A 48,423-nucleotide genomic window follows, 5' to 3' on the forward strand; every position below is an offset into this window, starting at 1 on the left:
GACCCCCGACGACCCCCACCAAGCCCGGCACCGCGTCATCTGGAACCTCACCCCCGGCAGCTACGACACCCACCTCACCCAATGGCGACGAACATCCGCCTGACGCCGCATGCGCACGCGCCTTCGATTCCGCGCATCAAGCTGTGCACTCGCCGCTCGGTGTGACGGGAGCACGCGCAGGGCTCCAATCGGGCGTGCAGAAATTGTCGCTTCCGGACAGGGCCATGCGCGCCCAGGGCGGCAGCATGCCTGAGCGAGGTGGCCCCCGCTCACCTGGCGATCACCCGCAGCATGACGCAGACCAAGTCGGAGCCTCGTGCTCAGGCCGACCCCTCGACTCGATCGAGCACCTCTCGGAGGACGGCGGCTTGCCTGAGCAAATCCGCCGCCCGCTCATCCTGGCGATCACCGGGTCGTTGAAAAGTGTGGGCCGCGTGCTCGTGCTCAGCGATCTCGCGCTCGACGACGGCCCGCGCGTCGGCCCAGGTCAACACCCCTCGCTCGACGTCGGCCGCCCCCACGCCGATGGCGCTGGCCTCGATCGCCCCCGAAGCGGGCACCGACTCGATCGGCACGGCTTCAGCATTATCGAGGGCAGCGAGCGCAGCGCGCGTGGCAGCGCGCGCCGACGCATCGCGCGCCTTCATGGCCCGCAAGCGTTCGACGCTCAGGATCGCTCGCAGCCGAGCGACCAACTGTTCCGTCGTCGGGCTCGCCATCGGGTCAGAGTCCATGGTCATCCCCTAGTCGTAACCCCCCGTCCCCGTAAAGTCCACCTATTTGCACCACAGGCAAACTTGCACTAAGTGCATCTTGAGAGCCATAATGGGTACGTGCTACTCCGTGACTGTGCCATCGACAATCTCCGCGAGCGCAAGAAGGCGCAGACAACGACGGCACTGGTGGACTCGGCATACGGGCTCGTCGCGGAACGCGGGCTCGGCGCAGTCAACGCGGACGCCGTCGCGGCGCGCGCGGGCGTGTCACGCCGGACCTTCTTCAACTACTTCCCCAGCGTGGAAGCCGCGCTCGCCCACGGCATCGGCGAATTCCTCGAAGACCTCAAGGGGCGCCTGAACGACCGGCCTGCCGACGAGAGCGTCATGGAATCGCTCGAACTGATGCTCGGCGGCCCGGCCGACCCGGCCTTCCTGCAACGCATCCTCCAACTCGGTTCCGTGGGCGCGCCCGACCTGCAGGCCCGGGCGGTCCTGCACGGTGCGGTCGACGCCTGGCTGCCGTGGTTGATCGATCACCTGCGCAGACGCCTGCCGGCCGGCACGGACGCCCTGTATGCCGTGCACCTCGCCCTCGCGGTGACGGCCGGCACCCAAGCGGCCATCCATGTGTGGGCCGAGCGCACCGACCGGGCGCTGACACCCGAGAGTTGTGCCGAGTTCCAGGCTCTCCTTGCGCGCAACGTACACACCCTCCGGACCGGCTTCGACGCTGCAGCGGTCGTCTGAAACTTCGACGCGAAAGTCGTTCTTATGGCTACATTTCTCTACCGTCTAGGCCGCTGGTGCGCCGACCGCGCCGGTCGCGTCATCGCCCTCTGGGTGGCCATCCTCTTGGCCGTCGGCGGCGCTGCCGCAAGTTTCGGCACACCGATGGCCAACCAGTTCACCATCCCCGGCAGCAACTTCCAGCGCGTCATGACCGAGCTCGGCGACTCCATCCCGCGCCTGAGCGGCGGCTTCGGGACGGTCGTCTTCGAAAGCTCAACGGGCTCGTTCACGCCCGCGCAGGAAGCGGCGATCAAGGCCACCGAGACCAAGTGGGCCAAGCTTCCGCACGTCACCTCGGTGATGAATCCCTTTGTCGCGCAAGATCAACTCGACTCGTCGGCCAAGAAGCTCGATGACGCCAAGACTGACCTCGACAAGGGTTTCGCCGAGCTGGACGCCAACCGGACCAAGCTCGACGACGCCCACTACAAGCTCGCCCAGGGCCAGGGCCTGATCCGCCTCGCGGAGCAGAAGAACCCGAAGGACCCGGGCCTGAAGACCCTCCGACCGCAGGTCGCCGACGCGGAATATCAACTCGCCGAAGGCGAACGCAAGTGGAGCGAGGGGCGCGACAAGCTCGAAGCCGCGCGGACGGCATACGAGCAGGGGCGCAGCCAGGTTGCCGCGATGGACGGGATGCGCTTCGTCACCAAGGACGGGCGGTATGCCGTCGCGCAGATCCAGTTCGACACCAATGCCCCGTCCGTGCCGTATGAGGTGCGGGCGCAAATCCCCGAGATCGGCGCCGAACTCGCGGCCGCGGGAGTGACGGCGACCTATTCCTCCGAGATCTCCCAGGAGCTCTCCCTCGTCGGTCCCGGTGAGGTGATCGGCCTGGCCATCGCCCTCATCGTGCTGATCGTCATGCTCGGCACCCTGATCGCCGCGGGCCTGCCGATCGCGGGTGCCCTGCTCGGCGTCGGCGTCGGACTCGGCGGCGCAGTGGCGGCCACGCACTTCTTCACGATGAACCAGATGACCCCGTCGCTCGCCTTGATGCTCGGCCTAGCGGTCGGCATCGACTATGCGCTCTTCATCGTCAACAAGCACCGGCAGATGTATCTCCACGGCATCGACCTGCGTGCCTCGATCGGCCGAGCCGTCGGGACCGCGGGCAGCGCCGTGGCCTTCGCCGGAGCGACCGTGGTGATCGCCCTCGCCGCCTTGGTGTTGTCGGGGATACCGATGCTGGCCCAGATGGGCTTGGTCGCCGCCGGCACGGTCGCCGTCTCGGTGCTGGTCGCGCTGACCCTTACCCCGGCGCTGCTGCGCCTGATGGGCCCGCGCGTCGCGAGCAAGCGCACCTGGCGCGCCAGCGGGTATGCCGTCCCCGGCGACCATGCCACGCGCGTCGCTCCCGCCTCTGGCCAGGAGCACGAGGAGGAGCACGGCGGGTGGTATGTCGCCCTGATCACCCGCAAGCCCTGGCTCACCATCGCCGGCGTCATCGCCCTGGTCGCGGTGCTCGCGTCGCCCGCGCTGACCCTGCGGCTCGGCCTGCCGGACGGCGGGACCGAGCCCCGCACCAGCACGGCCTACGCCACCTATCAGAGAGTCGGATCGGAGTTCGGCAAGGGGATGAACGGGCCGATCCTCGCTGTGGCGACGCTGGACGCGCCGGCCACGACCGACGAGGCGCTGCGGGCCACCGAAAGTGAGCTGGCGACTCGCCTGGCCGGCGTCACGGGCGTGCGCAGCGTTGCCGTCGCCGGCGTGTCCGACGACAAATCGGTCATCGCACTTCAGGTCGTCCCCACCTCTGGGCCGGCCGATGCGGAGACCGTCGAGACCGTGCATGCCCTCTCCGAGCGGCTGGCCTTCATCGGCGACGAGACCGGCAGCACGATCGGCATCACCGGTCAGACCGTCGCGAATATCGAGATCTCCCAGCGGCTGGCCAACGCACTCCCCGGCTACCTCGCGACGGTTGTCGGGCTCTCGCTGGTCATCCTGCTCCTGGTCTTCCGCTCGGTCCTGGTGCCGGTCATCGCGACCGCCGGCTTCCTCCTGAGCGTGGCTGCCGCCTTCGGCGTCACCGTCGCTGTCTACCAATGGGGTTGGCTGGCAAACGTTTTCGGCGTGACTCAGCCCGGGCCGATCATGTCGTTCACCCCGATCATCCTCATCGGCGTGCTTTTTGGCCTGGCCATGGACTACCAGATGTTCATGGTGTCGGGCATGCGCGAGGCGCACGTCCACGGGGAGCCCGCGCGGCGCGCCGTGCGCACCGGCTTCCTGCACGGCGCGAAGGTCGTCACGGCCGCGGCGCTGATCATGTTCTCGGTGTTTGGCGGCTTCGTCTTCTCCCACCTGACGATGATCCGGCCGATCGGCCTGAGCCTGGCCGTCGGTGTCGTCGTCGACGCCGTCCTGGTCCGGATGACGCTGACCCCCGCGATCATGCACCTGCTCGGTGAGCGGGCCTGGTGGATGCCGAAGTGGCTCGACCGGGTGGTGCCGAATGTGGACGTCGAAGGAGCAGGCCTGACCGCGCAACTCGCGGACGAAGAGCCTAGGGCTGCGGCGAAGACTGCGGACCTGGCACCGGTTGGCTGACCCAACCGGCCCGCGCACCCCCTCATCGTCGGTGGGGGGCGGGAGCGGGGAGGGAGTCAGACAAAGATGGTCTGGGCGCCGGCGCTGATCTCGATGAAGTCGGCAGCGCTGATGACGCCCTCGACGCCCGGGTGCAGATCAGCTTCGAGCATCTTCATCATGTCGAAGGAGAGCTTGCAGGCATACATGTGCACCCCGGCCGCTTCGAGCAGGTCGAGGAACTCCGGGACGTCCGGGATCTCCAAGTCGGCCATCTGCTTCTTCATCATCGTGGTGGCGATTGCCGTCATGCCGGGCAGCTGGCCTATCAGTTGCGGCATCGACTTGTGCTCCAAGCCGGGGCGCAGGTAGCCGAGCTCGGCCATGTGCATCGCCGTATTGCCCAGCATCGTGAACTTCAGGTCGGCATTGGTCTTCTTGTTGATGATGTCCAGGCCCCAGAAGGTGAAGAAGATGTGCACCTCCACGCCCTCACCCGCGGCGGCGTTGCCGAGGATCAGGCCGGGATAGGCCATGTCGAGGTTGCCCTTGGAGCAGATCAGGGCGAGCTTGCGCGGGCCGGTAGGGGCGGCGGGGGCGACATACGTGCTCGGCACGTCGCTCGCGACCGGAGCCGGGGGGTGGCCGCCGAAGTCGGGGAGGATGAAGCCTTTGGGAATGGTGCGCATCGTGGGTCCTGGACGATCAGACGCAGCCGACCGGCTTGGGCAGGCCGGCGAGATAGGCCATCTTCTTGGCGGGCTTGCCGGGGAAGAGGGCGAAGAGGTCCTTGACGTCGAAGCCGCCGACGGCCTGCATCCGGCGCAGGGTCGGGGTCACGCCGGTTTTGGCGGCGTCATCGCGCATGAAATGCAATGGCGCCCAGTGCTTCTCGGTCAAGTGTTCAATCCCGACGAGTTCGGCGAGGACCGCCGCGAGTGGCTCGCTCCACTGCGTGCGATCGGTAAAGAAGCCCTCGTCGTTGACGGCGAAGGTGTAGCCCTCGATGGTGTTGGTGGGCATCGTGGTCAGGCCTTTCCGGCCGGGACCTTGCCGGCCATCGACATCGCGTTGGGGACGGGAAGCGGGTGCCCGGGCAGCAGGAGATTCCAATAGATCTTCTCGAAGGCGAGCTTGCCGAGGTGGTTGCGTCGCGACTCACCGAGCAGGGTCAGCGGGCCCACCGGTGGATAGGGGAAGACCCCCGTCAGCGGCTCGGTGTCGTAGTTGAAGTCGAGCAGCATCGCCTTGCCGCGCCCGGATTCGACGAAGCAGTTGGCGTGCCCGTCGTAATGACTCGTCAGGGGCCGGCCGGCCATGGCCGCGACCAGATTGTCGACGACATGCTCGGCTTCGAAGTGTGCCACTGCCCCCGCCTTCGACGTCGGGACATTGGTGGCGTCGCCGATCGCGAAGATCCGCTCGTGCGCGGACGACTGCAGGGTGTGCTTGTCGACCGGGACGAAGCCGAGATCATCACCGAGGCCGGAGTCGATGACGAACTGCGCCCCCATGTTGACCGGGACGGTGACGAGCAGGTCGAAGGGCAGCCGCCGGCCGTCGAACCCGACCAGCGCCGGCGCTTCGGGGTCGACACGCTCGATCGCGAAGTCGGTGGCTAGCCGGATGCTGCGATCCTCCAACAGCCCGCCGAGCCGCTTCGACGCGACCGGCTTGGTGAAGGCACCGTCGAGCGGAGTGACATACGTGATGTCGACCTTGTGGCGAATGCGGCGACCGCGGAAGTAGTCGTCTGCCAGAAGAGCAAACTCCAGAGGCGCAACCGGGCACTTGATCGGCATCTCGCTGATGTGCACCAACAGCCGGCCACCGTCGAAGTCAGCAAGCGCCTGACGCAGCGCGGTCGAACCGGCAAGTGTGTAGAAGTCGAATGCCCTTGTCCGCCAAATTTTCTCGTCCGCCAACCCGGGAGTCTGCTCAGGCCGAGGCGAGGTGCCGGACGCGATGACCAGCCAGTCGTATGCCAGCTCCCGCCCGTCGGCGAGCGACACCGCCCGCCGCTCGGGGTCCACGCGTGTCACCGCGCCTTCGACAAAGGTCACACCGTCGGCAAGTTGGCCGCGTCGGGATCGCACGACGCGCTCCGGAGTGGACTTGCCGAAGGGAATGAAGAGATAGCCGGGCTGGTAGTGATGCGCATCGTCGCGGTCGACGACGGTGATCGAGTCATCAGGACCGAGGCGGCGCCGAAGCCGGTTCGCAAGCATCGTGCCGGCTGTTCCGGCCCCCAGGATCACCAGTGTGGCCATACCGCGACGCTATACCTCATGGGGTATCGAAATCAGCCGAGGTGACCCTTGCTTCCGCCGACCGCTCGGGGCTCGGGCAGGAGAAGCACGGGCGGGCCGTGGTGGTGGCTACGGGCGATCAGCCGGCCGTCGAGGCGCAGCTCGGGCCCATGGGTGGAGATGTCGTAGCCGCCTCCCGTCTGGCGCGGCGGCACGCCCTCCATGCTCAGGTGGGCCAACGGCATACGGGCTCGTGCAGACGCGACAACGTCGCGGACTGCAGCGGATTCCGCTGCGGGCCAATACTGTTCGGTGATCGATTGCCAGACGACCGTCAGGACGTCGCCTCGGGGCTGCGCCAGTTGAGATGCCAACCACGCGGACGCACCGGCAAGGTCGACGGCCACGGGGTGGGCTCGCCCGATGTCCAGCGCCGCCGCCAAGCGCTCGTGCCGCGCGAGGTCGAAGGGCCACACGAAGGACGTCAGATAGCGCGCGCCCTCCGGGGTCGAGGCAGCGACGGGATCGAGGTCACAACCGCGCCGCTCGACGATCTCCAGGTCGACCGGCCCGGCGTCGGCCGCCTGCGTGTCGAGCACCAACGGACTCGATGGCGATCCCCACGCCCAGCCCGGTCCGGTGATGCGATATCGGTCGACATTGAGGTTCAGGCCGGCCGATGCGCCGGGCTCGAGCAGTCGCACGCGCCTGATCCCGCTCACCCGGACCGCCGCGAACAGGCCGACGGCGAGCATCGCTGACCGGCCGACCTCATTGGTCTGCGGCGGGATCGCCAGCGCTGCCCGCAACTCCTCGACGTGCGCGAGCAGCACGGGCTCCGCGACCGGCCAGACGCCGTCGGCCGGGGCGGCCCCACCAAGACTCGGATAGAACGCCGCGAGTGGGGGCGCCTCACCGCGCAGCACGATGCGGAAGAGCCCGGCCAGGAGGCGCAATTGCACCGCATCGCCCCGACTCGCGGTGCCGACGACATCGCGGCAGATCAGGGCCGTGACGCCACCGGCGTCCAGGTCGTCGGCCAGGTGGTCGAGTAGGACGCCGTAGAGGTGCTCGCGGTGCCCAAAATGCTGGCGGAATTGGTCGGCGAGAGTCGGCACCCACCCACTGTGCCGCACCAACGCGGAGTCAGCCGCGCCGAGGGCGAGGTCGCGATCCTCAGTTGGTCGGCGACGCCGTGGAGCCGGGTAGGCGCGGGTCGGTGACGCCGCCCTGGCCGGTGCCGCTCTGGCCATCCATCCCGGGCTGTCCAGCCATGCCGTGATCGCCATCCATGCCGTGGTGGCCGCCCATCCCGCCAGGACCACGGCCCAGGCCGGTCTCGACGGTGATCGTCTTCAGATCCGCCGACACCTGGACACGCACCGGCGCACCCGCCTTCGTGCCGAACGCGTCATACGACCCGTCCTCATCCTTCTGCACGCCCGCAACCGTGACGGCCGAATCCTTCGCCTTGATCGCGTCCGTGACCTTCGTCAACTCCGCACCCGTCACCGGCGTATGAGCGCCCCCGCCCATCCCGCCAGGACCACGGCCCAGGCCGGTCTCGACGGTGATCGTCTTCAGATCCGCCGACACCTGGACACGCACCGGCGCACCCGCCTTCGTGCCGAACGCGTCATACGACCCGTCCTCATCCTTCTGCACGCCCGCAACCGTGACGGCCGAGTCCTTCGCCTTGATCGCGTCGGTCACCTTCGTCAACTCCGCACCCGTCACCGGCGTATGAGCGTGCCCGCCGCTCCCGCGGAAGTCCTGCTTGCCGGTGGTGCCGCCCTCGCTGCCCGACGTGGAGCCGGAGGGCGCGGACGTAGACGTCGTATTGGGGGTGGAATCCGACGACGCGGCATACGCGATGGCGCCGCCGCCGGCCAGCAAGAGCCCAGCAGCGCCGACGGTGACGGCGGTCAGATTGGCCCGCTTGGATGCCATGGTGATGCACTCCTCGTGATCGAATGTGGGCGCCCAGGCGCCCCGACGTGAGCTGAACTCTGCGCGCCCAAGCTGTCACGAAGCTGTGGAGAAGCTACGACTTGGCCATCGCGTTCACCTGGCCGCGGGACATCAAGCATCGACCACAGGGCCCGTTCTCCGGTAGGTTGCCCGGAAACTCCGCAGTTCAGCCGACCGATCGACCTTGGGGGACCACCACATGACCGCCCGAAACATGCTCGCCAGCCTGCCGGTCCTCGGCATGGCTGCGCTCGCTCTCCAGCCCGCACCCGCCACCGCCGCCGGGACGACCATCGACGTCGCGGTGACCGGCAAGGACACGAACGCCGGCACCGCGGCCGCGCCCTTGAAGACCATCCAGGCGGCCATCAACAAGGCCACTCCCGGCACGACAATTCGGGTGCACAAGGGGACCTACTCCCAGCAGTTGATCATCCGTAAGTCGGGAAAGCCCGGGCTGCCGATCACCATCACCTCGGCCGGTGACGGCGAGGTCATCGTCACGTCCACCCAGCCCACCGAGAGCTGCGACAACCGCAAGCCCTCTCCCAACCGCACGATCTTGATCCAAGCTGGCTCCGACTACTGGAATTTCAGCAAGCTGACCATCGTCAACGGCGTCTACATCAATGGCGGCGGCGGTTACGAGGTCTACACCTGGCACGACGATCTCGTCGACGCGCACGTCTGGGAGCCTCGCCGCAAGGTCCCCGGCACCTTCAAATACGACCCCACGGGGGCCAAGGATGCGGTCAGTTATCTCTCCAAGGTGCTCGGGCGCGGACTCAACCCCTCCGACCACATCGAGATCACCGGCAACAAAATGTCCGGCCGGGGCATTCACGCCAGCTTTGCCCGCTTCGGGGCCATCAAGGACAACACCATCACCAATGTCGCGTGCGGCACCGGCCCAGGCGTCTGGATCATCACCTTCAGCAACTTCTGGGAGATCACCGGCAACGACGTCTCGCACATCGCGGACTCGGCAGGCAGCCACTTTATGCAGGAGGGCATCCGCCTCGGCACGGCCTCCAACTACAACCACGTGGCCAACAACTATGTCCACGACCTGGGCGATGACGGCCGCGGCATCGCCACCGATGTCGACGCGAGCTACAACCTCTTCGAGAACAACAACGTCGTCAACGCCCCCATCGGTTACAACGACGAGATGTCCGGCTGGGGCAACACCTGGCGCAACAATGTGGCCAGCAACTTCAAGATCCTCGGCTTCGGCTTCCGCATGAAGGACGCCGTCCTCAAGCTGCCCAGCAAGGACACCAGCACCTGGTATTCGATCGTCGACGGCAACAAGGCCATCGGGGGACGCAGGGGGGCCGCCGGGCTGTCGATCGGCGCCATCGGCGGGAGCAAGTTCACCAACAACAGCTTCGGTTATATCAACCTCGGCGCGTATGTCGCGGGCTACTGGGCCAAGCAGGGCAACACCTGGAACGGCACCACCCAGCCCCCCAAATAGGTCGCGGCGCCCTGAACGTCGCATCCATGGTTTCGTCACCACGGCCTAGGGTTCGACCTTTCAGGGCGCGACCGGGGTCACCCGCAGCACGACATCGCTCGCGCTGCCGTTCGAGGTCAGGATGTAGAGCGCACCGTCCGGTGCCTGGCGGATGGTGCGCAGGCGGCCATACGTCCCGGCCAGCTCGGGCACCGAGCCCACTGCCGTGACGGCGCCGGCAGCATCCATCGTCAAGGTGAGCACGGCCGAGCCCTTGAGTTGCGCGACGAAAGCCTGACCGTCATACGCCCCCCAAGCGGCACCAGTGACAAAACTCATCCCACTGGTTGCGAGCGTCGGCACCCCCGAGGACCACACGGCCGCAATGGCTTTCGGAAATTTCACGAGGTCGGTCATCGGGACCTGCTGGTAATAGCCGGGAGCCCCGGACGGGTCGACGGGGTTCCAGCCGTAGTTCGCCGCCTTCTTGACCTGGTTGACCTCGTCGTCCCAGTCCGGCCCGTGCTCAGCATTGAAGATCTGCGTCGTGCCCGGCCGGAGAGCAAGGCCTTGGACATTGCGGTGCCCGTAGTTCCACACGAAGCGACGCGGCGTGGTCGCGCTCGCCCACGGGTTGCCGGCGGGGACTGCGCCCGAGCGGCGCACGCGCAGGATCTTGCCGGCCAGGCTGTCGCGATTCTGCGGAGCGCCCGCCTGGCCCGCGTCGCCGGTGCCGATCATCAACGCGCCGTCCGGGGCGTTGAGCAGTCGGCAGCCGAAATGCGGTTGGCCGAACGGTATGCCGGCGATGACGGGCGCGCCCACCCGCGACGCGACGGTCCCGGCAGCGTTGAGGCGCCAGCGCACGACGCGGACGTCATTCGGCGCCTTGTGGGTCTGACAGGTGTAGAAGAGGCGATTGGTCGCGAAGCCGGGATCCACGACCAGGCCCATCAGGCCCCCCGGTTTGGCGAGATTCAGGTCCCCCAGCGGCGCCGACACCCTCTGCAAGGTGCTGCCGGGCGCGGTCGACCCCAGCCACAGCCGGCCGGGGCGTTCGGTGAGCAGATAATGCGTCGCGTCGATGAAGTCGAGATCCCAGGGGATGTCCAGCCCGCTCGCGACGACCTGGATGTCGAGTCCGGGCTCACCCTCGCGTGGGCTCACGCCGGAAATGGCCGCTGTGGCTGCGGCCAGACCCACGCCCGTCGCACCCAGTGCCGCCAGCACAGCCGTGCCGACTTGTCCCTTCATCGTCGCCTCCCTCGCGCCATCCCATGATGGCAACTCGACCGCGAACAGGGAAGGCCCTGCGCGGCGCACCTTGCCATGCTTGCCGTATGCCGTCCGCTCCCCTCCGCGCCCATCGGCCGACAGGCGCGATGTGAGCGCCGCCACATCGTTGTCGCGTCGACGAGCGACGATCGTGATTCCGCTGGTGCTTGCCGGGCTCTCGACGCTCGGCCCGTTCAGCATCGATGCACCCTTTCCGGCCTTCCCACAGATGGGCACGGACTTCGGGGTCGACGCGGCGCAGATGCAGCTCGTCGTCAGCGCCTATCTCTTCGCCTTCGGCGCGATGAGCGTCTTCCACGGGCCGATCTCGGACGCGCTGGGACGCAAGCCGGTGATGCTCGCAGGAGTCACGGCATACGGGATCGCCTCTCTCGCAGCGGCCTTCGCTCCCAACCTGGCGGTCTTGCTGCTCTGCCGGGTGGCCCAAGGCATCTCCGCCGGGGGCGGTGTCATCGTCAGCCGAACGATCATCCGCGACCTTTTCGAGGGCGCCGAGGCGCAGCGATTGATGAGCCGCGTGACCATGATCTTCGGCCTGGCCCCCGCGATCGCCCCGGTCGTCGGCGGCGCACTGCTGCAGATCGGCCGCTGGCCGGTGATCTTCGTCTTCCAGGCCGGGATCGCGCTCGCGCTGATCTCGGCGGTGACCCTCCTCCTTCCGGAGACCCACCCGGCGAGCCGGCGCACCTCGCTGTCGATCGGCGGGGTGCTGCAGCCGCTGGGCCGAGTCGCCCGTGATCTGGCCTACCAGCGGCTGGCCTGGGCGGCGCTGCTGGCGCAGGCGTCGTGGTTCATCTATATCGGTGGCGCCGCCATCTACGTTGCCGGTCTGCTCGGCCGCGGGGAGAGCGACTACTGGGTGCTCTTCTTCCCGATGGTGGCGGGCGTGATCCTGGGGTCGTGGGTCAGCGGGCGGACCGCGGGGCGGATCGGTGGCCGGGCGATCATCAGCATCGGCTTCGGGATCACCGCCCTGGGGGCGCTCCTCGGCGTGGCGCTGGCGAGCCTGCCGGGTGCTGCCACCGTGCCCAGCGCGATCATCGCGCCGTCGGTGATGACCTTCGGTGCGTGCGTGGCCTACCCGACAACGCAACTCTCCCTTCTCGATCTCTTCCCCGCCAACCGCGGCGCTGCGGCCTCGCTGGGCGCCTGCCAGGGTCTGATCTTCAATGCGTCCGTCACCGCTTGGCTCGTGCCCTCGCTTGCCGGAGCGGTGCGGGATTTTGCGATTGCTGCCGTGGTTCTGTGCGCCGGGTGCCTCGCGCTGTGGACCTGGCATCTGCTCGCCGCGCGCCGGCCACTGCCGACTCCGGAGCACACGGAAACTCTAGAGCCCGAGTTCTGAAGCGTGGGTAGGGTTGCGGGTCATGGACTTTCGTCAAATCGACGTATTCGGTTCGGCGGGCCTGCGCGGCAATCCGCTTGCGGTCGTGCATGACGCGGATGACCTGACCGACGCGCAAATGGCGGCCTTCGCCAACTGGACCAATCTCTCCGAGACGACCTTCCTGCTCCCGCCCACGCATCCCGACGCGGACTATTGCGTGCGCATCTTCACGACCGGCAAGGAACTCCCTTTCGCCGGTCACCCCACCCTGGGAACCGCCCACGCCTGGCTCGAGGCCGGCGGTGTGCCCCAGACGGACGGTGTGGTGATCCAAGAGTGTGGCGCCGGGCTGGTGCCGGTGCGCCGGGGTGAGCGACTGGCGTTCGCCGCGCCACCACTGACCCGCACCGGACCGGTGGATCACGACGTGCTGGCGCGGATCGGACGGGCGTGCGCGCTCGCACCTGGTGACGTGCTCGCCGCCGAATGGATCCAGAACGGGCCGGCCTGGATCGGTGTGGAACTGACGTCCGCCGCGGCCGTGCTCGCCCTTGATCCCGACCCGGTGCTGGCCCGCGGGATCTCTTTCGGCGTGGTCGGCCGCCATGACGGCGGCGGGCCGGCGGATGTCGAAGTGCGAGCCTTCTTCAGCGACGGCCAGGGGCTCGAGGAGGACCCGGTGACCGGCAGCCTGAACGCCGGGATCGCCCAATGGCTGATCAGCGCCGGCCGGCTGCCGAGCCAGTATGTCGCGCGCCAGGGCACCGCGCTCGGACGCGATGGCCGGGTCTACGTCGAGGCGCTTGGCGAGGACGTCTGGATCGGCGGCTCGACCCGCACGCTGATCCGGGGCACGGTCACACTCTGAGACCGCACCGGGCCACCGGCCGCGTGGTGACCAGCGGACACTCCCCGACATGGCGATGTGAACAGAACTCGTCAGCGGGCGCGCCCAGCCCCAACTCGACGGCCTGAATTGTCCTCTCGACGTTCTGGATTTGTCCGCTCGACGGGCGGAGCGCGGGGCTGCTTGGGGTGTCAGGCTTGCGGGTGGTCGAGGAGGGCGGAGGGATCGTCGGGGACGTCGACGGCATACCGCTGGAGGACGGCGAGGTCGATGATCTCGAGGGCTCGCTCATTGGTGGCCGCGAGCACGACCGGTGCCGCGGCCCCGTCCTGATGTGCCTGCAGCCAGCGGGCGGCGACCACGCACCAGCGATCCCCAGGGCGCAGACCGGGGAAGTGCCATTCGGGACGGGGCGTGACCAGGTCGTTGCCCACGCCGGCCTGGTGCGCGAGGAAGTCCTCGGTCATCACGGCGCACACGGCATGGCGACCGAGATCGTCCGGTCCGCAGTTGCAGCTGCCGTCGCGGTAGTAGCCGGTCACCGGATCCAGGCCGCACTCCTGCAATGGCCCGCCCAGAACATTGCGCTCGCTCGTCACTCCCCCAGCCTGCCAGGTGACCCGGCGCGCCACATCGAGCACGAGTCGTCCGCGCCGAATCCTTGGGGTTGTGGGTGGGATTTGTCAGGATGAGACCGTGGCCCGACCGACGCCTCCGCCGCCCCCGCCTCGCGGGTGGCGCGGCGACCCTGCGCCGCGGCACGACGACCGGCACCTCGGCGACGACACCGTCGCGGACGGCACGTATGACGAGTGGACGGATGAGGACACCGAGCCCCTCGCCCGCCGCGAACGAATGCGTACCGTCGGCCGGGCCCTTCGACGCGGTGCGCGCGCGACCGGGCGCGGCACGGCGCGCGCCATCGGCCAGGGGACGCGGGCCGGCGCGCGCCGCTATCAGGCCTTCGCCCAGGCCGACGGCGCGGACGCGAGCGGCCTGGCGCGGCTGATCCAACTGCATACGGTCAATGTCGCCGGCGACGCGGCCTTGACGGTCTCGCTCGCGGGAACGGTCTTCGCGCTGCCCACCGACGAGGCCCGCAGCAAGGTCGCCCTCTTCCTGGCCCTGACAATGGCGCCCTTCGTGCTGCTGGCGCCCCTGATCGGGCCGTTGCTGGACCGCTTCCGACACGGGCGGCGCTGGGCGATCGGCACCACCTTGGCCACCCGGGCCTTTCTCAGCTGGGTCCTCGCCGGCGCCCTCGTGACGAACTCGGCCTGGCTCTTCCCGGCCGCTCTCGGCGCTTTGGTGGCCAGCAAGTCGTATGCCGTGACCCGCGCCGCCGCCGTCCCTCGCCTGCTGCCCGACGGGATCACGCTGGTCAAGGCCAATGCGCGGGTCAATATCGTCGGCCTGCTCGGCATGATCGCCGGCGGCGCGATCGCCGGTGCGCTGGCCAAGATCGGCCCGGAGTGGTCGCTGCGCGCGGCCTTCCTCATCTATGTCGTCGGCACCGTCCTGGCCATCCGGCTGCCGGCCCGCGTGGATTCCGACCGCGGCGAGGCCGACTTCGCCGAGGGCGAGAGCGCGACCCCGGCGCGCCGGATGCGGGCGTTGCCCGTGCTGGTGCGCTACGTCCTGTGGGTGTGCACGGGTGCCCGGATGCTCTCGGGCTTCCTCACCCTGTTCATGGCCTTCCTCATGCGCGTGCACCCCATCGCGGGGATGAGCGGGTCGCTGGTGCTGGGGCTCGTCGCCGGAGCCGCTGGGTTGGGCAATGCCTCCGGGAGTTTCATCGGCAACCGGCGCCACCTGCCCCCACCGGAGGTCATCGCAACCGTCCTGATCGCGCTCGCCGGAGCGGCCACGCTCGCGGTCACCTTCTTCTATTCGGTATGGACGCTCGTGGCGGTCGGCCTGATCGCCGGGCTCTTCTCGCAACTGGGCAAACTCAGCCTCGACGCCCTCATCCAGCGGGAGGTCGCGGACCGGCAGCGGGCCCGGGTCTTTGCCTGGTCGGAGACGCTGCTGCAGACCTTCTGGGTCGTCGGTGGGGCGGTCGGCATCGCCATCCCGCTGAATCCGACGCTCGGCTTCGGGGTGATCACCGGCCTGGTCGCCGTCGCGTTGCTGGCTGCCCTGCGCTCGCGCGCGACGGGTACTCGATTGCCCGGTCCCGCCGGCTGACCAGCCGGGTCCGGCGCGCGCGATCCGGGCGGCTTCGCCGTGGCCTCGGCCCCGCTCGCGCCAGTGTTCGACTCGAGGTGCGAGTCGTAGGCACAATTGCCGGATGACCGACCCGGACGTTGACGACCTCATCGACGAGGTGGCCGAGCGATTCCGGGAACGGGGCGAGCGGATGACAAGCCAGCGACGTGCGGTCGTGCGCGCCCTGGCCGCCACACCCGGTCACCTCAGTGCCGAGGATATCCAGGCTCTCGCCGATCACGGCACGCTGCACCTGAGCAGCATCTATCGCAGCCTCGAAGCCCTGGCGGCCGTCGGCGTCGTGCAGCACATCCATCTCGGCCACGGCGCCACCGCTTATCACCTGGCGAGGGCGGGTGCGCATCTGCACCTCGAGTGCCGGGTCTGCGGCGCGATCAGCGACCTGCCCGTCCGCGTGCTCGATGGGGTGGCCGCAACTCTGCGCACCGATCACGCCTTCGTCCTCGAACCCGCCCATACCGCCTTGTCCGGCCGCTGCGCCGGCTGCGCCGATCACGAAATGAGCCGATGAACTTCCTCAGGCCGCTGGCCGCCTTTCCGACACCGCGCGACCCCGATTCCTGGGCGGGCGCAGCCTGGCCGCTCGGCGCCCACGTCGACCGAGAGGGCGCCACTGTGACGTTCGCGGTCGCCGCGCCCGAGGCGACGCGTGTGCTCCTGGAGGTGTATGCCCGCCCGACCGGCGTCGCCGCCCTCGCCGCTATCGACCTCGCGCGGGGCGCGGACGGGGTCTGGCGAGCCCGTGTCGCCGGTCTCGGCCCGGGCGCGCATTACGGCTATCGGGTCTGGGGCCCGGGCTGGAACCTCGACCCGGCCTGGGCACCCGGCAACAGCAGTGCCGGCTTCGTCGCCGATCGCGGGCCGCGCGGGCAGCGGTTCAACCCCAACAAGGTCCTCACCGACCCGTATGCCCGCGAGATCTCCCACAGTCCGGCGAGCCCGGACGTCGTGGCGGCAGGCGCGGACGGCGGGGTCTTCGGCTGGGGGCCGCGCGACTACCGGGGGCGACCGGTCCGCGAGTGGGACACCGCGGCATACGCCCCCAAGGCGATCGTGGTCTCTGACGCCACGACGACGGGCACCAAGCCGGCCGTGCCGGCGGAGTCCACCATCGTCTATGAGGCGCACGTGCGGAATCTGACCCTGCACCCGAGCGCCCGCAGGCTCGGCACCTATGTCGCGAACCTGCCCGGTTTCAGCGCAGTCACCGACGTCCCGGAGCCACTCCAGGGGACGTATGCCGGCGCGGCCCACCTTGCCCCCTATGTGAAGGCATTGGGCTGCAATGCGATCGAGCTCATGCCCGTGCAGGAAAGCAATGGCTCGGAGCTTTCCACGACCGGACCGTCCAATCACTGGGCGTATATGACGCTCGGCTATTTCGCGCCGAACCGGCAGTACGCCTTCGACAAGACGCCGGGCGGGCCGACCCGCGAGTTCAAAGAAATGGTGCGGACCTTCCACGAGCACGGCATCGAGGTCTATCTCGACGTCGTCTACAACCACACCGGCGAGGGCGGCAACTGGGGTGATCTCGACACCGTCGGGTTCACCGGCTTCGGGGGTTTCGCGACCACGGAGTACTACGTCCTGACCGACGCGGACCAGTTGGTCGACGGCGCGACGGGATGCGGCAACCAGACCGATATGTCGAGCGCGATCACCCGGGCACTGGTGACCGACTCACTCGAATACTGGTGCGACGCAATGGGCGTCGACGGTTTCCGTTTCGACCTGGCGCCGGTGCTCGGGCGTGCGCCGATGGCGCAGGCGCGCGAGGACTGGGCCGGACAGCGGCGCTTCTATCGTGATCACCCGCTGCTCACCGAGATCCGCGATCTGGCTCAGGCGCGCAATATCGAGGTCATCGCCGAGGCCTGGGATCTGTGGGGTTATGAGGTCGGCAACTTCCCGGACGGGTGGGCCGAATGGAACGGCCGCTACCGCGACGCCGTGCGCCGGTATCTCAAGGGTGACGGCAATGCCGGAGCGTTCATGGAGGTGATGAACGGTGACTACCGCAACTTCGCCGACCAGGGCGGGCCGCAGCGCTCGATCAACTTCATCACCGCGCACGACGGCTTCGCGATGCTGGATCTGGTCGCCTACGACCACAAGGACAACAGCCAGGCGTGGCCGTTCGGGCCCTCGGACGGCGGCTCGGACAGCAACGACTCCTGGGGCAGCGGGGGCGACCAGGCGCTCATCCGTCAGCGGCTGCGGAACTTCTGGGTGGCGCTCTATTTCGCCCGGGGCGTGCCGATGGTCTGCTCGGGCGATGAGTACGGCCGCACTCAGAACGGCAACAACAACCCCTACAACCTCAACACCATCGGGATGTGGAACAACTGGTCGGCGCTGGCGACCAATGCGCCCACATCGGTGCCGGTGGTCCCGGACGGCGCGGGTGCGGTCGATGCCCCGCAGGGTGCGGCGCTCGCGACCGTCCGCTATCGCGACGCCTTCGGACGAGCAGACTCGCCGTCGGGCGTCAACCCGCAGTTGGTGTTCGCGTCCTTCCTCGGGGCGCTGCGGCGTGATCACCCGGGGTTGCGGCAACGCTCATACGGCGATGCCGAGCTCGGCGGCACCGATGTCAGCTATGTCTTCTTCCAACCGGACCAGGCGGAGGCGCCGGCGGACGGCGATCGCGCCGTGCGCCTGTGGATCGATGCCGCTAGCGTCGGCGCCGCGGACTTCCTGCTGCTGATCAATATGGCGGATCAGCCGGTGGCTTTCGTTGTGCCGCAAGGGCCTTCATCGGTGTCGTGGCGGCGAATCATCGACACGGCCCACTTTTTCGAGGGCGGCTTCAACTGCTGGTCGCTCGAGCGCGGCAATGTCGTGCAGGGCACCTATGACGCGGCCGCGTGGTCGATCGTCGTGCTCGCCGAGGGTGCGCCTGGGCCGATCAGCGGCGAGGGCGGCCCGGGCAGTGGCGCCGGGGGTGGCCCGGGCGCTGGCGCCGGGGGTGGCCCGGGCGCTGGCGCCGGGGGTGGCTCGGGAGGTGGCGCCGGGGGTGGCCCGGGCGGCGGCCGGGCGAAGCAACCGCCGGGCAGGAGCGTGATCACCGCGATCACCGATGTCCTGGTGGACTCGGTGCGCGACTGGTTCCGCAGCCGCCGCTGACCCCCCTTACGGTGGCGTGCTAGGTTCGGCTCGTCCGAGCAGGGGAAGTCCGGTGCGAATCCGGCGCTGACCCGCAGCGGTGATACGGCCCACAGGGGCTGTCAGCCCGAATGCCTGCGCGGCGCGTCCGGCACCACCCCTTTTCGATTCCCCGCCGAGGTATGCGGAGGAAGGACTCCCTCATGAATCACGTCACGGCCACTCTCACGCGCGGCGTAACCGTCAGCCTCACCGCGAGCGCTCTCCTTCTCGGCGCGGCCACGACGGCCGGTGCGTCACCCACCGCCACGTCCACCACGAGCGAGCAACGGGCCACGGCATCGGACCGGCTCAGCGCTCGCGTGGCGACCGGCTGGCTCGGCCGCCAGTTCGTCGACGGCTCACATCTGATGACCGATTTCGGCGGCACCAGCTATGACGACCCGGGCCTGACCCTCGATGCCGTCCTCGCCTTTGCCGCCACCAAGACCAACGACGTGCGGGCAACGAAGGCCCTGACGTGGCTGGCCCAGGACAGCAACCTGCTCAGTTACATCGGCACCGGCTCCGACGAGTCGTATGCCGGCGCTCACGCGAAACTGGTTCTCGCACTTCAGGTTCGCGGCCAGAACCCGGGCTCCTACGGCGGCCGCGACATCCTCGGGGAGCTGCGATCCCTTCAGCGGGCGGACGGCCGCCTGAGCGACCGCTCCAAGTGGGGCGACTACTCCAACGCCTTCGGGCAGAGCTTCGGCGTGGTGGCGCTCAGCCGTGCCGGTCTGCCGGCCGCCAATCGCGCGGCCGGGTACCTCGCCGGTCAGGCGTGCGCGGACGGCGGCGTGCCGATCACCTTCGAGCAGGCCACGTGCACCGGCGACCGGGACGCGACCGCGCTGGCGATCCAGGCTTTCCGCGCCACCGGCCGCAGTGCGGCAGCCGCCAAGGCCGCGAACTGGCTGCGTGCCGCGGGCGCCCCCGCCAACACAAACTCCGCCGGCCTGACCGCCGCCGCTCTGGATCTGGTGGGCGGCGCGGCCAATGTGTCCGCGGCCGCCTCGACCCGGTCGTATGTCCGCACCCTCCAACAGGGTTGCGCGGCCCCCTTCGCTCGGCGTGGCGCCATCGCCTTCGACGACTCCGGGTTCGTCGCCGCCACCGCTCCGCGCGCAACGACGCAGGCCGTCCTCGGCCTGACGCCGGCCAACCTCGCGACACTCACCTCGGCCGGCTCGATCGCCTACGCCCCGACGCTCGCCTGCTCCTGACGGGGCAGGATCGGGCTCAGCGGCGAGCGCGCCAGGTCGCCCGGGGCGCAGCCCGGCAGCCAGGTGGCCAAGTCACCGGCGGCGTGCTCGCCCGGCCGGTCGATGACCCGCTCGCCGTCGGCAAACCAGATCACCGTCATCACCGCTCGCGTCTCGGCGCCATCGTTGGGCAAGGCCCGGTGCAACGTCCAGCCGCCGTGGAAGGAGGCGTCGCCGAGCGCCAAGGTCGCCGGCTCGGTCACCGGGAAACGTCCGTCGAGCAGTCCGTCGGCCACCAGCGACATGAAGTAATCCTCGGATGCCTGCGAGATCACCTCGTCCGAGAGGGATCCCGCGGCATTGGTCCCGGAGGCGAACTGCAGCGCCCCCATCGCGGGTTGGACGGCCAGCAAGGGCAGCCACATCGTGATGCACCGCTCGCCGCGCAATGGCCAGTAGCCCGCGTCCTGATGCCAAGGGGTGAACGCGCCGCCGGGCTCCTTGAAGAGGGCCTGATCGTGGTAGAGGCGCACCCGCTCAACCCCAAGCAGCTGCGCGGCGATCGACGCAAAGCGTTGCGAAAGAACGAATTCGGCGACATATTCGTCGACCTGCCAGAGGTTCATCGTCTGGAGGAACGCCCGGCTGTAAAGGTCGCGCTCGGCCAGCGGGCGCCGCTCCGTGTTGTTGGCGGAAACGGCTGCCCGGATCGCCGGCCCGTATGCCGTGACCTCCCCCGCGGATGCGACGCCCCGGAGGACGATGTGTCCATCGCGACGGTAGGCCGCCACGTCGTCGGGGGAAACGGCATACGGGCTAGAGAGCGGAGCGGCCGGCATGCCGGGGAATTCTAGGTGGCCGGGCGCGCACCGACGCCGACGACATGCGCCGGCTCCTCGCCGCGAGCCAGTCGGGTCAACTGCTCACGCAGCATCCGCAGCGCGCGTGGACGGAAGGCCGATGAGGCGCCGCCGACGTGGGGTGAGATCAGGACGTTCGGCGCGCGCCACAAGGGGTGATCGGGCGGCAAGGGTTCGGGGTCGGTGACGTCGAGCGCGAAGCGCAGTCGGCCGGTATGCCGCAGCAGCGCATCGGTGTCCGCAACCGGCCCGCGAGCGATATTGACGACGAGGGCATCATCGGGGAGGGCGGCGAGGAAGTCCTCGCCGATCAACCCGCGCGTCACATCGGAGAGCGGCACGACGACGAAGACGACCTCCGCCGTCGGGAGCAACTCGGGCAGGTTCTCGATCGGGTGCACGCGGTCGACCAGGTCGTCGCCGTCGCGTGCATGGCCGGCAACCGCGGTCAGCTCGACCTGGAAGGGCACCAGACGCCGGCCGAGTGCCCGTCCCACAGAGCCATAGCCGACGATCAGCACCCGCCGGTCGGCCAGCGACGGCAGCAGCCCGGGAAACGTCCAATCGCCCTCGGGCTGAGCGCGCGCAAACCCGGGTAGGCCGCGCTGGCTCGCCAGAGCAAGGGCCATCCCCATCTCGGCCGTCGAATCGTCATGCACCCCAGCCGCATTGGCGACGCTCACGCTCTCGGGGAGCTGCTCGAGGATGCCGTCATAGCCCGCGGTGAGCAGTTGCACGAAGCGGACCGACGGCACCTGCCCCACCGCGGCGATGGAGCGGGCGGCACCGACATAGGGCGCGACCACCGCGTCCACGGGGGCATCGGGGCCCGGATCGCGCGGATGCCAGACCACGGGGGTGATGCCGTCGATGGGGCCTACGTCGTCGCGCCAGTCGGCGTCCGGGAAGGAGACGAACATGGAATCACCCTAGGTCGGTCCGGCCCTGGCGATGGCGGTCGGCGGTGGAAGGGTTTGGCGATAGGCTCCCGGCGCTGATCGTGGAGTGAGGAAGGAGCACGCGTGACGGTCGATGTCACCGAGGCCTTCCGCGTGGTTGACCTCGCCGGAGTGCTCTGCAATGGCGCGCTGGGCGCGACCATCGCCCGCCAACGCCGCTTCGACTTCGTCGGCTTCACCGTCCTCGGTGTGGTGTCCGGTCTGGCGGGCGGCGTGCTCCGCGACGTCATGCTGCAGGTCGGCCAGCCGGTCGCGCTCACCGATCCGGCCTATCTGATCACGGCGATGATCGGGGTCCTCGCCGCCCAGCTGATCAGGATGGAGGGCCGGCGCTGGCGTTGGCCGATGATCGGCGCCGACGCCCTCGCCCTCGGCGCCTGGGCCGCCACCGGGACCATCAAAGCCCAGATCGTCGGCCTCGGCTGGCTGCCCTCGCTCTTTCTCGGGGTGGTCACGGCCGTCGGTGGCGGCATGGTCCGAGACATCTGCATCGGGCAGGTGCCCGCCGTGCTCGGCGGCAATACCCTTTATGCCACGGCGGCCGCGACCGCTTCCGCGGCCATCTTGCTCACACCGGTCCAGGTGCGAAGTACGTGGGGCATGGGTCTCGGGATAGCCATCGGCGGCGGCCTGAGCCTGATCGCTCGCTGGCGCCAATGGCGGCTGCCTGTCGACGCGGATGTGCACCTCTCGGCTGACCAACTGCGTGCCCTCATCCGACGAAGTGAGCGCGCCGGCGCCAAGGCCGAGAAGAAGCGCGCGGCCGGCAAGGGCCGCGGCGTCAGGCCTCCCGACCGCCGAGCAGCTCGTTGACGAGCGCCGCGGCCAGCTCGGGATGGGCGCAACTGATCCAGGTGTCCGCGCTCCCCGGAATCGACAGGTGGAGCGCCGGGCCGGCGACGGTGACAAAGCCGCGCCCGCGCACGCCATAGCGCAACCCGTATCCACCGAACTGCGCCAGCGGCCGCACCGGCTCGACATCGGCGAAGGCGATCGTGCTCTTCGGGGCGCGCAACCACCGCACCCGCCCGTATGCCTGCACCCGCACCCCCTCCTGATCGACCACCACTTCCGAGCGCGCCATCGACCCCACGAGCAGTGCGAGGAGGGTGACCACGGGCACCGCGACCCAACGAGCGGGCGTGACGGCCAGACCGACGGCGAGAACCACCAGCAGCCCGAGCATCACCGCGCCGGCGCTCCCGGCCGGCACCCGATCACGCCAGGGCAGCTCGGCGCTACCGACTCCATCAGAGCCGGACCCGCTGGCCACGACACCGGCCTGGGCTGCGCCGAGACGCGGTGCGCCCGCCGGCATTCCCCTGCGTTGCTCGGCCGGGACGTCGGGGATGTGGGTCGGCAGGAGCCACCACGCCAGGCCGGCCAGCGGCACCGCGAGAGCGAAGCCCAGGGCGAGCCACCCGCCCGGGGAGGGCGCGGCATACGGATCGGTCAGGCCGCGCTGGGACCAGAGCGTCCCGCCGAGGCCGAGACCGAGAAGGCCGATCAGGCCGGCGGCGGCGACACCGAGCACGCGGCGACCGTCGACGGGAATGAACCACGCGATCAGGGCCTGCAGGGCGCTCAGCCCCACAAGCAGGGCCACCGTGGTGGTGATGAAAGCCCGAGGGGACTGCGTGGAGTCGATGCCGTCACCGCCCCAATGCGAGGCGACCTGGACGGGCAGGTCGGCGCGAATCGTGGCATACATGCTCAGCAGTGCGGCCACGGCGATGACGAGGAGCGTGCCGACCACGAGAAGCCAGCGGCCCATGGTCGGCCGGCGCCCCGGAGCCGGCCGGCCCAGACCCGACCCACCGAATGTGCTGCCCCCCATGCTTACTCAGTTCATCAGTCCGCCATGACCGTGCGGGCGAGCGCCGTCGGCATGTAGTCGTAACGGACGAAAGAGCGGGTGAACGATCCGGTGCCGTGCGAGACCGAGCGCAGGTCGATCGGGTAGCGCGCCAACTCGTGCTGCGGCACTTCGGCAGTCACAACGGTGAAGCCCTCGGTCTCGGCCGGGGTGGTGCCGTGCACCTGGCCTCGCCGGCCGCGCAGGTCGGCCATCACGGCACCGAGCGAGTCATCGGAAACCGTGACCTCGATCAGGTCGACCGGCTCCAGCATCGAGACCGACGACTCGGTGGCCGCCTCGCGCAGGGCTTGAGCGGCCGCGGTCTGGAAGGCCATATCGGAGGAGTCAACCGAGTGCGCCTTGCCGTCGTAGAGCGTGACCCGCACGTCGACCACGGGATAGCCGGCGAGCACACCCTTCTCCAGTTGATTGCGCGCGCCCTTCTCAACCGAGGGGATGAAGTTGCGCGGCACCGCGCCGCCGACCACCTTGTCGACGAACTCGATGCCCGCGCCACGCTCCAAGGGCTCGATGAGGAGCTTGACGACGGCATACTGCCCGTGCCCACCGGACTGCTTGACCAGCCGGCCCTGGATGTCGCACTGACGCACGAACGTCTCGCGCAGCGAGGTCTTGAGCGGCTCGACCTCCACGTTGACGTGGTAGCGGTCCTTCAGCCGCGCCATCAGGTCATCGACGTGGGCCGGCCCGAGCGCCCACAGGACGAGTTGGTGGGTCTCGACGTTGTGCTCCAGCCGCATGGTGACGTCCTCGGCCACCAGCCGTTGTAGTGCGGAAGCGAGTTTGTCCTCGTCGTTCTTGGAAGCGGCATGAATCGCGACCGGGAGCATGGGGTCGGGCAGGAGCCAGGGCTGGACGAGCGCCGGCTGCTCCGGCGTGGACACCGTGTCGGAGGTCTCGGCGTGGGCGAGTTTGGTGACAAGGACGACCTCGCCGGCGATGGCGCTCGTGCGCGGCATCGGGTCACCGGAGGTGGGGCTGGAGATCTGCCCCACCCGGTCAGCATCGCTGTCATGGCCCGGGTGGCCGTCGACTTCGTGGCCCGCGAAGTGCTCCAGATGCCCGGAAACGTGAACCTGCTGCTCGGCGCTGAGCGTGCCGGAGAAGACGCGGACGAGCGAGAGCCGGCCGACATACTGGTCGCTGGTCGTGCGGATGACCTCGGCCACCAACGGGCCCGCAGGATCGCCGGTGATGGCCGGGAGGTGCTCGCCGTCGGGGGTGGTCACGGCCGGCATCCACGCCTCGGTGGGAGCCGGGAAGCCGTTCTCGAATAGGGCCAGCAGTTCGGCGACGCCCACCCCGCTTGCCCAGTGCGTCGGCACGATGGGGAAGAACCGGGCGCCCGCGATGGCCGCCCGCAGATCATCGCGCAGGATGGTCGCGTCGAGTTCCTCGCCGGAGAGATAGCGATCGAGCATCGACTCGTCCTCGGACTCCTCGATGATCGCCTCGAGAACCCCGCCCCGCAGTTCCTCGACCACGCCCTCCTGGTCGCCGGTCGGCGCGCCGATCGATGCACCGGAGGCGTCGTGCACCTCCTTGCCGAGCAGGTCGATCAGACCGGTCACGGACTCACCCTCGAGCACGGGGACCTGCAGGGGCTGGGCGGCACCGAAGGCCCGCTGGATGGCGGCGACGACGGTCGCGTAGTCGTCCTGGCACTGCTCGAGCTTGGTCAGAGCGACGGCGCGGGGCATGCCGACCGCGGCGCACTCGCGCCAGAGCATCTTGGAGGCGTCGTCGACCGAGGCGCCGGCAGCGACGACGAAGAGCGCGGCGTCGGCGGCACGGAGCCCGGCGCGGACTTCACCGACGAAGTCGGCGGCGCCCGGGGTGTCGAGCAGGGTGATGGCGAGGTCGCCGGCACCGATGGTGGCCACGCGCAGGGCCGTCGAGGCACCTTGGTCGGCCGCTCGCCGAGCGCCCTCGCCGCTGACCAATCGGTCGAAGAGCGTGCTCTTGCCGCCGCCGCTCGGTCCGACGAGGACGATATTGCGGATCTGAGCGGGTGATGCGGGCACGGGCGGGAGCGCCGTCGCGGCGTTGGAACGACTCATGGTCATCAACCTTAGTCCCGGCTGGCGACAGCCACCCAGGCTCCTGGCTGGGCGCGCGTCAGGGTGCTGCGAGCGCGTCGCGCACACCCGATTCCTGCTGCCCGAGCACGGGGTCGCGTCCACTCGTGACATCCCAGGCAGCCTTGATCGCCGCCAGCTTTTCCCGTTGCGCACCGGCCGTCCAGGTGCTCGCGGCATAAGTCGCCCCGCGGTCGTCGCCGACCCCGTTGGCGTCGAGTCCCAGTGCCCGGCAGGTCGCGACGGCGCGCGGCAGGTGGTAGCTCTGCGTCACGACCGTCAGCTGCGTGACGCCGAAGATCCGCTTCGCGCGCGCACAGGAGTCATAGGTGTCGCGGCCGGCGAAATCGCGCACGACTTTGTCGGCGGGCACGCCGTGCGCGATCAGATAGTCCATCATTGCGGTGGGCTCGTCGTAGGCATGAGTCCGGTTGTCGCCGGAGACGAGGACGACCTGCACCTTGCCGGCGTCGAAGAGAGTCTTGGCGAGATCGAGGCGGTCGGCGAGGAAGGGCGTGGGCCTCCCGTTGGGGGTCAGCCCCGCACCGAGCACGAGGGCAAGGGGCGCCTCGGGGAGGTCCGCCACGGCATACGTATGGCCGCTGGCCTCCCCCGCGATCCAGACGTTCGATCCGACGGCGACACCGGCGCCGAGCACGCCAGTGCTCAGTGCGGCGATCAGGATCCGCCGGCGCCACGTCATACGGCAAGGGTAAGTCGGGCATGAACAGCGGTGGCCACCGCGCGCACAGAATGTGGCATCGTGTGCCGCATGGGTGGATTGGTATGGCGCGTGCTCGGCACCGGGGCGGCCGCTGCGGCCGCGGTCGTGGCGAACAAGTCGGTGACGGCCATCTGGAAGAAGGCCGGCAAAGACGACACGGTCGACCCGCAGAACCCGCACACCCCGTTGGGCGAAGCCCTGGCACTCGCCGCCGTGAGCGCGCTCGCGGCAGCCGTTGCCCGGACGGTGTTCACGCGCAAAGCGGCGCAGTATTACGAGAACTCCTCCGGCCAACTGCCCGCCCCTATGCGCAAGGAAGAGACGGCCTGACGCGTCGCGCTGGGACGTCAGGCGACGGGTGTCAGTCGGGCGCGCACGAACTTGTGCCGGGGCGTGCCGGCAAAGGGATCGCGGTCCGCGGCGCTGGTCAACTCGTTCGGCGCGACGCCAGTGACGACGCGCTCACCGTCCTCGCGGTGATCGAGACCCAGCCCATTGGGCAGGGCGATATGCCCATCCTGACGCCCCTCGTCGATGCTGATCCGCGCCGTCGCCTTCCCGCGCGGGGTCTCGATCTCCACTTCGTCGCCCGGGGTGAGGCCGAGCTTCTCGGCGTCATTGGGTGAGATGCGCAACGGTCCGTCCGGCTCGCGCCGGCGCCATTCGGGGTCGCGGATGATCGTGTTCGCGGTGAAGGCCCGGCGCTCGCCGGCGGAGAGCACGAAGGGCCATTCCTGCGTGGGTCCCGGCGGCGCGTCGGTCGCCAGGTCACGAGCGGCCTGCAGCAGTTCCGGTATGACGAGGTGCACCAAGCCGTCGTCGGTGCGGACGCGCCGCCATACGGCTGCTTCGGGGTCGGCGGAGTCGTCGGCAAAGACGACGCCGCTGGTGCCCGCGAGGATCGCGTCGAAAAGCGCGTCACCGCTGGCGTGACCCGCGGCCTGAACGCTCGCCGAGTTGGCCTGGAAGGCGAGTTGCGCTGCGCCCCAGAGCAATGCGGCGCTCTGCCGGCCCTCGGGCAGGGTGGGGCCGAGGGTGCGATAGAGCAACACGGGGGCCAGGGCCGCAGCGCGCTTGTCCCCGGCGGTGGCCATCAGGAAGGCCGTGAGGAAGGCGTCGCGACCCTGCTGCGCCGCGGTTGCCAGCCGCTCGACGACGGCCGGGTCGAGCGCACCGGAGGCCTCGACCAGGCGGGCGTGGATCTCCGCCTCGGGCAGGGGGCCGTCGGGCGCTTCGAGCAGCGGTGGGCGCAGATGGAAGACATTGCGGGGGAACTCGAAGTTGAAGAAGGTGGCTTCCGGCTTTTCGAACTGCGTCGGCGCCGGGAGCACGTAGTCCGCCATTCGCGCGGTCTCGGTCATGGCCACATCGATCACGACGAGGACGTCGAGGGCCGCGAGCGCCTCGCCCATCCGCGGCGAATCGGCCAGCGAGTGAGCGGGATTCGCGGACTCGACCAGCATCCCGCGGAAGCGTTTGGGGTGATCGGTGAGGATTTCCTCGGGAATCACATTGCAGGGCATCAGGCCGCCGAGAATGGGCGAGCCGGTGACCGGAGTGACGCTGGCGTGGAGTGAGGTGTCCTTGCGGGCCGTGGCGAGCGGGACCATGACGGCGGGGATATACGCCGTGCCGGTCCGTCCGAGGTTGCCGGTCAGGAGCCAGATCAGCTTCTCCAAATAGCTGACGAGCGTCGAGTTGTGGTTCATCTGGACGCCGAGGTCCTCGAAGAAGGCCGTGCGACCAGACGCGCCAATCGCGCAGACTGCTTGCCGCACCAGGGCTTCGTCGACGCCGGCGATCGTGCAGTAGCCGTCGACATCGATGCCGCCGAAGGTCGCGAGGATGTCCGCCAAGCCGCTCGCGTGCTCGGCCAACCAGTCGGTGGCGATCAGATCGTCCTGCACGAGGACGGCGATCATCGCGGCGAGCAGCCAGGCGTCGCGGCCGGGGCGCACCTGCAGGTGGATGTCCGCGAGTTCGGCGCTCTCGGTGCGGCGCGGGTCGATGACGATCAACGTGCGCTCGGGGTCGCGGGCGATGTCCCGCAGCATGGTCCGGGCGTGCGGGAAGCCGTGCGACTGCCAGGGGTTCTTGCCGAGGAAGACGGCCACCTGGGCGTTGCCGAGGTCGGACCGGATGAGGGCCGCTCCGAGCATTGAGGAATTGACCCAGAACTCGCCGGTCTTCTCCTGAGCCAGCGCACTCGAGCGATAACCCATCCCGTAGGCCGCGAAGGTCGCCCGCGAGTAACCGCCGCCGAGGTGGTTGCCCTGACCGCCACCGCCGTAATACATGATCACCTCGCCGCCGTGCTCGACGCCGATCTGTGTCAAGCGTGCGGAGATCTCGCTGATCGCGACCTCCCAACTGATCTGTTCGTAGCTGCCGGCGGCGGTTCTGCGCAGCGGGTGCAGGACGCGTTCGGCGCGGCCGTTCTGGTAACGGTCGAGCCGCAGAGGCTTCTCGCAGGTATAGCCATGGGATCCCGGGTGCAACTTGTCGCCGCGGATCTTGGCGAGCGTCCGCCCCTCAGGACCGCCCAGGGCGACCTCGAGCCCGCAGTTGCACTCGCACAGGATGCAGGCGGTCGGCTTCCACTCGTCGGTCGTCGTCGTCATGGGCAGCAGGTTAGTAGCGAATCGCTACTAATGCTAGGGTCCGGCGTATGCGGCATGCGGACCTCGCCGAGCAAGCCTGTCCCGTCGCGCGCGCCTCGACCATCGTGGGCGAGCGTTGGGTCTGGCCGATCCTGCGGTCCGCCTTCGTGGGAGCCCGCCGCTTCGAGGACTTCCAACGCGGCACGGGTGCGGCGCGGACGATCCTCACCGACCGGCTGGCACGGCTGGTCGACGACGGCATCTTGTCCAAAGACCTTCCGGCAGGAGCGGATTCGGGGCACCGGGAGTATCGGTTGACCGAGAAGGGCGAGGCGCTCTACCCCGTCTTCCTGGCCTTGCTGCAGTGGGGCAGCGAGTGGACGCAACTGCCCGCAGACACGGTGGCGGTCGAGCACAGCAGCTGTGGCCACGTGACGCAACCCGTCGTCGTGTGCGCGGCGTGTCACGAGCCGTTGGCACGGCGCGACACCCGCGCGCGTTACACCCCGAATGCCCGAACGATCGGCACCCCCGGCCGGTAGGCCAGGTGGAGATAGGACGGCGCGTCCACAACGGCAGCGTCGAGCGGGCCACCCACAGCTAGGCGGCCGATAGTGGTGCGGCGCAATGACTTCGCGGCACCTCGTGTTGCAGCCAACAGCGCTTCGGCGGGTGTCATGCGCATCTCGCGAACGGCCAGGGCGATCATGAAGGGCATCGCGTTCGAGTAGCAGGTGCCGGGATTGCAGTCGCTCGCGATCGCCACGCTCACCCCGGCGTCGATCAGCCGGCGAGCATCGGGATAGGGCGAGCGGGTCGAGAACTCCACACCCGGCAAGAGGGTGGCGACCGTCGTGTCTGCCGCACCGACGAGCGCGTCCACGTCGGCGTCGGTGAGGTAGGTGCAGTGGTCGACGCTGGCGGCGCGGAGTTCGACGGCCAGTTGAACACCGGGCCCGGGGGCGAGCTGGTTGCCGTGCACCCGCGGGAGCAGGCCCGCTGCCATACCGGCTGTGAGGATCGCCCGCGCCTCGTCGCCGTCGAAAGCGTGGGCCGAGGCGGGTTCACAAAAGACGTCGACCCAGCGGGCATGAGGGGCACACGCACGGAGCATCTCTGTGGTGACCAGATCGACGTATGCCGCTCTGTCGCTGCGGTATTCGGCAGGAACGACGTGCCCACCGAGATAGGTCACCTCGTCGGTGACCTCTCGCGCAAGGCCGACGAGTCGGGACTCCGCCGCGACATCTAGCCCGTACCCCGACTTGACCTCGACCGTGGTCGTGCCTTGGCGGCGCAGCTCGGCCAACCGCGCGTGCAGGAGGTCACGCAGCTGCTCATCGGTTGCGGCGCGGGTGGCGGCGACCGTCGTCGCGATGCCCCCGCCGTCATAGGGCACGCCGGTCATCCGCGCAGCGAACTCGGCGGACCGGTCGCCGGCGAAGATCAGGTGCGTATGGCTGTCGACGAAGCCCGGCACCATGGTCCGGCCACGCAGGCTGACCGCGCGATCGGCAGCGGGGGCTTCGGTGGCCGGGCCGAGCCAGACGACCTCGCCGTGCTGGTGGATCAGGGCGGCATCACCAATGATGCCGAGGGCCGACTCGGCCGTCTCGCCGGGGCCGTCGCAGGTGACAAGTTCGGCGATATCGGCGATCAGCACCGATGAGCCGTCGCTGTAGGCGTCCCCCTTGGTCGCGGCGATATCCGCACGGAGAGCGCCGAAAAAGTCCCTCACTGGGTGTGCAACCGAGAGAGGGCAGTGGCGAGCAGCCGGGACGGATCGCCGGCCCGGTGGTGCCCATCGCGAACGACGAACTCGCCGCCGACCAGCACGTCTGTCACATCGTCGCCCGTCGCCGAAAAGATGATCTGGTCCGCTCGTGAGCCGACGGTGCGCATCGAATCACGACGCACCGCAACAAGATCCGCTAATGCGCCGACAGTCAGGACGCCACCATCGGGCCACCCGATGCTGGCATACCCGGTCCGCGACATCGCATTGCCCAGCTCGTCCAAGCTGAATCGTCCTCGCTCGCCACTGACGAGGCGTTCGTGCATCTCCAGGCCCCGCGCCTCGACAAAGGGATCGATGATCGCGTTCTGATCCGAGCCGAGCGTCAGGCGTGCGCCCGCGTCCGCGAATTGCCGGGCCGGTCCGATGCCGTCGGCGAGATCGCGTTCGGTCGTCGGACAAAAGCACACGAAGGAGCGGGCGCGACCCAGCATCCGGATATCCGCGAGGCTGACATGCGTCGCGTGCACCGCGGTGAAGCGGTCACCGACGATCCCGCACTCCTCCAGCAATGCCGTCGGCGTGCGGTTGTAGATGAGTTGGCACGACGCGTTCTCCGCCGGCTGCTCGCTGACGTGCGCATGGACGACCCGGGCGCCGACGACCGACGCGAACTGCTCCAGCGCCTCCTTGGGCACCGCGCGGACCGAGTGCGCTGCCGCACCAATCCGAGAGGTTGCGCTGTCGCGCAACTGATTCAGCCGCCCAGCCCAGGCAGCAACATCCTTGTCGGCGAAGCGCTGCTGGACCGGGTCCAAGGGCACGTGTCCGGATCCATCAAGGCCACCGGCCAGATAGAGCGTGTCGAGCAGGGTGAGCCGGATCCCGGCCGCCTGCGCCGCCGCGATGACGGCTTCGCCCATCGCATTCGGATCGGAGTAGGGCCGCCCGTCGAGGCCGTGGTGGAGATAGTGAAACTCCCCCACCGCGGTGAATCCGGACGTGACCATCTCGGTGAAGACCGCGTGGGCGAGCGCGAAGTAGGTCTCCGGCGTGAGCCGGCGGGCAACGCCATACATCTGGTCGCGCCACGTCCAGAAGTTGCCGGTGGTGTCCTGGACGCGTCCGCGCAAGGCGCGGTGGAAGGCGTGGGAATGACCGTTGGCGAGGCCGGGAAGGACTAGTCCGAGGCGCAGGTCGTCGGGCTCGGGCTCACACCGCGGGGTGATCCCGGTGATCCGCTCGCCCTCGATCTCGATGCGGACCTTGGGGACGGTCCCCTCGGGCAGTCGGGCATGACGCGCCCAGATCGCGATCATCACGCCTCCTGGGACAAGTCGGTCAAGGCAGTGGCCAGGGCGGTCACGCCTGCGAGACAGTCTGCCTGGTCGGCCCACTCGGCGGGCGAATGCGAAACACCGGTGGGATTGCGAACAAAGAGCATCGCGCTCGGTATGCCCGCCTGAGCAAACACGCCGGCGTCGTGACCCGCGCCCGTCCCCAGCAGCGGTGTGCCGCCGAGCACCTCGTGCAGGCGGCTCACCAGGGCGGGCGTGAAGGGCGTGACCGGGGTCCACGACTCCTCGGTGACCTCACCTCCGGTTGTCGCCGCGAGTGCTGCCAGGTCGGCGACGACGCTGCGGACCGCGTCCGGGTCCGCGCCACGCGCGTCCAGCCAGGCGGTCGCATGGCTCGGTATGGCGTTGACTCCCCCTGGCGTCAGTCGCACCTTGCCGATGGTGGCGACGCAGCCCCGGGTGAGGGCCGCGGTGCGGGCGGCCTGGACGACGCCCGCCAGGGTGAGCATGGCGTCGTGGCGGTCGGCCATGGTCGTCGTGCCGGCGTGATTGGCCTCGCCGGGCAGGTCGATCCGCCAACGGCCGTGTGGCCAGATGTCGGTGCCGATCGCAACCGGGGCGTCGAGATGCGCGAGCGCCTTGCCCTGCTCGACGTGCAGTTCGAGATACGTGCCGATGCGCCGGACGGTCTCGGGGTCGGCACCGATCGCGGCTCCGTCACGCCCCGTGGCGGCGAAGGCATCGGCCCACGTCGTGCCGTCGTCATCGGTGAGCGCGTGGGTGCGCTCGGGCGCCATGATGCCGGTGAGCAGGCGGGAGCCGGCCAGGGCGACGCCGAAGCGGGCTCCTTCCTCGTCGACGAAGTTGGCGATGCCGATTGGTCGATTGGGCACGATGTCGTTGGCGCGCAATAGATCCAGCGCCGCGAAGGCGCTCACGATACCGAGCGGACCGTCGAAGGCGCCGCCATCGGGGACGCTGTCGAGATGGCTACCGGTGACGATGCCGGGCCGGCCGGCGGCGACGGCTGCGTCGGGGTCGCCCCACCACGCCCACTGGTTGCCGACGCGGTCCTCGGTGAGATCGAGCCAGCGCCGGGCCGCTTGGTCGGCGAACCACTCGCGCAACTCGTGGTCGACGTCGCTCCACGCGAAGCGCCGATAGCCACCAGACTGTCCGTCGCGACCGACGGGAGCCAGGTCGCTCCACATGCCGGCGAAGCCGGCGGCAACTCTGTCCGCGGACCCCGTCTCGGTCACGACGGGGTTCCCCCGGAGGTGGGCGAATCGGGTTGGGCGGGAACGGCATACCGGCTCTGGTCACCCTCGCGCATCGGGACGCGGACGCCGCGCTCGGCGGCGATCTCGTCGGCCCGGTCGTAGCCGGCGTCGACGTGGCGGATGACGCCCATGCCGGGGTCATTGGTCAGGACGCGGGCCAGCTTCTCGGCGGCGAGCGGCGTGCCGTCGGCGAGGCTGACCTGCCCGGCGTGCATTGAGCGGCCGATGCCGACGCCGCCGCCGTGGTGGAGGGAGACCCAGGTCGCGCCGGAGCTCGTCGCGGTGAGGGCGTTGAGCAGCGGCCAGTCGGCTATCGCATCGGACCCGTCGAGCATCGCCTCGGTCTCGCGATAGGGGCTCGCGACCGAGCCGCAGTCGAGGTGGTCACGGCCGATGACGATGGGCGCGCTGACCGCGCCGGAGGCGACGAGGTCGTTGAAGGCGAGCCCGGCCTTGTCGCGCTCGCCATAGCCGAGCCAGCAGATCCGCGCCGGAAGTCCTTGCCACGCAATGCGTTCCTGCGCGCCGCGGATCCACTTGTGGAGGCGGTCGTTGTCGGGGAAGAGGTCGAGCACGGCTTTGTCGGTGGCGGCGATGTCCTTGGGGTCACCGGAGAGGGCGGCCCAGCGGAAGGGGCCCTTGCCCTCGCAGAAGAGCGGCCGGATGTAGGCGGGGACGAAGCCGGGGAAGGCGAAGGCGCGGTCGTAGCCACCCAGCCGGGCCTCGTCGCGGATGCTGTTGCCGTAGTCGAAGGTCTCGGCGCCGGCGTCCATGAAGCCGACCATCGCCTCGACGTGCCGGGCCATCGACTCACGGGCGCGATCGGTGAACTCCTCGGGCTTCTTCTCGGCGTACTCGGACCACTCGTCCAGGCCGATGCCGGTGGGCAGGTAGGACAGCGGGTCATGGGCGCTCGTCTGGTCGGTGACGATGTCGATCTCGACGCCGCGGCGCAGCAACTCGGGGAAGACCTCGGCGGCATTGCCGACGACGCCGACAGACCAGCCGCGGCGTTCCTCTTTGGCGCGCAAGGCTTTGGCGATGGCGTCATCGAGGTCGTCGGCCACCTCGTCGAGATAGCGGTGCGCGACGCGACGCTGCAGTCGGTGGGGGTCCACGTCGACAATGAGGCAGGCGCCGTCGTTCAGGGTGACGGCGAGCGGCTGCGCGCCGCCCATCCCGCCACAGCCACCGGTGAGGGTCAAGGTGCCGGCGAGGGTGCCGCCATAGCTCTTCTCGGCGATCGCGGCGAAGGTCTCATAGGTGCCCTGGACGATGCCCTGGGTGCCGATGTAGATCCAGGAGCCGGCGGTCATCTGGCCGTACATCGTCAGGCCGAGGTGCTCCAGTCGCCGGAACTCGGGCCAGTTGGCCCAGTCGGGGACGAGATTGGAGTTCGCGATCAGCACGCGCGGCGCCCACTCGTGGGTGCGAAAGACGCCGACCGGGCGGCCGGACTGGACGAGCATGGTCTCGTCGGCGCGCAAGTCGGTCAGCGTGCGCACCATCGCATCGAAGCTGCGCCAGTCGCGCGCGGCCCGGCCGGTGCCGCCATAGACGACGAGGTCGTCGGGGCGCTCGGCAACCTCGGGGTCAAGATTGTTCATGAGCATCCGTAGCGGCGCTTCCGTGCTCCATTGCCGTGCGGTGAGCGTGGTGCCGCGCGCTGCGCGGACGGGGCGGGCGCCCTCCATGGCGGTCTCCTTCGACCTCGTGATTGCCGTATGCCTGCTCCCCCCAGCATCCCCCCTCGCCCCTCCCCCCAGCGTGCCTGTAGCCCGCCGCGTGTCTGATATCCGAGACCTGACCCGCGTCGAAAGGCCGGTTCAGCCCCGTCGAGTGGCCGGTTCAGCCCCGTCGAGTGGCCGGTTCAGCCCCGTCGAGTGGCCGGTTCAGCCCCGTCGAGTGGCCGGTCAGCCCAGTCGCGTCAGCATCTTCATGGGGACGTGCCGGTGGTCGGCTGGGGTGTAGGCAAGACTTGAGGCATGAGCGGGCTGGATGGGTGGCAACGCAGCAGATTCGAATCCGAGGGCATCGCCCACGATGTCTACCGGAAGGGCAGTGGGCCGGGCGTGATCATCTGTCACGAGATGCCCGGGCTCACGACACGGGTGATCGGCTTCGGCGAGGAGGTCGTCGCGGCGGGCTACACCGTGCTCCTGCCGCATCTCTTCGGGCCGCGCGATGTCGCGTTCTCGGTCCCGAGGGTGGTCGCCGCGATCCCGGGCATCTGTATCAGCCGAGAGTTCACGATCCTCGCGGTGGGCAAGACCGGCCGCATCGCGGGCTGGTTGCGGGCCTTGGCGCGGGAGTTGCACGCCGACGTGGGCGGGCCCGGCGTGGGGGCGCTCGGCATGTGCTTTACCGGCGGCTTCGCCCTGGCGATGATGGTCGATGCGCCCGTGATCGCTCCGGTGCTTGCGCAGCCGGCCGCCCCAATGCCGATCGGGTCCAAACGCGCCGCGGATCTCGGCCTCAGTGCGACCGATCTCGACACCGTGCGTCGTCGCGCGGCGGCCGGCTGCGAGGTGCTGGGAGTTCGGTATGCCAGCGACTCCTCGGTCGGAACGCGCTTTGCGACCCTGGAACGCGAGTTGGGCGACCGATTCACGTCGGTGGAACTCGAGGGGAAGGGTCATTCGACGCTGACCGAGCAGCGCCAGGAACGGGCCGTGGATGCCGTGCTGGCCTTCTTCGATCAGCAGTTACGCGGCTGAGTTTGGGCATGGCTGATCTGCACGACGAGCTCGCGATCGTCGCGTTCGAGACGCGAGAGTCTTTGCGGCAGTGGCTGATCGCGTCGTACGACACGAGCCCTGGAGTTTGGGTGCGCATCGCGAAGGCGAGGAGTGGCACACCGAGCGTGACCTTCCACGACGTCCTGGAGGAGGGCCTGTGCTTCGGGTGGAGCGAGTCCACCCGGCACGCCGGAGACGAGTTCACCTATCTGCAGCGATTCGCGCCCCGGCGCTCCCGCGGCACTACGTCGGCGCGGAATACCCGCTTGGTGGCCGAGTTGCGAGCGGCCGGGCTGATGACACCGGCCGGCGAAGCCGCCCTGTGAGTGGCACGGAGGGCGCGACGTCTGCGCGCGATCTCGGTTCGCTGAGCGCAGCGCAACGATCCCTCGTGGACGGGTGGTTGCCGGGTGCCGTGGTCGAAGCGGACTTGAGCTGGAGGCTGATCGAGACGACCGTGCTGCGGGTTGCGTCGGGTGGCCGGACTTATGTTGTCAAGGCTGGCGGTCCCGGGGATCACCACCTGGCGCGCGAAATCCGGGCGCACCTGAACTGGCTCGCGCCATGGACGACGATCGGGCGCGCGCCCATGCTTGTCTTCCACGATAGCGAGGCAAAAATCGTTGTCACGCAGTATCTTCCAGGATCACTCGCGCTCCGTTCCACATGGGCGGATGACCCGGATGTCCACCGTCAGGCCGGGACGTTGCTGGCGCTGTTGCACGGCCAGCTCCGGGTCCGGGACGATGGCTGGGAAGCGCGCGCGAATACCCGCTCGCTCGCGTGGCTGGACGGCCGGCATCGGATCGCCGCGGACGTGGTCGGGCGGCTGCGTGGTGAGGTGATGAGTTGGCCGACCCCGCCGGCTTACCTGGTCCCAACGCATGGAGACTGGCAGCCGCGGAACTGGATCATCCATGACGATGTGGTGTCGATCATCGACTTCGGACGTGCGGATCTGCGCCCGGCAGCAACGGATTTCGGCCGGCTCGCCGTGCAAGACTTCCGTCGAGATCCGCGACTGGAGCAGGCGTTCATGGAGGGCTATGGCACCGATCCACGTGAGCCGGCAGCGTGGCGCCGGATGCGGATCCGCGATGCCATCGGCACCGCAGCGTGGGCCTGCCAGGTGGGCGACGAGGAGTTCGAGGCCCAGGGCCACGGGATGATCGCCGACGCGCTGGCCGGCTGATCGCAGCTATTGCTCCGGATGCCACCAGGATCCTGAGGTCGCGCATCGTCGGCTACCTGTGGATGACGCCGCGCCGCCGAGGCGCATCTTGTCGAGACTGTTGCCATGGATTCCGTCGACGAAGTGAGGGACTATGACTGTCATGACGACGCTGCCGTGGAGTCGGCCGCTGACCAAGGCTGACCTCGCCACCATGCCCGACGACGGACATCGGTATGAACTGCTGGACGGAGCGCTGCTCGTGACACCCGCGCCAGTTCCCATGCATCAGCGTTGTGTTGCTCGCCTGATGAGAGTGCTCGACCCGCTTGTAGGCGGAGAGTTCGAGCTCTTCCCTGCCCCGCTCGATGTCGTCCTGGCCGATGACACCGTGCTTCAGCCCGACCTCTTGGTTGCCCGCGTGGCCGAGTTGACTGCACGCAATTTGCCGGCAGCGCCCATGCTGGCCACTGAGATCCTGTCCCCGAGCACCCGCCGAATCGACCTGCTGCTCAAGCGTTCTCGCTATGAAGCTGCCGGATGCCCGGCCTACTGGGTCGTTGATCCCGATGAGCCGAGCATCATCGCCTGGGAATTGCGCGACGGCACGTATGCCGAGGCCGGTCGCGCGAGCGGGTCGGACGTGCTCGCGCTCACCGCGCCCTTCGCGATTCGGGTCGTTCCGTCCGATCTTGTGAACTGACCCACGGTCCTGCGGTTCAGGCCGCAAGCCCATTCGCGAACACCCGGAGCCGCTCGATGTCGGTCGGGCGCAGACCGATGTGCGGTTCGATGCGCAGAGCCAGATGCTCACCCATTCCGGGAGCGTATGCGAGACGGTCGCGCGTTGCCCGGTTGATCTCGTCATCGAACCAGGCAAACGGACGGTCTCCGACCCAGTCGGCGATTTGGTCGGTCTTCCAACACCAGCGACCGACGTGGTGGGCCGGCATGCGAAGCGGCACAACCGGGAGGTCGTCGGGGAGCCCGAGCAAGGGCGAGATGAGCCGGTTGGCATCGTGCTGCCACGTGGTCGCCCAGGCGAGATCGAAGGCGTTCGCGAGGTCGTCGAGGTCGCGGCCGTGTGCGGGGTTCAGGACCACACGGTAGGTCATGCCACCCGCCGGCGTCAGTTGGTACACGGCATATCCATGCCTGGGGGAATGACGAAACCACCTGGCCTGGAAAGGGTTCAGAGGCCCGTCGACGTCCATGAGCAGAAGTGGTCGCATATCTCCACCTAGTTGTGACAGCAAAGTGGTGTTCAGATCTTCTGAACACGACACGTTTCTGAACACCTCTGAACGCCGGCACCGGGCCGGAAGCGTGCCGACGACATTCTCAGTGCAAATGTCCAGCCACGCGCTCGGCGGCAACGACGACAGAGCCGTCGGCGACGGCCTGGCAGGCGCCGGCGATATCGACCGCAAGGAAGCGGTCCGGGCCGGGGGCGGTGTCAGCCAGGTCGTTCAGGGCAACGATGACCGCGCCGCTGACCGGTGAGGACTCCAGCGGTGCGCGCAACTGGATTCCCCTTGCGGCGGTGAGCAACTCAATGGCGAGCACCTGCTGCAGCGCGGCCACCGAGCGGCGCAGCTTGCGCGCAGCACCCCACCCCATCGAGACGTGGTCCTCCTGCATCGCGCTGCTCGGGATCGAGTCGACGCTCGCGGGGGCGGCGAGCCGCTTCATCTCGGAAACCAGCCCAGCCGCGGTGTACTGCGCGATCATCAGGCCCGAGTCGACGCCGGGGTCGTCGGCAAGGAACGGCGGCAGCCCGTGGCTGCGCGCCTTGTCGAGGAAGCGGTCGGTGCGCCGCTCGCTGATGCTCGCCAGGTCGGCCGCGGCGATCGCCAGGAAGTCGAGGACATACGCGACCGGTGCGCCGTGGAAGTTGCCATTGGACTCCACCCGGCCGTCCCGCGTGACGACGGGGTTGTCGATCGCGCTCGCCAACTCCCAGCCGGCCACCCGAGCAGCGTGGTCGATGGTGTCGCGCACGGCTCCCGCGACTTGCGGCGCGCACCGCAACGAATAGGCGTCCTGAACGCGCGTGCAGGCCTCCGGGTCGCGGTGGGAGTCGCGGATCGGGCTGTCCGCCAGCACCTTTCGCATGTTCTCCGCGCTCTTTGCCTGGCCCGGTTGGGGTCGGAGTGCCTGCAGATCTGCAGCGAAGACGTCGTCCGTGCCGAGCAGTCCCTCGACGCTCATCGCGGCGGCGATGTCCGCGGTGGTGACGAGGGCGCGGAGGTCGGCGATCGCCATACACAGCATCCCGAGCATGCCATCGGTGCCGTTGATGAGAGCCAGGCCCTCCTTCTCCGCGAGTTCCGCCGGCTCGATGCCGGCCGACGCCAACGCCGCTGCGGCAGTGGTGAGTTCGCCGGATGCGTCTCGAACCGGGCCCTCCCCCATCAGCGCCAGCGCGCAGTGCGCCAGGGGCGCGAGATCCCCCGAGCAGCCGAGCGAGCCGTACTCGTGCACCACCGGCGTGATGCCCGCGTTGAGAATCCCGACGTAGGCCCGCAGGGTCGTCTCGCGCACTCCGGTGCGACCGGACGCGAGCGTCTGGATGCGTAGGAGCATGAGCGCGCGCACGACTTCACGCTCCACCTCCGGGCCCGATCCGGCCGCATGCGAGCGAATCAGGCTGCGCTGCAACTCCTTCCGCTTCTCAACCGGGATGTGGCGAGTGGCCAGTGCGCCGAAGCCCGTCGACACCCCGTAGTGCGCGACGGTGTCATGAGCGAGGTCCTCGATGATCGTGCGGCTCGCGCGCACCCTCTCCCAGGCACCGTCACTGACGATGACGCGCACGGGGTCGCCGAGGTAGTCCGCGTGGTCCGCGCCGGCGCGGCCGCGCGCCACGGTGACCACGTGGTCCAGGGTCAGGGGGGTCTCGCCGATGAGCACGTCAGTCATCCGTCCATGAAAGCGCGCGGCAACGCGGCGAGCGGTCCGTAGGCAACGGCATACCGTCTCGGATGCGAGATTGCGCAGCTGTCGCGTCGTGCGCGAGGCCGCGGGAGGATGGTCGAGTTGACCTTCGCCGAGGCGGGACACATGGCGCAATGTCTGCGCGGATGGGCGGGGAAGCCCAGCACGAGTCGGTGGCCGCGCGCCCCCGGCGTTGCGCATTGTCTAATGTGACCCATGTCACTCTACACGCTATAGATATATCTTTGACATATCGGCGATATGCCTTGCATAGTGGTACCAGAGCGAACGCCTCAGGGGGATCACCACAGGGCTTCGCCGCCATCCACGGGCTCAAGGAGCCGGCGCACGCCGATGCTCCCCCGGTGGGTGGCCCACAACCACACCGACACCCGGACAAGGAGTCCAGCAATGAACAACATCACCAACGACAACCCACACGATGACGAATTCGGCGACGAGGAGTTCGTCGAGGCCGAGGAATGGCTCGAGGACGACCGCGACTTCGGTCGACGCGACTTCCGCGCCGAGGACCGACCGCGCGGGCTTTTCGATCAGAACGGCCCGATCGCCCACCTGCTCAGCGAGGACGGGCCTTTCGGCAAGGGCGGGGTCTTCGGACCCGGCGGCCCCTTCGGCAATGACGGGGCGTTCGGTCCCGGCGGACCGTTCGGACCGGGCGGCCCCTTCGGCAAGGGCGGACCGCGCCGAGAACGCGGCTTCTCTTGGCCGAGCGACGAGGCCAGCGCCTTCACCGAGGAGTTCGAGGTCCGCGGGCCGCACGGCCAGCGCGGACCGCGCGGCCGCGGTGGACAGGGTCGAGGCGAAGACGGCCCCCGCGGGCGTGCCGAGCAGGGCCGGGGCGAGCGCCACGGTCACGGCAAGCGCGGAGACTTCGGTCCCGAGCGGGCTCGCGGGTTCGACGCCCCGGGCGCGAGCTTCGGCCCGCAGGACAGCCAAGGGGTCTGGGCCAACGCCACCGATTCGCGGCGCGGACCGTGGGGCGAGAGCGGCCCGGGCTCCGGCCCACGCGGCCGCGGACCCCGTGGCCCGCACGGTGAACGACGCGGCGAAGGCCGTGGCCCGCGTGGTCGTGGCCGCCGACGTCGCGGCGATGTCCGCTCGGCCGCTCTCTTCCTCATTGCCGAGGAGCCGCGCAATGGCTACCAGATCATCGAGGAGCTCGCAGCACGCACGGGCGGCCACTGGCGCCCCAGCTCGGGTGCGGTCTACCCGGCGCTCGCGCAGCTTGAGGACGAGGGCCTGATCGAGGCCTTCGACAACGAGGGGCGCAAGGCCTACCGCCTCACCGAAGCAGGCATGACGGCGGTCGCCGAAGCCGGCGACCGACCCCGTCCGTGGGAGGAGGCGGCCCAGGATGCCGCGCAGGCTTTCGGCGGCCCGACCGGCGGCTCGATGTGGGCCAGCCTGGCCCAGGTCGGTATGGCCGCGCACGCGGTCACCCAGGCCGGCGACGAAGCGATGGTCAGGCAGGCCACCGGCCTGCTGGAGGAGACCAAGAAGGCGCTCTACCGCCTGCTCGCCGCCGACCAGGCCCCGAGCGACGCCCCCGCCGAGCCCAGCGACTCTCCGGAGGACAGCCCGCAGGACAGCGAGATCTGATCCGCTGATCTGACCTCGTGACGCCAACCGAGAGCCCGGGTGCCCCACGGCACCCGGGCTCTTCGGCGCGCGCGCCGGGCGAGCCGGTGGATGCGTTTCCGCAGTGAGCGTGATCCGCTGTCAGGATCGACGGCGTGACATCGCGGCCGGAAGTGAGGGACCATGAGCCGTATGACGACCCTGCCCAGGAGCCGGCCCCTGACGCGGGCCGACCTGGACGCCATGCCGGACGACGGCCACAGGTATGAACTCATCGACGGGGTGTTGCTCGTGACCCCGGCACCGGTGACACGCCACCAGCGGGCGTCGTTCCAACTCGGTCTGGCCCTGCATCGAAGCCTGCCGCCGGGGCTGGAGATTTTGCACGCACCCCGGGTCGTGGACCCGGACGTGCCGAGCATCATCGCGTGGCACCTCGTGGACGGGCGGTATGCCGAGGCGGGCGGCGCGGAGGGCACCGACGTCCTGGTCCTCGACGTCCCCTATCCCCTCACCATCGGCCCGGCCGACCTGGTGCGCTGAAGCCAGCCTGCCGACAAGCGACGGGCACGGCCGAATGCACGCAAGGCTGGGAGTCGGCTGAGTGCTTGCGACGCCGAACCTTCAGGCTCGTTCTCAAAACTCCCTGGGCCAAACGGAAGTCGCCGGGGGTCGGAGGGTGCGGCGGCCACTGGATGGGACTGGCGGGAGCACGAGGGAGCGCCAGCGACGGAGTGCGGATGGAGGTGGCCGCCACCTCGGCACCCCGCGGACGCGCGCTACGTCAATCGTCTTACGACCTTGAGCGGCAGATGACGCATGGCGGTGCCCATCGGACGCCAGGGCCAGGCGGGGACGCGGGCATACGGCTTGCGGGCTTGGATCGCGGCGGCGATGGCCCTGGTGCCGGTCACCGTGTCGACCATGAACGGCATCGGCTTCTTCACCTTGTCGTTCATCTCCGAGCGGATGTACCCGGGCAGGATCACCGAGACGTCGATATCGAGGCCGGGCTCGCCGAGCAGTTCGCCCCGGATCCCCTCGCCGAGGTGGGCAACGAAGGCCTTCGTCGCGGCATACACGGTGACCTTCTTGGGCATGCCGCGCATGGCCGACATCGAGGAAATCAGCACCAGATGCCCGCGCTTCTGGGCGCGGAAGAGCTCCGTCGCCGCCTCGGTCTGGGCGAGCGCGCCGATGACATTGGTGTATGCCGTGGCCCGGTTCGCGTCGAACCGTCCCGTCCCGACGGGGGCGCCCTTGCCGAGACCCGCGTTGACGACGACCCGGTCGATGGTGCCGAAGTCGGCGGCGAAGGCGCGGAAGACCGCGAACACCGCGGCGTCGTCCGTGACGTCGAGGGCGCGGACCTCGACCCGCCGGCCGGGTTGCGCGGCAAGGATTTCCGTGCGCAGGTCGTCCAGACGGTCGGTCCGCCGGGCGCAGAGGGCCAGGTCTTCGCCAGCCGCGGCGAGCTGACGGGCGAGCTCGGCGCCGATGCCGGAGCTGGCGCCGGTGATCAGGGTGACGCTCACGCCTCGGTCCCGCCCTCGCCCGTGGCATCGGCTTCGGCGTTGGCACCGTCCTCGCCGGTGGCCCGGGCGCCCACCGAACTCGACTCGCCCGCGTCCGAGAACGATGAGTCGCCCTGTGCAGCAATCAATTCCGCGCACTTGGCGTCCAGGAACCGGACGATGCTGACGAACTCACCATACATCGGGTTGGTCGTCTGGCCGTGGAAGAAGCGGTAGTAGATCTGCTGGGCAATCACCGCCAGCCGGAAAGCGCCGAAGACATCATAGAACCGCCACCGCTCCGGATCCATGGTGAAACCCATTGCCGCGCAGTAGTGCTCGACGACTTGAGCGCGCCTCCACATGCCTGGGGCATTCGTCGGCTGGCGCCGCATCGCCAGGAAGGGTGCGGGGTCGTCGGCTTGCGCCCAATACGCCAGGCCGCTCGCCAGATCCATGAGCGGATCGCCAATCGTGGCCATCTCCCAGTCGAGCACCCCGACCACGCGCGTCGGATCCTCCGGGGACAGAACGAGATTGTCGAAGCGGAAGTCATTGTGGATCAGCACCTGGGCTATATCGTCGGGCTTGTGCCCGTCGAGCCACGCCATCGTCGCCTCGAAGTCTCCGACATCGGGCGTGCGCGCCGCCCGATAGCGCGCCGACCAACCCCCGACTTGACGAGCGACATAGCCCTCGCCCTTGCCGAGCCCGGCCAGCCCGACAGCACTCGGGTCGACACGGTGCAACTCCACGAGGGTGTCGATCGCGTTGCGGCACAACCGATCCACGGCATCCGCATCAAGCCTGATGTCGGCTGGGATCTCACGCCGCAGGATCGTCCCAGGGATGCGCTCCATGACATAGAACTCCGAGCCGATCACCGACTCGTCGTCGCAGTAGGCGACCATCGGGGCCACCTTGGGAAAGGCCGGTCGCAGGGCCGCCTGGATGTTGTGCTCACGGCCCATGTCGTGGGCTCCGCGCGCCTTGGTCCCGCCCGGTGGCCGGCGCAGGATCAACTCGCGACCGCCGGGATACTGCAAGAGATAAGTGAGGTTGGATGCGCCACCGGAGAACTGCCGCACCGTCGGCGTCTCGTGCAACCCGCCCGCGTCAGAAGCGTTGGTGCGCAACCAGATCGCCATTGACTCCACGTCGAACGCGTCTTCGTCGCGCACGTCAACGGGCGTGGAGGCGTCACTCATCGCTGCGCCGCCTTCTCGGCGCGGGCGGCAATGCGGTGCGCACCTCGGGACGCGGCCCGGTCATACACCGGGCGGGCCAGCCGCTTGGTCCAGTAGGACGTGCGTCCGAGCCGGTCGGTCAGGATGATGTGCTTGCCGGCCTCGACGCCTTTGACCACGCGCGCGGCGATGTCGTCGGCCGACAGTTTTGCGGTCGTGATCAGCCGAGTCCCCGACTGCTCGAACTCTTCATCCTTGCCCTGGAACGACTGGTGCAGGTTGGTCCGGAAGAATGCCGGGCACACGACCGACACCCGGATCCCGAACGGGAGCAACTCGAAATGCAGGGTCTCCGACAGCGCCACCACACCCGCCTTGGTCGCGTTGTAGCTCGACATCCCCGGTCCGTGGATCAGCCCGGCGAGCGAGGCCGTGTTGACGATGTGCCCGCTCCCCTGCTCCTTCAGCAGCGGCGTGAAGGTCTGGCAGCCGCGCACCACGCCGAGCAGATTGACATCGATGACGCGCTCCCAGTCGGCCATCGACTCGACGTCGATCCGGCCGCCGGTCGCCACACCAGCGTTGTTGTAGAGCAGGTCCAGCCCACCCCACTCCTCGCGCACCCAGGCGAGCGCCGCGTCCCAATCCTGTTGTGCCCGAACGTCAAGCCGCCGGTATACCGCGGCGTCCGGCACCGCGGTCGGCCGCTCGTCAGCGAGATCCACCGCGAGCACCCGCGCGCCCCGCGCGCAGTAGGCCCGGACGAGCGCCAGCCCAAGCCCGGACGCACCCCCCGTAACGAGCACCCGGTGGCCCGAACGCGACTGCGGCACAACGGAGCTCATGCGTTCGGCGCCGAGGAGCCAGCGGCATACGGCTTGAGCAGGTGCCGAGCGACGACGACGAGGTGGACCTCGTCGGGACCGTCGGCAAGGCGCAGCGAGCGCGCCCCGGCATACGCCGCGGCGAGCGGGAAGTCCGGCCCGGTGCCGCCGCCGCCGTGCAGCTGGATCGCGAGATCGATGACGTCGCAGGCCATCTGGGGCACCGCGGCCTTGATCTCCGAGACCTCCGACAGCGCTCCGGCGGTGCCGAAGGTGTCGAGCTTCCACGCGGCGTGCAGGACGTGCAGCCGGGCCTGGTTGATCGCGATCCGCGCCTTGGCCAAGCGCTCGCGGTTGCCGCCGAGGTTGACAAGCGGCTTGCCGAAGGCGACCCGACTCGTGGCCCGCTCGCAGGCGAGCTCGAGTGCCTTCTCGGACAACCCGATCAGGCGCATGCAGTGATGCACCCGGCCAGGGCCGAGCCGGCCCTGGGCGATGGCGAACGCCATCCCGGGGCCGCCGATGATCGACTCGACCGGCAGGCGCACATCGGTCAGCGAGACCTCCCCGTGGCCGAGCGGCTCGTCATACTGACCGAGCGTCGTCAGCAGCCGCTCGACCTTGACCCCGGGGGCGTCCATCGGGACGAGCACCATCGAGTGCTGGTGGTGCCGGTCGGCGCTCTCGTCGGTGAGCGCCATATAGATCCCGACCTTGCAGTCCGGGTGGCCGGCGCCGGAGGACCACCACTTGCGGCCGTTGAGGACGACCTCGTCGCCCTCGATCCGCGCGGTGGCGGCCATATTGGTCGCGTCGGAGGAGGCGACACCCGGCTCGGTCATCAAGAAGGCGCTGCGAATCCGCCCGTCCAGCAACGGATCCAGCCACCGGTCCTTCTGGGCCTGGCTGCCGTACTTGAGGATGACCTCCATATTGCCGGTGTCCGGCGCATTGGAGTTGAAGATCAGCGGCGCGATGAAGCTGCGGCCCATCTGCTCGGCCACCGGCGCGTAGTCGAGGTTCGAGAGCCCGGCGGCGCCGTCGGTGCCGTACTTCGCGGCATACGGGCCTTCGTGGCCGGCGGGGAGGAAGAGATTCCATAGGCCCTGGGCGCGCGCCTTCGCCTTGAGCGTCTCGATTGCCGGATGCGGCGTCCATGGGTCCTCACCCCGCGCGCGCCGAGCGGCAATGTCGGCCACAAACTCCGGCTCGACCGGCTCGATCTCGGTATCGACGAACTCGCGGACCCGATTGGTGAGGTCGGCCGCGCGCGCAGATGGGGTGAAGTCCATGCTCTTGACCATAGTCGCCTATTGAGCAATGCTCAATAGTATGCCGCGTCACGCCGCCGATCCGCCCGCCCCTCGGGCGCGGATGACCCCCGACGAGCGGCGGCGGCAGCTGCTCGGGATTGGCCTGCGCAAGTTCGTCGACCGGCCGGTGCAGGAACTCTCGCTCGACGAGGTCGCGGCCGAGGCGGGGGTCTCGCGCGGCCTGCTCTTCCACTATTTCCCGACCAAGACGGCGTACCACGAGGCGGTCGTCGCGGCGGCGGGTCGGCGGGTGCTGCGGACCGTGCGGCCCGACGCGGACCTGGCCGGCGAGGTAGCGGCGCGGCAGATCGTGGAGCGCTTCATCGCCCAGATCGCGCGGCGGCGCGAGTTCTATCTGGCGCTGGTTTTTGGCTGGCTGGGGCCTAGTGACGGCGCCGGGTCCGAGCCTGGGGTCACGGCGAAGTCGTTGCGAGAGAGCATTGCTCGGCTCGTTGCCGAGCAGTTGACCGTGCCGGACGAGCAGTTAGGAGTCGTGCACGCCTGGGTGGCGTATGCCGAGGATCGCGCCCTGCAGTTCGCCGCTCCTCCCGCGGACTGGGAAGCACCGGCGAGCACGAGCAGACCGACGGCCACCGGCAGACCAGGAGGCACCGGCATACGGGAGGGCGCCGGCATACGCGAAGACGCAGCCATCCGCGCGGTCACCGCTGAGGCCGAGCACTGCGTGCGCGCTCTCCTTGCGATCCTTGCGGCCGCACCACCGAAGGCCGACTCAGCACAGGTTGGGTGACGTCGGGCACGGTAGACCCTGATGGACGTCACCTAAACCCTGCTAGGCCGTGTTACGAAAGTGACTAGATGATTGATTCCAAGGTGACTGGTGTGGCGTATGGGACTCGGGGGGTGAGGGTGCCCAGACTCGGTGTTGCGAACCAACTCGAGCTCTGGAGGCTCTCGTGGACACCGATCTGGACACCCTCGCCACCGCACTGTATGTGACCCTTGACGATCTGCTGAAGAGGCACCCCGAACTGGCGCCATGGCGACCCGCGGTCGGGATGAAACCGCAGGTCAGCGACGCCGAGTTGGTGACGATGGCGGTGCTGTCAGCGGTCCTGGGATTCGATGACGAAGCCCGCTGGGTGCGGCACGTGCGCGCCAACCTGCGCCACCTCTTCCCCTACGTGCCGCACCAACCCGGGTACAACAAGCGGGTCCGCCGGCTCGGCCCGACGATGCTGGCGGTGATCGAGCACCTGGCCGCCGACACCAGCGTGGCCACCGACGACGTACTCGTGGTCGACTCCACCCCGATCGAGTGCGCCCGCTCCCGGGATACCGTCAAACGCTCAGACCTGGCCGGATGGGCCGAATACGGCTACAGCGCCAGCCACTCGCGCTACTTCTGGGGGCTCCGGCTGCACCTGGTGACCACCCTGCACGGGCTGCCCGTCGCGTTCGCGTTGACCGGAGCCAAGGCCGACGAACGAACCGTTCTGACCGACCTGATCGCCACCACCCCAGCTCTGGCCGGCGGCGGCCGGACCCTCATCGCGGACAAGAACTACTACGATCGCGAGTTCGAATCCACCCTGGCCGCAACCGGATTCACGTTGTTGCGCAAAGCCCGGACCGGGGAGAACCCCCGACCAGGCGCCCAGTTCTTCAAACCCCTACGGCAAACCATCGAATCGGTGTTCGACACCCTCAAGGGCCAGCTCAGCCTCGAACGCCACGGCGGACGAACCCAAGCCGGCGTCATCGTCCGCGTCCTCCAACGACTCCTGGCCCTGACCACCGCCATCTGGCACAACGACCACACCAGCCAACCCGTCCTACGATCCCTAACCGCCTACGACCACTGACACCCCTTGGAATCAGTCGTCTAGCGGGATTGTCGGTGTGTCGCGAGGACGCGGTGAGGCCTCCGGGGTAACTCAGGTGGTGTCTACGCCATCGCGTTACTCAGGAGGCCTCGGTGCCCACGATA

The 48,423-nt window shown here is 69.1% G+C and carries 44 protein-coding genes and 1 riboswitch; of the genes, 20 read left to right on the forward strand and 24 right to left on the reverse strand.

The genetic code is table 11. The features are described 5' to 3' along the window. Window positions 1-320: 320 nt before the first annotated feature. The gene (locus ABD209_RS04495) at window positions 321-740 is read right to left on the reverse strand and encodes a hypothetical protein (protein WP_344062715.1); all 420 of its coding nucleotides are present in this window, start codon (window positions 738-740) and stop codon (window positions 321-323) included. A 93-nt stretch (window positions 741-833) separates the two neighbouring features. Here ABD209_RS04495 and ABD209_RS04500 point away from each other — a divergent pair, with 93 nt between their 5' ends. After that, window positions 834-1,466 carry a TetR family transcriptional regulator gene (locus ABD209_RS04500; RefSeq protein ID WP_344062718.1) on the forward strand — a complete coding sequence of 211 codons (633 nt, stop codon included), beginning with the start codon at window positions 834-836 and terminating at the stop codon, window positions 1,464-1,466. A gap of 24 nt (window positions 1,467-1,490) precedes the next feature. Further along, the gene (locus ABD209_RS04505; RefSeq protein ID WP_344062721.1) at window positions 1,491-4,064 is read left to right on the forward strand and encodes an MMPL family transporter; all 2,574 of its coding nucleotides are present in this window, start codon (window positions 1,491-1,493) and stop codon (window positions 4,062-4,064) included. 56 nt (window positions 4,065-4,120) lie between these two features. Here the strand turns inward: ABD209_RS04505 and ABD209_RS04510 are convergent, their stop codons facing one another. The 5 genes from ABD209_RS04510 to ABD209_RS04530 are packed head-to-tail and all read right to left on the reverse strand — an operon-like array spanning window position 4,121 to window position 8,242. Then, window positions 4,121-4,732, reverse strand: coding sequence for a DsrE/DsrF/DrsH-like family protein (locus ABD209_RS04510; protein ID WP_344062725.1), 612 nt, complete (start codon window positions 4,730-4,732; stop codon window positions 4,121-4,123). A 16-nt stretch (window positions 4,733-4,748) separates the two neighbouring features. Next, window positions 4,749-5,066, reverse strand: a complete 318-nt coding sequence (locus ABD209_RS04515; protein ID WP_344062728.1) for a TusE/DsrC/DsvC family sulfur relay protein — start codon at window positions 5,064-5,066, stop codon at window positions 4,749-4,751. A gap of 5 nt (window positions 5,067-5,071) precedes the next feature. After that, on the reverse strand, window positions 5,072-6,313 hold the full coding sequence (sqr, locus tag ABD209_RS04520) for a type III sulfide quinone reductase, selenoprotein subtype (protein WP_344062731.1): 1,242 nt from the start codon (window positions 6,311-6,313) through the stop codon (window positions 5,072-5,074). Window positions 6,314-6,345: 32 nt separating this feature from the next. Beyond that, entirely contained in the window at window positions 6,346-7,410 is a 1,065-nt protein-coding gene (locus tag ABD209_RS04525) for a DUF2332 domain-containing protein (protein WP_344062734.1), read from the reverse strand. Between the two features lie 58 nt (window positions 7,411-7,468). Continuing rightward, a complete protein-coding gene (locus ABD209_RS04530) occupies window positions 7,469-8,242 on the reverse strand; it encodes a hypothetical protein (RefSeq protein WP_344062737.1) in 774 nt (257 codons plus the stop codon). 220 nt (window positions 8,243-8,462) lie between these two features. Between ABD209_RS04530 and ABD209_RS04535 the strand changes: the two genes are divergently transcribed. Beyond that, window positions 8,463-9,743 carry a DUF1565 domain-containing protein gene (locus tag ABD209_RS04535; RefSeq protein ID WP_344062740.1) on the forward strand — a complete coding sequence of 427 codons (1,281 nt, stop codon included), beginning with the start codon at window positions 8,463-8,465 and terminating at the stop codon, window positions 9,741-9,743. A 60-nt stretch (window positions 9,744-9,803) separates the two neighbouring features. Here ABD209_RS04535 and ABD209_RS04540 read toward each other — a convergent pair whose 3' ends face one another. Beyond that, complete coding sequence (locus tag ABD209_RS04540; RefSeq protein WP_344062743.1) at window positions 9,804-10,976, reverse strand: PQQ-dependent sugar dehydrogenase; 1,173 nt, start codon at window positions 10,974-10,976, stop codon at window positions 9,804-9,806. Between the two features lie 130 nt (window positions 10,977-11,106). Here ABD209_RS04540 and ABD209_RS04545 point away from each other — a divergent pair, with 130 nt between their 5' ends. Both ABD209_RS04545 and ABD209_RS04550 read left to right on the forward strand, forming a co-directional pair. Then, the gene (locus ABD209_RS04545; protein WP_344062745.1) at window positions 11,107-12,363 is read left to right on the forward strand and encodes a multidrug effflux MFS transporter; all 1,257 of its coding nucleotides are present in this window, start codon (window positions 11,107-11,109) and stop codon (window positions 12,361-12,363) included. Between the two features lie 22 nt (window positions 12,364-12,385). Beyond that, window positions 12,386-13,213, forward strand: coding sequence for a PhzF family phenazine biosynthesis protein (locus tag ABD209_RS04550; protein ID WP_344062748.1), 828 nt, complete (start codon window positions 12,386-12,388; stop codon window positions 13,211-13,213). Window positions 13,214-13,383: 170 nt separating this feature from the next. Here ABD209_RS04550 and ABD209_RS04555 read toward each other — a convergent pair whose 3' ends face one another. Beyond that, window positions 13,384-13,791 carry a DUF2237 family protein gene (locus ABD209_RS04555; RefSeq protein WP_344062751.1) on the reverse strand — a complete coding sequence of 136 codons (408 nt, stop codon included), beginning with the start codon at window positions 13,789-13,791 and terminating at the stop codon, window positions 13,384-13,386. Window positions 13,792-13,888: 97 nt separating this feature from the next. Here ABD209_RS04555 and ABD209_RS04560 point away from each other — a divergent pair, with 97 nt between their 5' ends. The 4 genes from ABD209_RS04560 (at window position 13,889) to ABD209_RS04575 (ending at window position 19,794) form a co-directional block, all read left to right on the forward strand. Beyond that, window positions 13,889-15,379: an MFS transporter gene (locus tag ABD209_RS04560; protein WP_344062753.1), complete on the forward strand. Its 1,491-nt coding sequence runs from the start codon at window positions 13,889-13,891 to the stop codon at window positions 15,377-15,379. 103 nt (window positions 15,380-15,482) lie between these two features. Continuing rightward, window positions 15,483-15,932, forward strand: coding sequence for a Fur family transcriptional regulator (locus tag ABD209_RS04565; protein WP_344062755.1), 450 nt, complete (start codon window positions 15,483-15,485; stop codon window positions 15,930-15,932). Further along, the gene (locus ABD209_RS04570) at window positions 15,929-18,550 is read left to right on the forward strand and encodes an alpha-amylase family glycosyl hydrolase (protein ID WP_344062759.1); all 2,622 of its coding nucleotides are present in this window, start codon (window positions 15,929-15,931) and stop codon (window positions 18,548-18,550) included. Before ABD209_RS04565 ends, ABD209_RS04570 begins: the two co-directional genes overlap by 4 nt. 4 nt (window positions 18,551-18,554) lie before the next feature. Beyond that, window positions 18,555-18,686: riboswitch (cobalamin riboswitch) on the forward strand. A 46-nt stretch (window positions 18,687-18,732) separates the two neighbouring features. Further along, complete coding sequence (locus ABD209_RS04575) at window positions 18,733-19,794, forward strand: hypothetical protein (protein ID WP_344062762.1); 1,062 nt, start codon at window positions 18,733-18,735, stop codon at window positions 19,792-19,794. Here ABD209_RS04575 and ABD209_RS04580 read toward each other — a convergent pair. Beyond that, entirely contained in the window at window positions 19,767-20,612 is an 846-nt protein-coding gene (locus ABD209_RS04580; protein WP_344062765.1) for a phytanoyl-CoA dioxygenase family protein, read from the reverse strand. The two genes, ABD209_RS04575 and ABD209_RS04580, sit on opposite strands and share 28 nt — an antisense overlap. Window positions 20,613-20,623: 11 nt before the next feature. Continuing rightward, window positions 20,624-21,553, reverse strand: coding sequence for a 2-hydroxyacid dehydrogenase (locus ABD209_RS04585; RefSeq protein ID WP_344062768.1), 930 nt, complete (start codon window positions 21,551-21,553; stop codon window positions 20,624-20,626). A 102-nt stretch (window positions 21,554-21,655) separates the two neighbouring features. On the opposite strand from ABD209_RS04585, the gene ABD209_RS04590 reads away from it, so the two are divergent. Further along, window positions 21,656-22,405: a trimeric intracellular cation channel family protein gene (locus ABD209_RS04590; protein ID WP_344062771.1), complete on the forward strand. Its 750-nt coding sequence runs from the start codon at window positions 21,656-21,658 to the stop codon at window positions 22,403-22,405. Here the strand turns inward: ABD209_RS04590 and ABD209_RS04595 are convergent. The 3 genes from ABD209_RS04595 to ABD209_RS04605 are packed head-to-tail and all read right to left on the reverse strand — an operon-like array spanning window position 22,374 to window position 26,252. Continuing rightward, the gene (locus ABD209_RS04595) at window positions 22,374-23,429 is read right to left on the reverse strand and encodes a hypothetical protein (protein WP_344062774.1); all 1,056 of its coding nucleotides are present in this window, start codon (window positions 23,427-23,429) and stop codon (window positions 22,374-22,376) included. The genes ABD209_RS04590 and ABD209_RS04595 overlap by 32 nt on opposite strands. A 14-nt stretch (window positions 23,430-23,443) precedes the next feature. Then, on the reverse strand, window positions 23,444-25,531 hold the full coding sequence (locus tag ABD209_RS04600) for an elongation factor G-like protein EF-G2 (protein WP_344062777.1): 2,088 nt from the start codon (window positions 25,529-25,531) through the stop codon (window positions 23,444-23,446). 58 nt (window positions 25,532-25,589) lie between these two features. Next, window positions 25,590-26,252: a SanA/YdcF family protein gene (locus ABD209_RS04605; protein WP_344062779.1), complete on the reverse strand. Its 663-nt coding sequence runs from the start codon at window positions 26,250-26,252 to the stop codon at window positions 25,590-25,592. Between the two features lie 69 nt (window positions 26,253-26,321). Between ABD209_RS04605 and ABD209_RS04610 the strand changes: the two genes are divergently transcribed. Beyond that, window positions 26,322-26,603: a DUF4235 domain-containing protein gene (locus ABD209_RS04610; RefSeq protein WP_344062781.1), complete on the forward strand. Its 282-nt coding sequence runs from the start codon at window positions 26,322-26,324 to the stop codon at window positions 26,601-26,603. Window positions 26,604-26,620: 17 nt separating this feature from the next. Here the strand turns inward: ABD209_RS04610 and ABD209_RS04615 are convergent, their stop codons facing one another. Continuing rightward, entirely contained in the window at window positions 26,621-28,894 is a 2,274-nt protein-coding gene (locus ABD209_RS04615) for a molybdopterin-dependent oxidoreductase (RefSeq protein WP_344062783.1), read from the reverse strand. 47 nt (window positions 28,895-28,941) lie between these two features. Between ABD209_RS04615 and ABD209_RS04620 the strand changes: the two genes are divergently transcribed. Continuing rightward, window positions 28,942-29,415, forward strand: coding sequence for a winged helix-turn-helix transcriptional regulator (locus tag ABD209_RS04620; RefSeq protein WP_344062785.1), 474 nt, complete (start codon window positions 28,942-28,944; stop codon window positions 29,413-29,415). Here the strand turns inward: ABD209_RS04620 and hutI are convergent. The 4 genes from hutI to hutU form a co-directional block, all read right to left on the reverse strand. Beyond that, a complete protein-coding gene (gene hutI, locus ABD209_RS04625; protein WP_344062828.1) occupies window positions 29,373-30,536 on the reverse strand; it encodes an imidazolonepropionase in 1,164 nt (387 codons plus the stop codon). The genes ABD209_RS04620 and hutI overlap by 43 nt on opposite strands. Before the next feature lie 71 nt (window positions 30,537-30,607). After that, window positions 30,608-31,927, reverse strand: a complete 1,320-nt coding sequence (locus tag ABD209_RS04630) for a formimidoylglutamate deiminase (RefSeq protein WP_344062787.1) — start codon at window positions 31,925-31,927, stop codon at window positions 30,608-30,610. Further along, window positions 31,927-33,117 (reverse strand): allantoate amidohydrolase, encoded by a 1,191-nt coding sequence (locus ABD209_RS04635; protein WP_344062831.1) that lies wholly within the window; start codon window positions 33,115-33,117, stop codon window positions 31,927-31,929. Before ABD209_RS04635 ends, ABD209_RS04630 begins: the two co-directional genes overlap by 1 nt. A 44-nt stretch (window positions 33,118-33,161) precedes the next feature. After that, window positions 33,162-34,880 carry a urocanate hydratase gene (gene hutU / locus ABD209_RS04640; protein WP_344062789.1) on the reverse strand — a complete coding sequence of 573 codons (1,719 nt, stop codon included), beginning with the start codon at window positions 34,878-34,880 and terminating at the stop codon, window positions 33,162-33,164. 291 nt (window positions 34,881-35,171) lie between these two features. Between hutU and ABD209_RS04645 the strand changes: the two genes are divergently transcribed. The 4 genes from ABD209_RS04645 to ABD209_RS04660 all read left to right on the forward strand — a co-directional run bounded on the left by ABD209_RS04645 (window position 35,172) and on the right by ABD209_RS04660 (window position 37,798). Next, the gene (locus tag ABD209_RS04645; RefSeq protein WP_344062792.1) at window positions 35,172-35,903 is read left to right on the forward strand and encodes a dienelactone hydrolase family protein; all 732 of its coding nucleotides are present in this window, start codon (window positions 35,172-35,174) and stop codon (window positions 35,901-35,903) included. 8 nt (window positions 35,904-35,911) lie between these two features. Further along, window positions 35,912-36,250, forward strand: a complete 339-nt coding sequence (locus ABD209_RS04650) for a YdeI/OmpD-associated family protein (protein ID WP_344062795.1) — start codon at window positions 35,912-35,914, stop codon at window positions 36,248-36,250. Beyond that, window positions 36,247-37,116, forward strand: a complete 870-nt coding sequence (locus ABD209_RS04655) for a phosphotransferase (protein ID WP_344062798.1) — start codon at window positions 36,247-36,249, stop codon at window positions 37,114-37,116. Before ABD209_RS04650 ends, ABD209_RS04655 begins: the two co-directional genes overlap by 4 nt. A 142-nt stretch (window positions 37,117-37,258) precedes the next feature. Then, window positions 37,259-37,798, forward strand: a complete 540-nt coding sequence (locus ABD209_RS04660) for a Uma2 family endonuclease (RefSeq protein ID WP_344062802.1) — start codon at window positions 37,259-37,261, stop codon at window positions 37,796-37,798. A 16-nt stretch (window positions 37,799-37,814) separates the two neighbouring features. On the opposite strand, the gene ABD209_RS04665 is transcribed toward ABD209_RS04660, so the two are convergent. Then, on the reverse strand, window positions 37,815-38,237 hold the full coding sequence (locus ABD209_RS04665; RefSeq protein ID WP_425564568.1) for a hypothetical protein: 423 nt from the start codon (window positions 38,235-38,237) through the stop codon (window positions 37,815-37,817). A 199-nt stretch (window positions 38,238-38,436) separates the two neighbouring features. Then, the gene (gene hutH, locus ABD209_RS04670) at window positions 38,437-40,017 is read right to left on the reverse strand and encodes a histidine ammonia-lyase (RefSeq protein WP_344062808.1); all 1,581 of its coding nucleotides are present in this window, start codon (window positions 40,015-40,017) and stop codon (window positions 38,437-38,439) included. A gap of 426 nt (window positions 40,018-40,443) precedes the next feature. On the opposite strand from hutH, the gene ABD209_RS04675 reads away from it, so the two are divergent. Then, the gene (locus tag ABD209_RS04675; RefSeq protein ID WP_344062811.1) at window positions 40,444-41,655 is read left to right on the forward strand and encodes a PadR family transcriptional regulator; all 1,212 of its coding nucleotides are present in this window, start codon (window positions 40,444-40,446) and stop codon (window positions 41,653-41,655) included. A gap of 171 nt (window positions 41,656-41,826) precedes the next feature. Beyond that, on the forward strand, window positions 41,827-42,177 hold the full coding sequence (locus ABD209_RS04680; RefSeq protein ID WP_344062814.1) for a Uma2 family endonuclease: 351 nt from the start codon (window positions 41,827-41,829) through the stop codon (window positions 42,175-42,177). A gap of 236 nt (window positions 42,178-42,413) precedes the next feature. Here the strand turns inward: ABD209_RS04680 and ABD209_RS04685 are convergent, their stop codons facing one another. The 4 genes from ABD209_RS04685 to ABD209_RS04700 are packed head-to-tail and all read right to left on the reverse strand — an operon-like array spanning window position 42,414 to window position 46,451. Further along, on the reverse strand, window positions 42,414-43,169 hold the full coding sequence (locus ABD209_RS04685; protein WP_344062817.1) for an SDR family oxidoreductase: 756 nt from the start codon (window positions 43,167-43,169) through the stop codon (window positions 42,414-42,416). Then, window positions 43,166-44,356, reverse strand: a complete 1,191-nt coding sequence (locus ABD209_RS04690; RefSeq protein WP_344062819.1) for a phosphotransferase family protein — start codon at window positions 44,354-44,356, stop codon at window positions 43,166-43,168. Before ABD209_RS04690 ends, ABD209_RS04685 begins: the two co-directional genes overlap by 4 nt. Beyond that, window positions 44,353-45,180 carry an SDR family NAD(P)-dependent oxidoreductase gene (locus ABD209_RS04695; protein WP_344062820.1) on the reverse strand — a complete coding sequence of 276 codons (828 nt, stop codon included), beginning with the start codon at window positions 45,178-45,180 and terminating at the stop codon, window positions 44,353-44,355. The genes ABD209_RS04690 and ABD209_RS04695 overlap by 4 nt, the downstream gene beginning before the upstream one ends. Then, window positions 45,177-46,451 carry an acyl-CoA dehydrogenase family protein gene (locus ABD209_RS04700; RefSeq protein ID WP_344062822.1) on the reverse strand — a complete coding sequence of 425 codons (1,275 nt, stop codon included), beginning with the start codon at window positions 46,449-46,451 and terminating at the stop codon, window positions 45,177-45,179. The genes ABD209_RS04695 and ABD209_RS04700 overlap by 4 nt, the downstream gene beginning before the upstream one ends. A gap of 40 nt (window positions 46,452-46,491) precedes the next feature. Here ABD209_RS04700 and ABD209_RS04705 point away from each other — a divergent pair, with 40 nt between their 5' ends. Both ABD209_RS04705 and ABD209_RS04710 read left to right on the forward strand, forming a co-directional pair. Beyond that, window positions 46,492-47,223, forward strand: a complete 732-nt coding sequence (locus tag ABD209_RS04705) for a TetR/AcrR family transcriptional regulator (RefSeq protein ID WP_344062824.1) — start codon at window positions 46,492-46,494, stop codon at window positions 47,221-47,223. Between the two features lie 166 nt (window positions 47,224-47,389). Continuing rightward, a complete protein-coding gene (locus ABD209_RS04710) occupies window positions 47,390-48,298 on the forward strand; it encodes an IS982 family transposase (RefSeq protein ID WP_344062826.1) in 909 nt (302 codons plus the stop codon). Window positions 48,299-48,423 lie beyond the last annotated feature (125 nt).

It is taken from the genome of Nostocoides vanveenii (assembly GCF_039531165.1).
In the GTDB taxonomy this organism is placed as follows: domain Bacteria; phylum Actinomycetota; class Actinomycetes; order Actinomycetales; family Dermatophilaceae; genus Nostocoides_A; species Nostocoides_A vanveenii.

Excerpts from the sequence above, each read along its gene's own strand:
- ABD209_RS04660 (WP_344062802.1), top strand. The coding sequence starts at position 37,259 with ATGACGACGCTGCCGTGGAGTCGGCCGCTGACCAAGGCTGACCTCGCC.
- ABD209_RS04630 (WP_344062787.1), bottom strand. The coding sequence starts at position 31,927 with ATGATCGCGATCTGGGCGCGTCATGCCCGACTGCCCGAGGGGACCGTC.
- ABD209_RS04635 (WP_344062831.1), bottom strand. The coding sequence starts at position 33,117 with ATGTGGAGCGACCTGGCTCCCGTCGGTCGCGACGGACAGTCTGGTGGC.
- ABD209_RS04650 (WP_344062795.1), top strand. The coding sequence starts at position 35,912 with ATGGCTGATCTGCACGACGAGCTCGCGATCGTCGCGTTCGAGACGCGA.
- ABD209_RS04645 (WP_344062792.1), top strand. The coding sequence starts at position 35,172 with ATGAGCGGGCTGGATGGGTGGCAACGCAGCAGATTCGAATCCGAGGGC.
- ABD209_RS04495 (WP_344062715.1), bottom strand. The coding sequence starts at position 740 with ATGACCATGGACTCTGACCCGATGGCGAGCCCGACGACGGAACAGTTG.
- ABD209_RS04595 (WP_344062774.1), bottom strand. The coding sequence starts at position 23,429 with ATGGGGGGCAGCACATTCGGTGGGTCGGGTCTGGGCCGGCCGGCTCCG.
- hutU (WP_344062789.1), bottom strand. The coding sequence starts at position 34,880 with ATGGAGGGCGCCCGCCCCGTCCGCGCAGCGCGCGGCACCACGCTCACC.
- ABD209_RS04605 (WP_344062779.1), bottom strand. The coding sequence starts at position 26,252 with ATGACGTGGCGCCGGCGGATCCTGATCGCCGCACTGAGCACTGGCGTG.
- ABD209_RS04585 (WP_344062768.1), bottom strand. The coding sequence starts at position 21,553 with ATGTTCGTCTCCTTCCCGGACGCCGACTGGCGCGACGACGTAGGCCCC.
- sqr (WP_344062731.1), bottom strand. The coding sequence starts at position 6,313 with ATGGCCACACTGGTGATCCTGGGGGCCGGAACAGCCGGCACGATGCTT.
- ABD209_RS04505 (WP_344062721.1), top strand. The coding sequence starts at position 1,491 with ATGGCTACATTTCTCTACCGTCTAGGCCGCTGGTGCGCCGACCGCGCC.
- ABD209_RS04690 (WP_344062819.1), bottom strand. The coding sequence starts at position 44,356 with ATGAGTGACGCCTCCACGCCCGTTGACGTGCGCGACGAAGACGCGTTC.
- ABD209_RS04535 (WP_344062740.1), top strand. The coding sequence starts at position 8,463 with ATGACCGCCCGAAACATGCTCGCCAGCCTGCCGGTCCTCGGCATGGCT.
- ABD209_RS04700 (WP_344062822.1), bottom strand. The coding sequence starts at position 46,451 with ATGGACTTCACCCCATCTGCGCGCGCGGCCGACCTCACCAATCGGGTC.
- ABD209_RS04695 (WP_344062820.1), bottom strand. The coding sequence starts at position 45,180 with ATGAGCTCCGTTGTGCCGCAGTCGCGTTCGGGCCACCGGGTGCTCGTT.
- hutH (WP_344062808.1), bottom strand. The coding sequence starts at position 40,017 with ATGACTGACGTGCTCATCGGCGAGACCCCCCTGACCCTGGACCACGTG.
- ABD209_RS04540 (WP_344062743.1), bottom strand. The coding sequence starts at position 10,976 with ATGAAGGGACAAGTCGGCACGGCTGTGCTGGCGGCACTGGGTGCGACG.
- ABD209_RS04575 (WP_344062762.1), top strand. The coding sequence starts at position 18,733 with ATGAATCACGTCACGGCCACTCTCACGCGCGGCGTAACCGTCAGCCTC.
- ABD209_RS04530 (WP_344062737.1), bottom strand. The coding sequence starts at position 8,242 with ATGGCATCCAAGCGGGCCAATCTGACCGCCGTCACCGTCGGCGCTGCT.
- ABD209_RS04600 (WP_344062777.1), bottom strand. The coding sequence starts at position 25,531 with ATGAGTCGTTCCAACGCCGCGACGGCGCTCCCGCCCGTGCCCGCATCA.
- ABD209_RS04705 (WP_344062824.1), top strand. The coding sequence starts at position 46,492 with ATGCCGCGTCACGCCGCCGATCCGCCCGCCCCTCGGGCGCGGATGACC.
- ABD209_RS04550 (WP_344062748.1), top strand. The coding sequence starts at position 12,386 with ATGGACTTTCGTCAAATCGACGTATTCGGTTCGGCGGGCCTGCGCGGC.
- ABD209_RS04615 (WP_344062783.1), bottom strand. The coding sequence starts at position 28,894 with ATGACGACGACGACCGACGAGTGGAAGCCGACCGCCTGCATCCTGTGC.
- ABD209_RS04620 (WP_344062785.1), top strand. The coding sequence starts at position 28,942 with ATGCGGCATGCGGACCTCGCCGAGCAAGCCTGTCCCGTCGCGCGCGCC.
- ABD209_RS04580 (WP_344062765.1), bottom strand. The coding sequence starts at position 20,612 with ATGCCGGCCGCTCCGCTCTCTAGCCCGTATGCCGTTTCCCCCGACGAC.
- ABD209_RS04510 (WP_344062725.1), bottom strand. The coding sequence starts at position 4,732 with ATGCGCACCATTCCCAAAGGCTTCATCCTCCCCGACTTCGGCGGCCAC.
- ABD209_RS04515 (WP_344062728.1), bottom strand. The coding sequence starts at position 5,066 with ATGCCCACCAACACCATCGAGGGCTACACCTTCGCCGTCAACGACGAG.
- ABD209_RS04565 (WP_344062755.1), top strand. The coding sequence starts at position 15,483 with ATGACCGACCCGGACGTTGACGACCTCATCGACGAGGTGGCCGAGCGA.
- ABD209_RS04675 (WP_344062811.1), top strand. The coding sequence starts at position 40,444 with ATGAACAACATCACCAACGACAACCCACACGATGACGAATTCGGCGAC.
- ABD209_RS04570 (WP_344062759.1), top strand. The coding sequence starts at position 15,929 with ATGAACTTCCTCAGGCCGCTGGCCGCCTTTCCGACACCGCGCGACCCC.
- ABD209_RS04680 (WP_344062814.1), top strand. The coding sequence starts at position 41,827 with ATGACGACCCTGCCCAGGAGCCGGCCCCTGACGCGGGCCGACCTGGAC.
- ABD209_RS04610 (WP_344062781.1), top strand. The coding sequence starts at position 26,322 with ATGGGTGGATTGGTATGGCGCGTGCTCGGCACCGGGGCGGCCGCTGCG.